This window comes from Bacillus sp. AY18-3 (genome assembly GCF_008042305.1).
Lineage (GTDB): Bacteria > Bacillota > Bacilli > Bacillales > Bacillaceae_G > Bacillus_A > Bacillus_A wiedmannii.
Map to the genome: position 1 here is coordinate 115,343 of NZ_QKQR01000038.1, position 46,503 is coordinate 161,845.

Sequence of the window (46,503 nt, forward strand, 5' to 3'; positions counted from 1 at the left end):
TTTATAACGTTAAGGAAGGGTTTGCTGCCAGTCCGATGACACCTAGTTTTGAAGTGAAATTATTATTAAAACCAGAACAAGTATTAGGTTATAACAAAGAGATAAATCAAGAGGTACTAGAATATTTCAAGGCTGGTACAAATTATGAAAGAATACAAGTGCAATTTTTAGATACGGCAAATAAAAATTTAAGTAATGAAGGTTGGTTTGCGAGAATTCGAAAGAAAGAATTTAGTAAAGATTTTGAGCTAACATATAAAAAAAGATATCCCATTCAAAATGGTGTAATTCAAGATGCACTAGAAGTGGCTAAAAAGGATGGATTTGATAGTAAAACTGATAACTATGAGGCAGAAATAGATTGGGGATTTGAGAAGAAAACGTTAAGTATTTCAAATAAGAAAAGCTACAGTGCTAAAGGGTATGGAGTACTTGATTTACCAAACGAACGAGATGCTCAAAACATGTTAATAGAAAAGTTGCCAGGGAAAATGAACAAATGGTTGTATACGAATTGGGGAGAAGAAATGCTCAACAATTCTCGTATTTACGGTCCTGTATTAATGAAACGGTATACAGCTGAATTTGAAAATATTAAAACGAATATTGAAGTTTGGCCACTAAGTAATACAGGGAAAATAGAAGATGATTTCGTAATAGAAGTATCGTTTAAAACAAAAGAGGAAAGTATTGCAAAAGAACAAAGAGAATTATTAATACAGAGCTTAGATCAAAAAGGATGGCTGTTACCGAAAGATAGTTTGAAGACAGAACTTATTTTTCAGTGAATAGTAAAAAGGAATCCATATGTCATGGATTCCTTTTATATATGGGTATTAAGCTAAATCAGCTGACACGAACATATCATTATTTTGAAGGTTTTTAGAGCGTAAACTATAAGCAACGACCTTCTTTTTATGTTGCTTTACAACATCAACATGCTCTTCATGACTATAAATATAAAATGTAAAATCTTTTTTGCCACGTTTTGCATTGATAATTAAAGGCGTACCCTCATTGTGTGGCGGTGCATAATAGCGATCTAAAAATAAGCCTTCGTTAAAATCATGAATAATTTTGGATTTTTGTTCGCCTTCTAAGTTATTTCCATTGATTGTAACAGTCGCATTCTCTTCTTCAAGTTGCGGATGTGTTTCGTACTTGCTAATAATGGATTCAATAACAGTGTTAGGAAGGCTCGAAACGATAATTTTAAATGCCCCAAATACAACTAACATAACAATAAACCAAGTCGTCATAGTATATCATCCCCTTTTTCCTATTAAATAATATAACTCATATGGTAATAGTACATATGGTGAAGTTTTGTATAATTTGTGAAAAATATGCCATTTTTACGAATGAAATATTAGAAAAATCAATTTTGTTACAAAAAGTTGAAATCGAAGTATTATAAGAGAAAAAGGTTTATAATAAAAATATAACTAATAACCACATTACTAATTATAAGGAAGTGTAACTATGAGTACTGTAACAATCGTGTATGGTATTATTCTTTCCACAATTATCATTTTATTTATCGTTGGGGTTTCACGTTATATTCATAAATGGAAAGAAGGCGTTGCGAAATTAAATCACATTGAAGAAGAACTTAGTGATTTAATGTTACATCATGGTAAGTAAAAAATTTATTTTTTAACTAAATAATGTGAAGAATATCACAAAACATGCTCTCCTTATGAAGGCATGTTTTTTTGTTATGTGAATGATAGGCACATTCATACATTTTTTCCATACGATACAGTGTGAAACTAGAAATGTTCGGAGTGGAAAAGAGGGATAAAATGAGTAGTTCAGGTTATGTTCCAGATAATAAAAATTTAAAGAAAAGTTCAGGAACTCCAAACCTTTTCTTTGATTCGAGAAAAAACATCTTTTTTAAAAGAGATGAGAAAAACGTTGCCTATGAAGTTACGTCAACGCAGTTACCAGCAATGATCGGTGGAGCGTTTGTCGATTTATTTATGACAAAAGGGCACATGCGGGAACCACATTGGCATCCGAATGCGTGGGAATTAGATGTTGTAGTATCAGGAGAAGCAGTTACATCCATTTTAAATCCGGAAACGAATCAATTGCAAAATTATCATGTAAAAGCGGGGCAAACTGTCTTTATTCCAATGGGATGGTGGCATTGGATTACAGCGGTAACAGAAGAAGTACAATTACATTTGTTCTTCAATAACGATCAGTTTGAAACAGCAGAAGGATCAGACATACTTAGATTAACTCCGCCAGAAGTATTTCAAGCTGCATACGGTGTAAGTGCAGAAAAATTAGGAAAGGACCTTTCGCCAATTAAGGAGTCGGTTGTCATTGGTCCTCCTAACTCAAATCGACTAAATAGCGTTAAAGAAAGTCACGACTCAAATATAATTGTTACGTTAAATGGACACATAACATCATGTGAAATAGAGTAACTCTTTCTATTTTAGGAAGAGTTACTCTGTTTTGTTTAATTTTGTAATTCAATTCGTTATAATTATTATATAGAAGGGAATTTCTAGAGGGGGCATATTGTGAACATATTGAAGATTATAGGAATTATTGCAGGAGTCATTATAGTAGCCGTTATAGCTTTCTTTTTTATTATGAAGTACTATTTGTCAAAAGAAGATCCTAATTACGTATTACAGTACATAAAAGAGCATAAAGGTGATAAAACATGTTCATTACTAATTAGGAAAAATGGGGAAGTATTAACATCTATAAATGAAGATGTAAAATTGCCATTAGCGAGTATGGCAAAAATCGTTATAGCCGTTGAATTTGCTAAGCAAGTGTCAGAAGGAAAAATAAGTCGGGATGAACAAATTTCATTGCAGGAGTTAGAAAAATATTACGTTAAAAACACTGATGGTGGAGCGCATCCTGACTGGTTAGAAGATGCCAAAGCGAGAGAGTTAGTGAAAAATGGACAGATTGCTTTAGAAGAAGTAGCTAAAGGGATGATTCATTATAGTTCTAATGCAAATACAACATATTTGTTAGATAAGCTTGGAATAGAAAGGGTAAATGAAAGTATAAAAGAATTAGAGCTTACTAGTCATGACAAATTCTCTTCGTATACTGCTTCACTATATATGAGAGGGTATGTAGAAAAAGAGCTTCATGAGCCAGAAAATCAATCATTAGAAATGATACGTAACATGTCAAAGGATGAGTATAATAAACATGTGTTACAAATTCATGAATGGATGAAAGATGAAGAAGAATGGAAAAAACGGGATATTCCATTAAAGGTAGATATGGAATTTCAGCGAATTTGGTCAGATCGATTAGTGAGTGCAAACGCTAAAGATTATATGAGTATAATGGAAAAAATAAATAGTAGAAATTATTTTCCAAAATCAATGCAAGAAGAAATCGAGAACATTTTTAAAGGAACAGTTAAAAATAGTAAGTTCGAATATGCTGGTCAAAAAGGTGGTTCTACCGCATTCGTATTGACAAAAAGCTTGTATACTACAGATAAGAAAGGGAATAAAGTAGAAGTTGTCATTATGTTTAACGATATAGAAGATCAAGTTGCATATCAAAAGCTGAGAAATAATGTAGATTATTTTATTCGAGACATTATAACAAGTGAGGAATTCAAAAATAAATTATAATAGAATAATTTTATTATGTAAACAAGGTGCTATTAAAGGTAGGGGTTGAGATGAGGTTGAATGAGTATATGCTTGAAATGTTTCCAAATTTAGAACTTAGACCACCTCTATTTTATAATGGGGATATTGGTATTCGCTTTAGATTAGGTGCGAACTATGATTGCAATAACATTTATGAAAACTGCCCATATTTAGAAGGCGTTTATAATAGAGCGATTACTTTATTTCAGTCTTTACATGCAACAGAAGATGATATTTATATCGTAGTGGATGTAAATGACTATGCAGACGGTGAAATTTTCAAACACAAATTGAATATCTTTTCTAAGTATGTAAAAGAGAAGTCCGATTTGTTTAAGTTACAGAAAAATACAATCCCTTATATTTTTCCAGAAGACGATGAAGACGGGGTATATAAAACCCATAGATATACTTTGAAATGTAAAGTTTCAGACTTGAAATACATTCCTATGCTAAAAGCAATTTGTAATCAAGATATGGGAATAAAACCGCGTATTTTTCATAGGGTGTATTTCATAAATATTAACAAGAATACTATATTTCACGTTTATGATGATAGGGGTTGTGATGTATTAGCTACCTCTCCTAATACAATTAGAGATATTTATCATACATATAATGATTGGATATTAGAATACGACAGAAATAAAATTGATAAAGTATTTAATTGAATGTAGTCTATTTTAAATGAGGGAAATACCATAGAGGTGTTTCCCTTTTATTAATATGAAAATCAACATTCAAATTTGACAGCACTTATTATAAAGGTAAAGGGATTTGATGGTAATGTATTGAATTTGGATAGAAACAGAAAAGGGGGATGAATGAATGACGACAATATATTTCGTTCGCCATGCCCACTCTACATATACAAAAGAAGAACGGGAACGGCCTTTATCTGAAAAAGGTTTGTTAGATACGCAGCATGTAACACGCTTATTAAAAGATAAACATATTGATGTTGTGATTTCTAGTCCGTACAAAAGGGCAATGCAAACTGTGCAAGGAATTGCGAATACATATAATTTATCAATACAACTGGAAGAAGATTTACGGGAAAGGCTATTAAGTAAAGAACCAGTACAGGATTTTCATGATGCTCTTCAGAAGGTATGGGAAGACTGGACTTTTGCATACGAAGGCGGAGAATCAAATGATGTAGCGCAAAGACGTGCTGTAATATGTATGCAAAGTATATTAAAAAAATATAAAGGTAAGAATATTGTAATAGGTACTCATGGGAATATTATGGTATTACTAATGAATTATTTTGATTCGAAATATGATTTTCAGTTTTGGAAAACCCTTCATATGCCTGACGTGTATAAATTAACTTTTGATAATAATTGTTTCAGTTCTGCTGAAAGAATACAGTCTACAGATTATCAGATAAATAATTTGTAAAAGTTTATCAAAAAAAGAGGAAAGGGAGAAGTTATTGTAGAAGTATGACTTTGTAACATAAAAAATATGTGTTAAAGGAGGCTGTTTACATGTTTGAGAAAGAGAAAGAAGGGCTTATTGAAGTTCAGAACGTATTTGAAATTGTACCAGCAGATGGAGCAATTATTGGTATGGCAACGGAAGAAGAAATGGAAATTGCTGCTGAACTAGAGCTGCAGTACTATGCCCATTCTCGTTTGTTAGAAGCAAATATTCAGTTAGACGGTTCCTCCTACAAAGAGTTACTTCAGGAGTTCCAGGAGTACGAAAGAAAATCAATGAGCTTTTGGCGAGCAATACATAAGCGTTTAGCTGTGCCATGGGCATGGGTATTACGTATTGACGTTGCGAATGGCCCTATATATGTAAGTAATGGGAATTCGTATTATGAAGAAATCGATGATGAAGAAGATTATGAATAGATAAGTAAGGAAGCAGCGTTAGTTGCTTCCTTTTTTTATTTGCAAGGAGTGAATTGCTTCAATAATAATATCTGGTCGAGTATTTTCAATTCCGTGACCAGCATGTTCGGCAAGTATATATTGGCTATTTATTGAGAGTTGTAATTGTTCATGAATCAGTTCTTGTCACATTGTTTCTAGTTGTGTTGCTTCCTCTTTTGGCATGCCATCCTCAGTCAACTGAGTAATAGAATATTGAGGGTCCCTACCAATAACGATTAAAGGTGTTTCTAATGTTTTATATAACTCTTTTATTAAGCGAGCACAATTTTTCCACGCACATAGTTCAGAAGCTGTCGCTTTATATAATAGAGGGGAGGTAGAAAATTCAATGTACTGTCTTGATTGATCAACGAGTATAGGTTTTAGTTCATTATTAAGCATGTCTATATCCATTTTGGAGTATGTATTATATTTTTGAAGCCACATATCATCCGAATCCGTTTGATCAGAAATTGGTAAATGCAGTTCATCTAATCGGTGTAAGTTCATAGAAGTAGAATCAACTAAAATAAGTGCTTGCAGCTTATCTTCATGTAACATCGCAAAATGTTGTGCACATAAGCCTCCATAGGAATGACCGATTAAAATGATAGGCTCGTGAATAGCAAGTTCATGTAGTAACATATGAAGTTCGTTTGTCGCTTGTCTTGTAGTACGCGAATAATTTCCTAGTTCACTTTTTCCGTAACCTGGGCGATGGTATGAAATGACTGTAAAATGTTGTGAAAGTTTTTCTATAATAGGGAGCCAATCATAAAATGAGCAACCCATTCCGGTCTGAATAACTACCGTTTGTTTACTACTTCCTTTTGTATATACTTCTATAGTTTGCTCCAATACCTCTACAAATTTATAAATAATAAACCCTCCTAACTAAGCTTGAAATAATTTTTGACAAGCAAAAACGATACACCAAACACCTATACCAAACAGGACAGATGTACTAAGTGAAAATGAGTTTTTTAGACCAATATAGACGATAAATAGTAGTAGTGCGGATGCAGGAAATCCATATAATACGCCTATAGCAAATTGACTTAATTCTTGTTTGTTCCCGCCTTCTAAAGAAATCCAAAATAGGCTTAGTAAACTTACAAGAGGAAGGGCAGCAATAAAGCCGCCTATCGTACTATAATGTTTAGCGACTTCAGTAATAACGCCAATAATAAGTGCAGAAACGATTACTTTAACGAGGAAATGCATATTTTGCCTCCTTCGCTAATAAAGAAAAGGCTTTTTCAATTAATTGTTGTTCTTCTTTTGATAACTGTGATTCTAATATTTTTATCTTTTCTTTATCTAGTAAAGTATGCTTTTCTAATATTTCAATGCCTTCTTTCGTTAAAGTAAGGTTTACGACCCTTTCATCTTGTTTGTTTCTTTCTTTTATAATAAATCCTTTTTGAATGAGGCGCTTTACATGTTCTGATGCTGTGTTATGAGAGAGACTAAGCTCAGTAGCGACTTTTCCAATTGTTATATCTTTCTCACGAGAAATGAGTTGTAAAATACGAATGGCTTGGTGAGAAAGGTTGTCCTCATACTCATATCGTAAGTGATAATAAATGCTCTCCCAATGTTGATTGATGTCTTTCATAATGATAAATCCCCCTGTTTTTATATCGTATAGTAAGATATATTCGTGAATGTAGAAATAAAATCCTTTTATTTGGATAAAAAATGTTGAAAAAGTTTATTTTTATTGAAATATAAGGTAATCTATGTGTAAAGGTATACATTTAGCAAGAGAGAGGATGATAGCTGTGAATACATTCAAATGGATGAGTCATGAACAGATGTATGTAGATGAAATACATGTTGAAAAATGTGGTCCTCTTTCAGTCGGCGTATATGGGGGAAATCAAGAGAGTGATGCATATGAACGAGGAGATGCGGTACTTGCTTGGTGGGATCCTGAATTACAATTTGAATTTGTTATGATTTTTGATACACACCACAAAACAAAAAATATTGATTATATAATAGAAGCAATTTCAGCAAGAAAAGAGAAACTAAAAGAGTTATTTTCTTACCCGATACATTTAGCTTTTCATCATACGCATATGTACTTATTAGCTTTATTTACAGATGAATTGTTTATTGAAAAATGTGATCAAGATGATGAGGAACTTGCATGCTTAATTTGTTTGCGAAAAGGCGAATTTTTATATTGGCTATCAGTTGGTGATTGCTTCGCATATTTATTCCATTCTGAAAAAACGAAGAATGGTAAAGGGCGGTTAAATAAACGGAAGAATTACGAATATATTGGTAGGAAAAATATTTTTGCTGCAAATACACCTTGCTTTACATCAGGTGTCAGAGGATTAGAAAAAGGAATGAATCACATTGTAATGGCAACGGACGGTATTTTAGAGTGTGATAAACGAAAATTTGATGATGATCAATCTTTAGTAGAAATATTGCACGACGGAAGTTGCTTACAGATTGAGCCAGTATTAACAAATGTACTGCAGTGGAAAGGTAGAGATTGTGCCACAATTATTGGATGGTCCATTGATACTGAAAATAAAAAATGCGCTAATTAATATAAAAGGAGTTCAAGGTTTTTATCCTTGAACTCCTTTTTGTTAAGCAATATGAATATGATACGTTTTCAACCATTCATTTACTTGTAGCATATATTCCATAGCACTTCTTGCTTCAAAATTGTTAATTTCTTTATTGCTTTCATCGGCAATGGCAAGTAATGTGGAATGATTAATAAGTGAGAAAATAGGATTGTTTTTATTACTGCACAAGTCGAGTGATAAATGACGGATTGTTTGTAAATAATGTGGATCTTGTGAAGTTGGATAAGCACTTTTTCTTCTATTGCGTACATCGTCAGGTAAAGCAGGTTGCAGTGCTCTACGTAAAATGCCTTTTTCAATATTATCAATGCTTTTTATATTGAAAGGAACGTTCCATAAATATTCAACTAATCTATAATCGCAAAACGGTACACGTACTTCAAAGCCTACAGCCATACTCATACGATCTTTACGATCAAGTAAGAACGGGAGAAATCTCGTTAAAAATAAATAAAACATTTGGCGTTGTTTCGCGGATTTTTTACTTTCCCCTTCAAGAGTAGGTACTTCAAGAATCGCTTCTTGGAAGCGTGTATCAATATAGTTTTCTAAGTTGCATTGGTTATTTACTTCATTTAGTAGAAGAGGGGAAGTGTTTTTCCAATTTGTTAGCCAAGGAAATTTATCGACAAATAGTAAATCCTCTTGATGAAACCAAGGGTACCCGCCGAATACTTCATCAGCAGATTCGCCGGATAAAGCTACAGTTGCATCTTTTTTCATTTCGCAAAATAGTAAATATAGTGAAGTTTCCATTTCGCCAGCACTCGGTAAATCTTTTGCACGGAGAGGGACGAATAAGTGATTTGCTAATTCTTCAGCATTCACAATAATGTCATGATGAGATGTCCCTACATGTTCGGAAACACGTTTTACCCAAGGAGCGTCTAAACCAGTGCGAGCAAATGTTAGCTCGAAATCTTTTGCACTATTTACAAAGTCAACGGAATACGTATGAAGTGTTTTATTTTCCGCTGCAAACTCTTTACCCGCTAGTGCAGTAATACCACTAGAATCTAATCCGCCTGATAACATACAAACGAGAGGAACATCGGCAATTAATTGTCTTTTTACTGTATCTTGTAAAATAGATAAAATATGTGATGATGTATCTGCAGTAGAGTCTGTATGAACTTTACTTTCTAAATTCCAATATTTCTTAACTACTTTTTTATCACGTGTAAACGTTATAGAATGTCCAGCACGTACTTCTTGAATATGTTTAAAGACGCCACATCCTGGAGTTCGAAATAATCCTAATCCAAATATTTCGTTTATGCCATCTGCATCAATTTCAGCAGGGACAGATGGATGGGCTAATAGCGCTTTTATTTCGGATCCGAAAATAATACTGTCATTTCTTTCTGTATAAAAGAGTGGCTTTACGCCTAAATGATCACGTGCTAAAAATAATTGTTGCTTTTGATCATCCCATATTGCAAAGGCAAAAATACCATTTAAATGTTGTACGCAATCTTCTTTCCATTCTAAATAAGCATGTAGTAATACTTCTGTATCTGAATGCGTTTCAAATGCATGACCACATTGTTGAAGTTGCTCTCTCAGTTCACGGAAATTATAAATTTCTCCATTATAAGTAAGAGCATACGTATAATCACCAGCACGAAATGTTTTTGGTTGTGTCCCGCCTTCTGGATCAATTACGATTAACCGACGGTGTGCAAAGGCCGCACGAGGTGAAAACCAAAATCCTTCAGCATCCGGACCGCGATGCTGGATACTATTTGCCATCTTTTCTAAAATAACATGTTCATTGGAAAGATCCTTATTCCAATTTACCCAGCCTGTAATTCCACACATACACATCTCATCTCCTAGTTTAAAATGTTGAAAAGTAGATTAATGAAATAAAGTGAAACTTTAATCAGTGGGGGTTTTTTCCATCCCCCACTGATTATTAGTTGAACCAATCGGGCTTTTACGGACAGTTATCTCCCACCTAACTTCCTCGCATTCGCCCAATTTTGAGGTGGGATTTATTGCCCGTTAATGCGGAGTAAAATGTACACCAAGTTAAAGAATGACTATATAAATAGTGTACTACATGAATTAAATTGCAGACTTGAGAAAATTTTCTTGTAATACATAGTTATGTGAGACAATGGCGTAGGGAAAGTATTCCATAACATACAAAAAATAAAAAAGATGAGAGAAAATATTTTGTAAGACGTTATATAGGGTGTAAAAGCTTTTACAAAAAAATAAGGGGAATCGCTACATGAAATCAAATCAGAAAAATTTTATAAAAAGATTACAACGGCAAAAAGAAGATGCGCTAGAATTCGTTGTCGATACATATTTACCACTTATAAAAGGAATAACGCATAAAATCCTTCTTCCGGTTCAAAATGATGGATTAATAGAGGAATGTGTAAACGATATATTTCTTTCCATTTGGAATAACGCAAATAAATTTCATGGAGAGCCGAGTGACTTTAAAAAATGGATAGCGGCGATTGCGAAATTTAAAGCGATTGATTATTACCGGAAGGCGACTAGAAAAGTAGAAATTATTTCAGATGAGTTTCATATTAGTACGGAAAAGTCAGCGGAAGATGAATTAATCGTTATGGAAGATAGGGAAGAGTTATTGAAGCTTATTAATCAATTAGAACCGTTAGATCAAAAGGTGTTCATTATGAAATATCTTCTCGGTATGAAGACAGAAGAAATAGGAGATAAGTTAGGGTTAACTCGGGCAGCGATCGATAATCGTGTGTACCGTGGAAAAAAGAAACTACAACAAAATGCTACGAAAATTAGTTTTGGAGGTAGTGCAATATGAAAGACATTTATGAACTATTAAATGATATTGATATAGATGAAAAAGAAATTGAGGAAATTGAGGCTTCTGAAATTGAAAAAGAAAAAGTGAAACGTAATGTAAAACAATCGATACGTACGAAGAAAAAGATGAAAAGTTGGAAAAAAGGTGTTGCTGCTGCATCTATTTTAGTAGGGTTATCAGTTGCAACGCTTGGTATCGGGTTTCCTACATATGCCGGGGGATTGCCAATTGTAGGTGACATATTCCGATTTTTAGATAATGGTAGAACAGGGTTATATGAAAATTATAAAGCGGACGCAGAGAAGAAAACGGGGCTTCATAATAATTATCAACAATACGCCACAGTACTAAATATGACAAAAGAAAGCAATGGAATTAAGATAACGATTAATAATGCGATTTTCGATGGTAAGACAGTATCAATAAACTATTCTATAGAAAGTAACAGAGATTTAGGTAAAAATCCAAGTACGTTGGATTTTTTAACTATTAAAGGAGCAGGTGCCCAATCAGGAAGCAATGAAATTATTAAGGTCGCTGATAGGAAATATGAAGGTTTAATAAAAACAAGTAGTGATCTAGTTAGTAATAAAGGAACTACAGTGAATGTTGAATGGAGTATACAAAGTATAAACATTTTAGAAACAGAAGAAGAGATAAAAGGAGATTGGAATTTTAATATTAATCTAAAAGGAATAGAAAATAAAGAGAAATTGATTAGAGGTAGTGCAGAAAAAGACGGTGTAAAAGTTAATATGGAGAGAATGGAAATAACACCCATGTCGTTTATTCTATATTACAACCAAGAAGTAGCTCAAGAAATAAGAGATGTATGGGATGGAGTGGATGTTGATTTAAAAGTGAGAGATGATATAGGTAATCAGTATTATGGAGAAGGAAATGGAGGCTCAGGTGAAGATCCTTATAATTTTAATTGGAGTGAAACATTCCAACAACTTAATGAGAATGCGACTAAGTTAATAATAACGCCTTACATTAATTTAAGAATTCACACTCCTGAAAATTATGGCTCGGTAACAATAGTTGGAGGAGAAGTAAAGGAGCGTTTTGTGCCTCGAAGATTGGGAGGCAATAAGGGTATTGCGTTAGATGATATTGTAATTGACTTAAAGAAATAAAAAAGAGACTGCCTAAAACCATTAGGCAGTCTTTTTTCGTTAAGAATTAGTTACGAGCAATGCATGCGGATGCTGCGTTTTATACTCATCTTTCCACGGAATGTTTAGTTGTTCCCACGATTCGCCGCTATCATTGGATTGAAACACGCCGTTGTTATTTAAAGTGTAAAATGTATGTGGTTCTGCTGGATTTGTCGCAAACATCGAAATGACTGTACCGATTGCAGATGGTAGACCTTGTTGTACTTGCTCGAAAGGAGTATCTTTCGTTTTACGATAAATATAAGATTCATAAGGAATATGGTGATGAGCGAGGTCAGCACTCGGTGCGGCAGAAACGAGAATTGTATCACAATCAGCCGGATCGATAGCCATGCTGTATAAATAATGGTGTTCAAGTCCTTCACTGCATGAGATCCAGCTGTTTCCACTGTTATAACTTTCAAGGTATGCGCGATCAGGTCCGCCCATAAAACCATCACCACATGATGCATAAAGGCGATTTGGAGCTTCAGGGTGCATAAGCAATTGATGCGCATCGATAGGAGCACCGAATTTTTTATCAATCCAAGTATGCCCTCTATCATTACTTTGAATAACAGCACCAGCTTCAATTGAAACATGGATTGTATTTGGATTGTTTGGATCAACTGTAATCCAGCGTACATGATGGGTAAAAGGTCTAGGCGGAAAAGCCCACGTATAAGAAGATAATAATGATTTCATATTTTTAAGTTCAGTCCACGTTTCACCACCATTTTCAGAACGGAATAAAGCGCTCGGTTCTGAGCCGACATAAACGACGCCATAGCCGTTAACTTGTTCATTAGGACTTATCGTAATGGAAGTTATCGAAGAGTGTAAAATACCATCTTCTTTAGGGAAATCAAAGTAACGATATGAATCTCCAATCGGTTTCCACGAATCCCCGCCATCGTCACTTAGCCATAAACCTCGTCCAAATGTGCCGCAATATACACGATTCTTTTGGAATGGATCAACTGCGATACAGGTAGGTTGCATATTTTGTAAGTGATACGTTGTTTCATAGTTACCATATTGTTCTTTCACTACAACTAGTTCACGTTCCATACAGAGAAATAAACGTTTCATTTTAGTAACCTCCTTAAAAATTCTTTCATTAGTAAACAATATGAAGCTGAAAAAGAAGTAGTCTTATTTTTTGTTGAGAAAAAGGACTTATTTAAAAAGAAGCGAAGTGTGTATACAGAGGAAGCGGGCGTTTACGGGCAGTTAATACGGGATAAAGACGGGGAGTTTGTTTCATACTAATGTACAGATATTGCACTTAAAGGAGTATTGGTATGGGGCATTCACATGATCACGGTCATTCTAACAATAAAAAGGCGTTACTAATTGCTTTCGTATTAACGACAAGTTTTATGATTGCTGAGGTGATTGGGGGATTTGTAACAAATAGTTTAGCACTACTATCTGATGCGGGGCATATGTTAAGTGATGCAGTATCCTTAGCATTAAGTTTACTTGCGTTTAAGCTTGGAGAAAAAACAGCAACAACTGCGAAAACATACGGGTATAAGCGAGTCGAAATGTTAGCGGCATTATGTAACGGTGTCGTTCTTATTGTCATTTCAGTATACATTTTTATTGAAGCAATTCGCCGTTTTAAAGAACCAGTTGAGATTGCTAGTAATGGGATGCTCATTATTGCTGTACTTGGTCTGCTTATTAATATTTTATCAGCTTGGATATTAATGAGAGGCGGAGATGTGAAGGGTAACTTGAATTTAAGAAGTGCTTTCCTACACGTATTAGGCGATCTATTAGGATCAGTCGGAGCGATTATTGCAGCGCTATGTATTAAATTTTTCGGATGGACTGTTGCTGATGCGATTGCTAGTATTCTTGTGTCTATTTTAGTCATTATTAGTGGATGGCGTGTAACACGTGATACCGTCCATATATTAATGGAAGGTGCACCCCAGCACATAAATGTTGAAGAGGTAAAAAGTACATTATTAAATATTACGGTTGTAAAAGAAGTTCATGATTTGCACATATGGTCTGTCACATCTGATTTTCAAGTATTAACTTGCCATTTGATTATTAAAGGTGATGAAACGCAAAATGTATTAAAAGAGGCTACGGATGTATTAAAGGAGAAGTTTCATGTAGAACATGTCACTATTCAAGTAGAAATAGATGGTGAATTTAATCATATTGAGACAACTTGCAAAGTATGAAAGAAAAAGGATAAGAAAATGTGTCATAACATTTTTCGCACGGCATACATATATATAATGTGGCCACAAATACTTTGTAAGGTAAATATTTCATGAAATTACTTTACTTATAAAGAGTCATCTTTTATAATCAAAAATGGTAATTGATAAAGATTATCATTTTCAATGATTGTAGGAAGGAGTTTTTTAAAAGATGAGTAGTCAACTCCGTTTTGCTGTTGAAAATCGTAAGAGGCATTTAATTGATGAGTTAATTGGAGCAGGTGTGTTTAAAATTCGCGACCGACAATTATACGAGCTGTCTTTAGAGGAATTGGAAAAAGAGTACGAAGATATGGAAGAATATGCAGATATTCAGGCATAACTATATAGATTAGTAAAAGGTGAGCTGGTTACGATTTTGTGTAACCAGCTCTATTATTATTTCGTAGAAATTATTTTTGATATTTCTTTCATTGGACGGAGCCAGTTTTGAGACATCATTTGTTCCATTTGTTTTTCGTCCTGCTTTTGCAATGCTTGAATGATAGAGTGATGTTCTTCAATAGATTGACTTGCTGGAACAAAGTTTTGGAAAAACAAATATTCAAGGCGTAAAACGTGAAGTTGCATATTTTCTAGAAAGGGTTCAATATATTGGTTTTTAGCAATAGAAGAAATTGTATTGTGAAATTGTATATCTAGTTTTAAAGCTTGTTTTGCGTTTTTCTTCTCTATAGAGCGCTGAAAATCAGCGTTTATTTCAGAAAGTAGTTTCAGATCAGCGTCTGTAATGTTTTGAAGTGCTTGCTTTCCTATAATAGAGTGAAGACCAGCCATCGTTTCATAAATGATAGGAATGTCGTCTAACTTAATAGGAGCAATTTTTGTTTTTTGCCCAGGTACCATTTCCACTAATCCAGAAAGCTCTAATATTTGAAGTGCTTCTCTTACAGGTGTTCTGCTTACTCCTAGTGCTTCAGCCAATTCCCCATCATTAATTTTTTCATCAGGCTGCAGTACACCTTCAATAATCCAATCTTGTAGTTGATTTAAAACGAGTGATTTTGCCGAAACTCTTCCTTGTTTTTTATAATTTTGAGGGATAGGCATAGTGAATTCAATCCTTTCATTGTATATTTTCTTTTTTCTCATGAACAAACTTTAATTCCTGTTTCCCTTCATCCGGTTTTTGGCTTAAGATGAGCACCATTACAATGACACAAAAAGCCCCTAATAACTGAAAAGATTGAAAGGGTACGTGTAATATAAGTACAGAAGAAATAATAGCTGCGAGTGGTTCAGTACAACCGAATAATGTCGTTTCTTTCGGAGTCAGGTATCGTATGCTGTCTAAGTATAAATAAAATGCAATCAGTGTTCCGAAAATGACGACAAATGTGATGAGCGGTAGGGTACTTAGTTTTACATATTTCATAGTCGATAATAAAATGAATTCGTTTGTAGAAATAAAGTGTAGAATCGTAACGCCAATACCCCCAATAATCATGCCCCATCCAACGATGACAGAGGAAGACCATCTTTCTAGTAATCCCTTTGAATATAAACTATAAAAAGCAAGAGATAATCCAGATAAAATACCCCAAATAATAGCCGGTGTAGAAACAGCCAAGTTATGAACAGACCCATTTGTTAGTAAGAGAAAAGTGCCTACTAATGAAAGGGTAATGGAAATGAAATCAATTTTTGATGGCCGAACGTTCCACTTGAAAAGTAAGTATACAGTAATAAATATAGGAGCTAAATATTGTAATAATGTTGCGACGGCAGCATTCCCTTCTTTAATAGAAGCGAAGTACGTGTACTGTACAGCAAGCATACCGAATAGGCCAAACAATATCATTTTAGTAGCATCAGATCTTTGTTTCCATATGCCGAATATTTCTTTTTTTCTCTTTCCGAATGATGAAATAAGGAGCAAGATAACGCCAGATATAAGCAATCGAATTGTAACTAACCATTCAGTAGAAACATTTTCATATTGAAAAAGTTGTTGTGCAGCTGTTCCGGACAATCCCCATAAACAAGCACCAATTACAACCATTATGATTCCTTTTAAACGATTTGGATCCATATAGTTTTCATTCTCCTTTTCTACAAATTCGTTTCGGATACAATATGCAATATATCACGAAATGAATAAAAAATAAACTGAAATTTCTGTGTTAGAAGGTAGGAATTTTAGTAGTTCCAGTTATGTTTACGATACAAGTGAGGAGGTGAAATAAAGCGAGATAAAATTATAAAAATAAATCATAATCAAGAGGATAAAAAAATAAAGATAAGAGTAATTTGGTTTGTTAAAAATATGTGTAGAAGGAGAAATGTGATGAGCTGGGTTACTCATAAACCAACATTTGAATTTGATCAATACAATCCATATATTCGTATGAATTCTGCTTGGGTGGGACATTTAAACTTCGCTTATGATTTAGTAAGATTTGAAAAGCCAGAAATATTAGTTGAGTTAGGTACACATTTAGGAGCTTCTTTTTTCAGTTTTTGCCAAGGGGTAAAAGATGAAGGATTATCTACAAAATGCTTTGCTGTAGATACTTGGGCAGGAGATGAGCACACAGGTCCATATGGAGAAGGTGTTTTTCAAATAGTGAGTAAATTCGTGAGCACGAGTTATCCTCAAATAGGGAATTTAATTCGGTCTACTTTTGATGAGGCCGTGGATCAGTTTCAAGATGGAACGATAAATTTGTTGCATATTGATGGCTATCATACGTATGAAGCAGTTTCTCATGACTATAAAACATGGCTACCGAAACTTGCGAATAACGGTATTGTGTTATTTCATGATATTGAGGTGAAAGATCGAAACTTCGGTGTGTATAAATTTTGGGATGAGGTCAAGGCGAAGTACCCTCATTTTCAGTTTGAGCATTCCTATGGGCTCGGAGTGTTATTTCCGAAAGGCTGTAGCAATCAGTTTGTGGAAATACTTAAAAATAAAGAAGAAATACAAAATATGTATAAATAAAAGTAGAGCATGCATCATTTTAATGATGTGTGCTTTTTTGTGGAGAAAAATGGTATTCCTTAAAAGGGGAGGATAATAGTAAAAAGTTTTGTTGTGGCAAATATTAAAAAAGTTATTTTTGGATTGTTCTATATAAAAATGTAACATTTTTTATATTTTCCATTGCGAAAAGTAACATCTACTTTTACAATAGAAAAGGTGTTATATTATACTGGAAAAATAAATCGAAATAATATGAAAATTTTGTTTTGTCTTCGCTAATTGTATATTACATACATGTAAGACGACATACGTCATGTTATCGACTTGTAAGGAGAGAAAAAAATGAAAAGTGTAAGATTACCATCGATGCTAGAAATCATAGTTCTTTTATTACTATTTCTTGCTGTTGTCTTTTCCTTCCAAACGATTTTTGATCTCCCAATTCAATTAGCGCTATTTATTTCATGGTTTTTAGTAATTGCGCTTGGATTAAGATTAGGATTTCGTTATCAAGAATTGCAAGATGCAATTACGAAAGGGATTTCTAACGGATTAGAAGCAATACTGATTTTAGTTGCGGTAGGTGCTTTAATTGGAACTTGGATTGCTGGTGGCGTAGTACCAACATTAATCTATTATGGATTAGAGTTTATTCACCCTAGCATATTCCTATTAGCAACATTAATTATTTGTTCAATTACTTCTATCGCAACAGGAACATCATGGGGAACAGTAGGAACAGCAGGTATTGCTATGATGGCGATTGGTGAAGGGCTTGGATTACCACTTCCACTTGTTGCTGGTGCAGTTCTTTCAGGAGCTTATTTCGGCGACAAATTATCACCACTTTCTGATAGTACAGTTCTTGCAGCTTCTATGGCGAAAGTAGACGTTATTGCTCACGTTCGAGCTATGCTCGTATTAGATGTTCCGGCTTACATTATTACTAGCATTATGTTTACTGTAGCTGGTTGGATGTATGGCGGCGATAATGTAGATTTAAATCGAGTAGAGTTTTTAAAAGAAGCTTTATTAAAGCAATTTGATATTAAAATATGGATGCTTGTTCCGGCGGTCATTGTTATTGTTCTATTAGCGATGAAGAAACCGTCTATGCCGACAATTGCAATGGGAGCTTTAATTGGTGCAATTTGGGCAACTCTTTTCCAAGGAATGAACTTTGGAGAGGCGATTGGAACAGCGTATAACGGATTTTCAATTCAATCTGGTGTTGAGTTTGTCGACAAGTTATTAAACCGTGGTGGAATTAACGGTATGCTTGGATCAGTGGCCGTTATTATTTTCGGTTTAGGATTTGGTGGATTACTTGAAAAACTAGGTGTTTTAAAAGTAATCGTATCAAAATTTGAGAAGAAATTAAATTCTGCAGGTAATGTAACATTGTCTACATTAATCGTGGCATTCTTAGCGAATATATTTGGTTGTGCGATGTACGTATCACTAATTTTAACACCGAAAATTATGGAAGAGAGCTATGATAAATTAAAAATAGACCGCCGTGTTTTAGCACGTAACTCAGAAGTAGGTGGAACGTTAACTTCAGGTATGGTTCCATGGTCTGATAATGGGATTTTTATGGCCGGTATTTTAGGTGTAGCAACGTTCTCATACGTTCCGTTTATGTGGTTAAGCTTTGTTTCATTAATTTTAGCAGTTATTTACGGATATACAGGCAAATTCATTTGGTATGTAGATGACGTTGAAAAAGGAAAGCAAGCATCATAAAAAAATACCTTCTGCGATGGCAGAAGGTATTTTTTTTATATATAAGAGTGAGAATTCTTATCATTTGGGTGAAAGTCTGTTAAAATGAGAAATGTAGGTATTTTATTTTCAAGGGGATGAAAAAATGGAGTACAGAATTGAAAGAGATACAATAGGAGAAATAAAAGTTCCAGCTGATAAATTATGGGCAGCACAAACACAACGTAGTAAAGAAAACTTCCCGATTGGAACAGAGCAAATGCCGCTTGAAATTGTAAAAGCATTTGCCATTTTAAAGAAAAGTGCAGCACTTAGTAATCAAAAATTAGGAAAGCTATCAGAAGAAAAAGCAGAAGCAATTGTGGCAGCAGCTGACGAAGTGATTGCAGGGAAATGGAATGAACATTTTCCACTTGTCGTATGGCAAACTGGTAGTGGTACTCAGTCAAATATGAATGTGAATGAAGTAATTGCAAATCGTGGGAATCAAATTTTGAAAGAGAAGGGATCTGACGTGCATATTCATCCGAATGATGATGTGAACATGTCTCAAAGTTCAAATGATACATTCCCAACGGCGCTTCATGTAGCATGTGTAATTGCAGTGGAAAATCACGTATTACCAGCAATTACGAAATTAAAAGAAACGCTAGCAGAAAAAGTAACTGCATTTGAACATATTATAAAAATTGGTCGTACACACTTACAAGATGCAACACCGTTAACATTAGGGCAAGAAATTAGCGGATGGCACCGTATGCTTGAAAAAACAGAGCGTATGATTGCAGAGAGCAATACATATATGAAAGAGCTTGCAATTGGTGGTACTGCAGTTGGAACAGGTATTAATGCTCATCCTAAGTTTGGGGAGATGGTGTCAGAGGAAATTAGCCAATTTACAGGTAAGCAATTTATTACTGCACCAAATAAGTTCCACGCATTAACAAGTCATGATGAAGTTGTATATACGCATGGTGCATTAAAAGCATTAGCAGCTGATTTAATGAAAATAGCTAACGATGTGCGCTGGCTGGCAAGTGGTCCGCGTAGTGGTCTAGGAGAAATTATTATTCCGGCAAATGAGCCAGGAAGTTCTATTATGCCAGGTAAAGTAAATCCAACGCAAAGTGAAGCGTTAACGATGGTTGTAGCGCAAGTAATGGGAAATGACGCAACAATCGGATTTGCAGCGAGCCAAGGTAATTTTGAATTAAATGTATTTAAACCTGTTATTGCATATAACTTCTTACAATCTGCTCATCTATTAGCGGATGCAATTGTTTCATTTAATGATAATTGTGCAGTTGGTATTGAAGCAGATGAAGAAGTAATTAAAGAGAATGTGAATCGTTCATTAATGCTTGTTACAGCATTAAACCCGCATATCGGATATGAAAATGCAGCGAAAATTGCGAAGCATGCTCATAAAGAAGGGTTAACGTTAAAAGAAGCAGCACTGCAATCTGGACTACTAACAGAAGAACAATTTAATGAAATTGTCGATCCGAAAAAAATGATTGCTCCGAAAGAGTAATAAAAAAGCCAAGATTCTTTAGAATCTTGGCTTTTTTGATATTTATTTTTATGACTTCCATTTGTATTACTACAAGTGCCAAAATATATTATTTGTTAGCAGGCATGTTCAATACTTTCATTTGTGAACAGTTTTCTTTTAAGAGTGAAATGAACTTTTCTTCTTCTTGTGGTACGAAAGTTGTCACAGAATCAAATAAATTGTAATGGATTTCTAATTGCTGCCTAGTCCACTTTTCTGAGCGAAGTGTTTTGCCAGAGTATGTAATATGGCGAATATCTTCAAATGGAATTTCAGTACGCAGTATGAAACCATGTTTTACGACAAGAGATGATTTTGTTACGTCGTAGTGAGAGAAATAGAATGAAGAAAGATTCACGATATTTAACAGCATCATGAGAGTGAAAAAAATAGAATTTTCATTTTGGAAGAATAGCGAAACGAGAAAAATAGTGATAAATAATGTAATAAAAATGACGTGAAATGGATTCTTTTTCGCTTTGAATTTCAAGTTAGTCACCTCGGTTTACGTGTACTCTAACTAAATTAAATCACAACATCGTAATAAAACGTATATATATGCATAATTGCATATTCACACGTTTTATTATTCATGTAAAATTTCCTGATGGGATAAAGTGAAACTTTAATCAGTGGGGGTTTTCTTCATCCCCCACTGATTATTAGTTAAACCAATCGGACTTTTATGGGCAGTTGATCCCCCACCTAACTTCTTTGCTTTCGCTGAATTTTGAGGTGGGGATCTTACTGCCCATTAAAGTGGGATAAATTTAAATGGAATTTTGTAATAGTGGAGAGGTATGAATTGACTTACAAGAATAGAAAGTTAGCGCTAGTCATAATTAGTTGTATAACGGTCATGGGTAGTTGTGCAAATAAATTTGTTGAGGATGGAAATCGAAAGCATATATTTGTACAGGTAAGTAAGGCTTTAGTCGAGGTTATAAATAGAATATATAATGGATAAAAGGTGTTTCCATATACGGAAATACCTTTTTTGTAGTTAAAATTGAATGCTGAAGTTTTGGAATGAGTGAATACCGGTTCCGTGTTGAACGAGGTTGTTATTATTTAAATATTGAATAGCATATTTTACTTCTTTCAAAATAGTAGGCGGAAGACCAAGAGTATGATGTGAGCCGTAAATTTGTTGAATAGGAGAGAGGTTTGTAATTTTGTTTAGAGACTGAACTAAGTCTACAGGATTTGTCGATGGATAAAACGCAAAAATCGTGCCTTCATAAAGTAAATCTCCTGTGAATAAAAACGCAGTTTCATAATCGTATAGGCAAATATGTCCTGGTGAGTGACCTGGGGTATGTATAATTTGAATTTTCCTATTTCCGATATCAATCATATCTCCATCTTGTAGTAATTTTGTTGGTGTCCCTTGGAATGGCTCGAATGTTTCAGGTTGAAATGTTTTAGGTGTAGGTAAAGTAATATCACGAGCGATGTCGTGCCTAATTTGAGTAATAGGAAGTCCTTTTATGCCGTTAATGAGCCAATCTTCTTCTAAAGCATGTACATAGATTTCTTCATATTGTGCGTGGCTACCGATATGATCCCAATGGACGTGTGTTGTGACAACTGTAATGGGTAAGTTTGTTAGTTGGTCCGTTATACGTTTCATATTATCGATACCAAGTCCTGTATCGATAAGAATTGCAGCAGTATCGCCTATAAGTAAGAAGGAATGTACTTTCTCCCAATGTCCATATTCACTAATTGCATATGTATTTTGTGCAATCTGCATTACAGTAAACCAAGGGTCTTGAGGGATAGTCATGTTCTATTCCACATCCTATTGAATGAATTTATATAAGTACATTCGCTTTTCGTTGTATCAAACCCTTTTAATAGATGTTTTTATAAAAGTTTATAAAATTGGTAAACGAAACGTTGAAGTGTTTGTTTGTTTTATGTTAAGATGATGAAGAAATAGCAAACGTTATTGGAGAATGTCTGTTTTTAGATAAACATTTTAAAGGAGTGTTTAGTGTGAGTGATATTTCAGAGAAGTTTTGGGATGCTTCGGTAGAAGAATTGAAGAAAGGGTATGTATTTGAAGCGGAAGCAGAGGAGTATATTTGTTTAGCTTGTGGAGAAGCGTTTATTAAGGGGGTTATTTATCAAGATAATCAGGTTTTGTATGAAGCAGAGAAGTTTGTACAACTGCATGTGCAAAATGAACATACGTCTATGTTTGATTATTTATTAAACCTTGATAAAAAGTATACGGGTTTAACGGATTTGCAAAAGAAAATGGTTCAGTTTTTCCATATGGGGCTGAATGATAAAGAGATTGTAAAAGAGATGGATGGCGGAAGTACATCAACCATTCGTAATCATCGATTTACACTTCGAGAGAAAATGAAGCAAGCGAAAGTGTTTTTAGCATTAATGGAACTGTCAGAAGAAAAATCAAAAGTACAAACGAAATTTGTACCAATTCATAGAACCGCAACGATGGTAGATGATCGCTACAATATTACGGAAGAAGAAAATGATGAAGTATTAAAAGCGCATTTTACAGAAGGATTAGATGGACCACTTTCTACATTTCCGAAAAAGCAAAAGCGCAAATTAATTATATTACGCCATTTAGTGACGAAGTTTGATAGTAATAAAAAGTACACTGAAAAAGAAGTAAATACTATCATAGAAAGAGTATACCCGGATTTTGTAACTTTAAGAAGGTATTTAATCGAATATGGGTTTTTAGATAGAACAGCAGATGGAAGCCAATATTGGGTAAAGTTATGATAATATGGAAAAGAAAATAAATAGAGGCACATTATTATAACAACTATACAAAGAAATAGAAGTTGAAAAACAGATTTTTAATAAAAGGAGAAATGAAATTTGAAACCACCTACAGATAATAATAAAGAAGGTGCGGAGTCACAAAAGTTAGAAAGTGAGAGTAAACCGATTTGGAAATCGATGTCCATGTTTTTAGTACCGTTACTATTAAGTAATGTATTACAATCGATTGGACAATTATTCGGTATGGTAGTAGTAGGAAGATGGCTTGGCGTTAATGATTTAGCGGCTATATCAGCATTCTTTCCACTATTTTTTTTACTCGTTTCATTTGTAATTGGTATTGGTTCAGGGAGTTCTATTTTAATTGGTCAGGCGTTTGGTGCTAAAAACGAAGATCGTTTAAAAGCTATCGTTGGTACGACACTGACATTTACATTTATTATTGGAGTTGTGTTGGCGATTATAGGTAGTATTTTTGCGATGGATATTATGCGCCTAATGGGAACGCCAGAAAATATTATTGATATAAGTGTTCATTATGCACGTATTTTATTTATATCGATGCCAGTATTATTTTTATATTTTGCATACACAACATTTATGAGAGGTACAGGAGATTCTAAAACGCCATTTTACTTTTTAATTGTAAGTACAGCGCTAAATATGATCTTATTACCAATTCTTATTTTTGGATGGTTAGGAGCTCCGAAATTAGATGTGTATGGAGCAGCCTATGCTTCTGTTATATCTACAGTTATTACGTTTATTGTCATGTTGGTGTATTTAAAGAAGAAAAATCACCCACTACAATTAGATAGTACGGTAAGGAAATATCTTCGCATGGATGGGGAGTTATTGAAGCTATTGTTACGACTCGGTATTCCAGCGAGTATTAATATGATATTAGTTTCATTATCTGAAATTGCGGTCATCGCGTTTGTAAATCGTTACGGTTCAGATGCAACAGCAGCTTATGGCGTTGTAAACCAAGTTGCAAGTTATGTACAAATGCCAGCAGTTAGCCTTGGTATTACAGTTTCCATTTTTGCAGCACAATCAATTGGTGCGAATCAATTTGATCGATTGCAAAAAGTTGTGAAGGCCGGAATTATTATGAACTACGTCATAGGTGGTGTGCTAATATCCCTTATTTACTTGTTCTCAAGAGATATTCTATCGCTATTTTTAACGAGTCAAACTACAATTGAAATTGCTCATAGCCTAGTTATGATTACGTTATGGAGTTATTTAATTTTCGGGCATGCGCAAATTATTAGTGCGACAATGCGAGCGAGTGGTACAGTATTATGGCCAACTGTTATCGGAGTTGTATCAATTTGGCTTGTTGAAGTACCTGTAGCGTATTACCTTTCTTACCATACAAGTCTTGGCATAGAAGGGATATGGATTGGGTACCCAGCAGCATTTATTGTCAGCTTAATATTACAGTATGCATATTATAAGCTTTCATGGCAGAAGAAACGAATTACACGACTAGTGAGTTAAATCATGCAAATGTCCCTAAGTTATTATACTTAGGGACATTTTTTGTAAGTGTATGTTTACAAATAGCTTTTTAAAGTGATATCAAAATGTTGTCTAATGAGCTTGTTATCACTCATATAAAACTCCCACGCTTTTTCAGGTTCACCGATAATTTCAAAAGATTCTTCTGTAATATATAAAGCGCAATTATCCTCTAGTGCAATTCCTTCTATATTACCTTGATGATTTTGTAAAAAGGAATGGAAGGCGTTCATTCTATTTAATTGATTATAATGCGGACAAAACCTTTTGTTAACAATTCCCCAACCGTTACACTCTATATAACCAGAACCTTCATAATCTGATCGGATACTAGATGTGAACCAACACATAGCACCGGCGCTATACCCCGCAATGAGCGTTCCTTGTTGCAAAGCAAATAATAATTTTTCATCGAGTTTAAGTTCTTTCCATTCTGTAACCATTTGAATATAGTTCCCGCCACCGAGATAAATTAAATCAGCAGACTGAATCATTTCGTCTATTTCATATTTAGAAGGTGTATCAGCTATAGTACGTAAAATTTGTACTTCACAGTGTAATTGTTTTTCGAACGTCTCTAAAAATAGCTTTATATAGCTTTCATCATCATGACTAGCTGTAGGAATGAATAATACTTTTGGATACTGTTTATTTGTTAATTCTATAAGTCGCTCATTAATAGGCGAGTGATTTGAATCTTGTAAATCACCGCCACCAATGACAGCTAATTTCATAGTAAAGCACCACCTAATCATTTTTGTTATATAAAAATTCGATAGAAGAGAGTAACATTCCTTCTCTCAAGTAATGAATAAGTAGAAAATATAGTTTAAGTATATCGGAATAGTAAAGGTAGTGATAACTATATAGAAAAATGAATTTGAAACAAACTACCCGGCTATTTGCGGGCTGCCCGTAAAATCTTGATTGGTGAGGGCTGATAATCAGTGGGGGATGAACGAAACTCCCATTGATTAAAGTTTCACTTTATCGATATATAATATTTCATACTATTGTTTCAAAATATGGAAACAATATGTTTAAATGGATATAACAAAGCATTAATTCAAATTGAATTAGTGTTTACATTTTAAAAAGGAATCGGAAATAATAGGGATTTTACAAATCGTTTTTTACTTTTAATAGGAACTTGTATTACAATATGGTAAAATTATTTCAATATATTTATTTAATATAAAAATACAAAGAGGGAGCGTGAAAAAGGTGGATTTTCGATTTGAGTTTGCAGCGAAGGTGAAAGAATACTTAGATGATGAGAAGGATGAAAAAATAATAAAAGATGGACATAGAGATATAATTTTTCACTATTTATATGCGTTAGAGGCTGAAATTGGCGTTGTGAAAAATCCTAATTTTACTTTTTTTACATCAGGAAGACGTTCACATATCGTATTAGAAAATGTTGAATTTAAAACAGAGGTAAATGTAAAAAGTAACATCATTGAAATTACAAAAATAGTGGATAATGTCGTTATTCCTTTAGATACTATCGTAGCAAAGGATCGGGAATTATTTGCACTTGGGCGCAATGAGAAGTTTAATGTACAAATTTTAGAGCAGTATCTCTTTGAGACATTTGGAGAGAAATTAGGTTTAAAATGAATGGAATGGCCTGCGTATTTATAGGTAGTGAATTTTAGTGTATATCATTCTTGTTTGACCTTTCATTTAATTTGTACTACAATTTGTAGTGTGAAAGGAGCCATACTATGTTTACTCAAAACTATAAATTAAATGAGCAAGGATTAAATCATTTCTTTGGACCTCTTGAAGCAAAAATTATGGAGATTGTTTGGTCTACCGAGGGTATTACGATTAAAGAAGTGCAGCAGAAATTAAGTGAAGAATCACCTGTGAATTTTAACACTGTTATGACAGTTATGAACAGGTTAGTAGAGAAATTACACTTAGAAAAACAGACGGTGAAAAGAAGTGGCATATATCGTACTGTACAAACAAAAGAAGAATTCTTATCCAATCAAACGAAGAAAATGACACAGGAATTGATGGGGGAATTTGGAGATTTAGTTGTAAATCATATGCTAGATGAGTTAGAGCAGGCTGATCCGACTTTAATAAAAAAATTAGAAGACAAATTGAGTCAGTTAAAAAAAGAGGATCAATGAAATGAAATGGCAAATGCGTAAAATCGTATTGTTAGCAGTAATTGTTAGTACCCTCTTTTTCAGTATGTTAGTGTATTACGTTACATATCCATTTCTGTTTCAAAATAAGGCGTTCTTTCTTTCAAATTTTTGCTTGTTTCAATTAGAACAACATATGAAGGAATTATCGCTCATTCGTATTATAATTGCTGGATTACTATTACTTACAGTACTCATAGTGTGCAAAAGAATGTGGCGACAATTTTTCTATAGTAAAAAATTACAAAAAGTACTTATCCCTTTCATTCGAAAAGGAAAACAAATATATATATTGCCGAACGCGGAAGTTGCGGCATTTACAATTGGGTTATTTCGTCCGAAAGTTGTCATGTCAGAAGGCATGCTTCAAACATTTTCAGATGAAGAAATGGATGCGATTATTTTCCATGAAGAATATCATCAAACTAATCGAGATCCATTAAAATTATTTTGTTTTACGTTATTAGCAGAAGGAATGGTGTACATCCCGATATTAAAAGGGTTATTGCAGCGCTATCATGTGTATCAGGAGCTAGCAGCAGATAAATATGCAATGCAAAAGATGAAATCTTCATTCGAATTAGGTAGTGCGTTATTAAAATTAATTAAAATAAAGACAATGGAAAATCGATGTGTGACAGCTTCATTTGCAAAAACAGCAATAAATTTACGAATCGAGCAAGTGTTAAATGAAAAAGTTGTTAAGCTCAATATTCCATTACATACGAATTCGTTATATGTAACATTAGGTTTATTCTGTATGTCGATTGTACTTATTGTCGGAGAGTGCATATAGCCTCTTTTTTTAAGAATTAACACTACTTATTGTAGTGCTTTAGGGGGAGCAAAATGAATGCAGCAGATTTAACAATTTGGCTTGTAGCTGGGGCAGGGGTATTGTCATTTATATCACCATGTTCTTTACCGCTATATCCATCTTATTTATCATATATTACAGGTGTGTCTATTCAAGATTTAAAAGAGAATCGTGGAATTATGCAAAAATCAGCGATTATACATACCGTATTTTTTATGATCGGATTTTCGGTTATATTTTATGCGTTAGGTTTATCGGTAAGTTGGATTGGAATAACATTTTCATCTAACCAAAAATTGATTCAACAAATTGGTGGGGTTTTTATTGTTTTGATGGGACTGTTTATGACAGGTTTGTTTCAACCTAAGTGGCTTATGGCAGAGAAAAAAGTACAATACAGAAGTAAATCGACTGGATATATTCGCTCGATTTTAGTCGGTATGACATATGCAGCGGGTTGGACGCCATGTGTTGGACCGATATTTTCAGCTGTACTCATGCTTGGTGCGACAAATCCTGAAGGGGCACTTCTTTATATTACCGCGTATACTCTTGGGTTTGCGGTTCCGTTTTTCGTGATGGCATTCTTTATTGGGAAAGTAAAATGGATTGTTACATATGCCAATGTCATGATGAAAATTGGCGGTGGAATGATGATTGTAACAGGGGTTTTATTGTATACAAATCAAATGACGAAAATTACCGCATTCTTTATTCGTCTATTCGGTGGATTTACAGGCTTTTAAAAATGAGGAGGAAGAAAAGTGAAGAAACTAATTGCGATTATACTGGCCGGGGCATTAATTTGGGCCGGAGTTAATTTTTATAATACAAAGAAAGAAGAAAAAGAAAGAAAAGCAAAACAAGCGGAGTTACAAGAAACAGAAGTATTACCACAAGTAGGATTTAAAGCGCCAAACATAACATTAAAAGGGTTAGACGGGAAGCTGTATTCGTTAAATGATGCAAAAGGCAAGCCATACCTTATTAATTTTTGGGCATCATGGTGTGGCCCATGTGAAATGGAGGCACCTGACTTAGTTCGTATGTATGATAAATATAAAAAGGATGTTGAAATTTTTGCGGTAAATGCGACAATTGGAGATCCAGTACAAGAAGCGAGTGCATTTGCAGATCGTCACGGATTTAAGTTTCCTGTTTTACTAGATATGGACGGAGTAGCTGGATTAGATTATAAAGTATTTTCGTTACCAACGACATTTTTTGTTAATAAAGATGGAATTATCGTAGAGCAAGTACGAGGCGTATTACCTCCAGATCAATTAGAAGAGAAATTTAAGAAATTAATTGAGAGTTAAAGAGGGGATTTTGTATTGATGGAGTGGATCGTGAGGTTACAACCCGTATCTCTTATAATTGGAAGTTTATTTGGATTTATGTTGATGAAACGAAAGATGAAGAACGAAAGTGTACCATATGAAAAAATGATGGATGCAGTAACAAATGCCTTTCTTATCATCGTATTTGTATGGAAATTTGCACCGGCAATTTTAAATCCAGTATGGGCCTTTAGGTCGCCATTGCAGGCACTATTAGCTGTAGGAAGTATGCAGCATATTATAGCAGGATGTGTAATTGCGAGTATATACATTGTTTGGAAAAGTAAAAAGGGACAATTTTCGCTTCGTATTTTACTTGATGCATTACCTATTGGACTATGTATGAGCATTATTTTTTATTTTCTATTCAACCACAAAATAGGTGTACAAACGACATTGCCTTGGGGTGTGAAAATATATGAATCAAAATTTTTATATCACCCTATTTTCGTATACGAGATCATCCTCGCCCTTTGTATAATCGGCTTGTTATGGATGAAAAATGAAAGGCTCGGAAATGGAAAGAATATAAGTGTTTTTCTAATAGTTGAGGGAGTTGCTCATATTATTATTTCGTTTATTAGTGAACAACACTCGGTTTTATTCGGTTTATCAATACAGCAAATAATGAGCTTCTTTATTATTAGTTTAGGGATTTTGTTGGTGCCGAAAAAATAAAAAGATAGCCACATATGGAGTGTGTCCGTACGTGGCTATCTTTTTATTATATATTAAAAAATCGGCGGAGTAACAGAAAATAAAACAATGGCATTTTTCTCGAATTGATTTACCCATTTATGTTTTAAATAAGCAGGTATTTTTACGCTATCACCCGTTTCTAATATGTATTCTTCTTCATTTAAATGTAATGTAATTTTCCCGTCTAATACGTATGCTAACTCTTCACCTTTATGTTCTAGTACATTTTCTGATGAAGCTGTATTCGGTGGAACAGTCATAATTGCTGTTGCTAAATTTCCTGTAAAATCAGGTGATAGCAATTCATATGATAAATTATCGATAATCATTTTTTTTCGTTTATGAGAACGTACAATTAAATCGTCTGTATTTGTATCTTCCAATAAAAAGCTAAATGTTGGAACATCAAGAGCTTTAGCGAGTACTTTTAATGTTTGAATAGAAGGGTTAGCAGACCCACGCTCAATTTGACTTAACATAGATGGTGTAATACCTGCCATCGTTGCTAGTTCTTTACTAGTTAAACCTTTTTCTTTTCTTTGCTTTTCAATCTTTTTACCAATATCTATATTTTCCATAATGAAAGGCTCCTTACTAATTATTAAATTATATTTAAATAAATTAAATTAAAATTAACTAAAGTGAATAATTTATGTTAAACTAAATTAAAATTAATTTAATTATAATTTATTGAATCGTAAGCTACAAGGTTATGAGGAGGAAGAGAAATGAAGGGAATAGAGAAATTAAAAGAGGAATATCCACTATTAAATAAATTAATCTCAACAGAAGAAGTGTTTTGGGTGAATCCGAACATGGAAAAGTATGAAACGGCAATAAAAGATTCCCCGTTGAATGAAGGTGATGTAAAAGATGCGGAAGAGAGGTTAAAGCGTTTTGCACCGTACATTGCGAAAGTTTTTCCAGAAACGAAAGAAACGGGCGGCATTATAGAATCACCTTTAGTGAAGATACCTACTATGAAACAGTCTTTAGAGAAAAATTACGGGAAACCTATATTAGGTGAATTACTATTAAAATGTGATAGCGGGCTTCCGATATCAGGGTCAATTAAAGCTAGAGGCGGCATTTATGAAGTGCTGAAGCATGCGGAGAAATTAGCTTTGCAGTATGGAATGTTAACAGAAGAAGATGATTATTCCATTTTAGACAGTGATACATGTAGAGAGTTTTTTGCAAAATACTCAATTGCGGTAGGTTCTACAGGTAATTTAGGACTAAGCATTGGGATTATGAGTGCAAAACTAGGTTTTAACGTAACTGTTCATATGTCAGCAGACGCAAAAGAATGGAAAAAAGATTTATTAAGAAGTAAAGGTGTAAACGTTATTGAATATGAAGCTGATTATAGTAAAGCAGTAGAAGAGGGGCGTCAGCAAGCAGATGCAGATCCTAGCTGTTATTTTGTAGATGATGAAAACTCACATGATTTATTTTTAGGATACGCAGTAGCAGCATCGCGTTTACAAAAGCAATTAAAAGAGTTAGAGATTGTAGTAGATGAAGAGCACCCTTTATTCGTTTACCTTCCTTGCGGAGTAGGGGGCGGACCTGGCGGAGTCGCATTTGGTTTAAAGTTATTGTATAAAGATAACGTGCACTGTTTCTTTGCGGAGCCAACGCACTCTCCATGTATGTTACTCGGTTTAATGACAGGACTTCATGATAAAATTGCGGTTCAAGATATCGGGATTGATAATGTAACAGACGCGGACGGACTAGCGGTAGGAAGACCATCTGGATTTGTTGGTAAAACGATGGAACCATTTTTGAGTGGAAATTACACAGTAAGTGATGAAGAGTTATATAGATTGTTAAAAGAACTAGCTGATACGGAAAATATTTATTTAGAGCCTTCTGCGCTAGCGGGAATGATAGGGCCAGTGAAAGTATGCAAAGAAGATGAGTATTTACAAAAACAACAGTTAACAGAGAAGATGAAGAAAGGTACTCATATTGTGTGGGGAACTGGCGGTAGTATGGTTCCAGGAGATGTGATGAGTGGATATTATAAAACAGGTGAGGAATTAACAATAGTAGAAAAATGAGGCTAGTAGTATAGCCTCATTTTTTATTTATCTCGCATTAACGGGCAATAAGCCCCACTGATTAAAGTTTCACTTTATATGACAAATGTATTATTATAAATTCTTTGTTATTTTCGCATTAGTTCATTATAGTATAGATATAAAGAATTAATATCAAATAAACATAACAAAAAAGCTTTATTTTACATAATAAGAGGATGTGTATACGATGTCATTACAGACTAAATATATAGCGGGTATTTCGCTTGGGGTTATGGGAGTAGGTTTTGCGGCTTCTATCCCTTTTCAAGGAACGGTAGCTGGAGAGATTATACAAGGGGGATTTGAAGCTGGATTAGTTGGTGGACTTGCGGATTGGTTCGCAGTTACAGCATTATTCCGTCATCCGATGGGAATTCCAATTCCTCATACAGCGTTATTACCTAAAAATCGTAAACGAGTAACGAAAGGGCTCATTCATACGTTAGAAAATGAGTGGCTGACGAAAGAAAGTATTACGAATAAAGTAAAAGAAATGCAGCTAGCGCAAATGGTACTGCAAATCGCTGAGAGAGAAATGCAGTCTGACGCTGTGAAAAAGGGAATTGTAAAAATTGCTGAGAAGGCGATTGTTACAATAGATACGGAAAAGTTAGCGGTTATTATTGAAAAAGAATTAAAAACGTATTTGCATACAATTAATACAAGTAACATATTACAAGTGCTTGTTGATCAATTGGTAGTGCAAGAGTACGATGAAAAGACACTGGATTACATATTAGTAAAAGTGAAAGATTGGACAGCGCAAGATGAAGCACGTTACCAGCTCGGAAGCTTAGGTATGAAGGCGATGGAAAACATAAAAGTAGATGGATTTTTACAGTTTACTTTGAAATCGTTTATGAATATTGTAGATGAAGATAAAATTGGCGGCATTTTGCAGAAATTTATTATTAGCAATATTAACAGCTTACAAGATGCAGATAATAGTACGAGACAACTTATATTATCGAAAATTCGTCAAGAAATTATAAATGTAAAAGAAAATGAAGCTTTACTACAAGAATTAGAAAATTGGAAAGAAAAATGGATTGCCAATTGGAATGCTACTGACAAAATTAAAGAGATGCTGGAGCAAGTGCAACAAAGGGCAATTACTTTTGTGAAAAACGAAGAGTTTACGGATAAATATGTTATTCCATTTTTACAAACACAAATGAATAAAATAAAAGAAGATGAACAGACTGTTCAAAAAATAGAAGATTGGTTACAAAAACAAGTTGTCACACTTGTGGAAAAGAATCATTCGAAAATCGGAAAACTTGTACAAGAAAACCTTGATAAGTTAGATGATAAAACGTTAATTGAAATGATTGAAAATAACGTCGGTAAAGATTTACAGTGGATCCGAGTAAACGGGGCTGTTTGCGGATTTATGATTGGATTAGTGTTAGAAGGAATTAAAGCGATTATATGAGAAAAACCTTCCACAATTGTGGAAGGTTTTTATTTTTCAATAATACTCATATTGATATTATAAGCTTTTTCAATATTTAACTTGTACGTCCCATTGCCTGTTTTAATTGAATTTTTATACCAATGTTCTTGTTCGTTGAATTCTTTATTTTCTTCTGAAGTATTCTCTTCTTTTTTCGTTAAATCTTCAACTTGTTCCCAAGGTGTGTTTCCGTGGGATTCTTTTTTGTTTGTTATGGCGATTAAAGATACATCGCTTTCTTTTGCTAAATGAACAGATACATGTGAACTTTCTTGTACAAACCAATTATTTTGTAATTGACCAGGATAAAGGGATAGTTCGTTATTTGAAGCACGAACTTCTACATTTTTATTTTGCGGAAGAACGAGTGTCGGTTTGACTTGTGGTGCTGAATTCCATAACGTATGTTGAACGGGTAATGATTTTAAAGTAATATACATCGTTTCCCCAGCTGTTTGAACCGAAAGGAAATCTTCTTGTTTTAAATTAAGTTTTTCATTAGTTTTCGTCGTCATTTCATATGTTCCAAGAAGGTGAATTTGATTTGTATCATTTCCCTCTATTGTTAGAGGGTGCTGTCCTGCATCCACTACAATTTTTTTGATAGATTCAGGTATATCAATTTGTCCACTTGGAATATTGCTCGTTTGGCGAGTGGTATGAATAGAATGACGAACTTCATCTAGTAATCCAGTTGATAATAAACAGTAAAAAGCAATTCCAACGCTTCCTAAAATGCCGATAAAGAAAATACTAAAAATATCATATTTAATAAAGGATTGTTCCTTTTTAGAAAATAGAAGGTATAGTAAAATTTCCACGCCAAGAATAATAAGTAAAACAGGCCACCATGCTGTTAAGGAATCTAATACCTCAGTACCTTTTACAACTGAAAATAGTAAGAAGCAACCTAATGAAATAATAGAAAGCCCCATTGAAAATGTTCCAACGCGCCATGTTCTCATTCTTTTGTACCACCTTTGTTTTCTTTATTTCCAAGTAACAATTTAAAGCCGCCACCAATTAAGAGGAGTGCAACGATAGATGTTTGGAAATAGCGATAATATAGCTCGCTAAGATGAATGTTAAATATAGTTGCAAAGTAATCATTCAAAATAGGAAGGAGTGTTTGATCTAATAAATAATAACCACCGAGTGTAATTAACCCAATACCGATCCATCTTTGATGATTGATAAAATAATCAATGATAGGTTCGTCATGTACACGTTCTTTTCCATACTTTGCAGTTTGCTGTAAAGCGTCAAAGAAGCTATAGAACCAAATGATTGGTACTAAAAATAAAAACGCTGAAAGTCTTAATAAGTCGAGTAAATAGATGGAAAGTAAAAAGGCTGCCATAAGCTGAAGACCGCGGCGTTGTAAGCCTAAATACATATGTCCCGCTCCAGGGAACATCGCTAAAATAGAAGCGAATGTTTTATTCTTCTTTCCTTGTTCACGATGCTCTTCAAACTCTTCGAAAATAGTACGGTCATCTAGTTGCTCGCCACGTTCTTTTTTCTGGAGTTGCTGAACAACATCGAAGAAATTGTAAATCCATAAAACAGGTAATGTTATAAGGAAGATAAGGAAACTTTCTTGTGATGTTAAAAGTGCAACGAAAATAATCATACTTCCGATCCCTGTGCAAGCTACTAAAAATGTAAGTCCACGTTGCATAAGCCCTAATTGGAAATGACCAAGTCCAGGTATGATGGATAGGAGAATGATATAAAATCGTTCGCTTTCTTTAGAGGAATCTGTTAATTCTCCGGCTGCTTGTTTTTTTGATTGGTTAATAATAGTGATAACTAAATCTAGTAAATTGACCACCCATAACACGACTAGTAAAAATAGAGAGATAAAAGCCAACTCACGCGCTATTAATTCTACTACGCAAAAAACTGCAAAAGAAAATAGTAATAAAGCCCCTCCGCTATATAAAATAAACCGTCCAAACTTCTTTAAATATAAATGTCCAAGCCCAGGAATTAGCCCTAATACAAGTGCTAAAAAGGGATTTTTATTCATGCTTTGAACCTCCGTCCTTTTTTGATGTATCTACCGATTTGTTTACAATTTGTTGTGAAATAGAAGACTCGTTATGTTTTGAAGATTTCTCGAAATTTGATGTCGCTGTGAAAATATACTGGAATAAACCACTTACCATAAAAATAATTGTAGCTGCGGTCGCAATTATGTAGTGAATAATCGTTCGCTTTAATGAGTTTGTTTTTATATTTTCATTAGGTTGTAGCGTTTCAAAATCAATTTGCGTCATAACTTCATTCGTAAATGAATCATCATTTATCATTGGAAGGTTTTCATGTTGTTCATCGATACTTTCCATATAAAGTGCTAAACAATGATCACATTCATAAAGGTGTTCTTCCATAGATTCACGTTCATTGCTTTCTATAAAATCTAAAGTATAATTGCGCCAATCTTCTTTTGAATAATGCGTCATAGAAACTCTTCCTCCTTCCAATGTTTTTTAATCCACTTTCTTGCCCGATACAGTTTCATTTCGACTGTTTTCACTTCGATGTTTTCCTGCAAAGCAATTTCTTGATAGCTTTTTTCTTCTAAGTAATGTGAGAGAACGATGTCACGGTAATTCTCGGGAAGTTCTCTCAGTTTTTGAGCAATGAGTAATTTTTGCTCTTTCGTCAATAATAAATCCTCAACGTTATGAGAGGATTTTATATTTTCCTCAGTTTCTTTACATAAGGAGAGTTCTTCATTTTCTCTAGCTTTTTTCCTCTTATAATCAATAGCGTGATTGGTGGCAATACGCGCCATCCAAGTTTTTAATCCGCGAAATTGATAATTAGGGAGAGAGGCGTGAATTTTTACGAATACTTCTTGTGTAACATCTTTCGTATCTTCTTCATGTCTTAAAATAGAAAAGATAACTTGAAAAATATAATGACGATATGTTTGCACAAGGATACGAAAAGCGTGTTCGCTTCCTTGCTGTGCTTTTTCAATTAATTGTTTTTCCTCAATGGGTCTCTCCCTCCTTTTTGACGCATTCTATTATATAGACGTAAGAAATGATCGGTCACCCTACACATGTTGTAAAAAAAGAATAATATATTTTTAGGAAGGAAGCTATATGAAAAAAGGTGTGAAAAAATGGTAAAGAGAAGTATATAATGAGCAAGTAGGAAATGTTACGTGAAGAAAGGATGTGAATGTTAGTAGGGGAAGGTCCACACTAACAAACATGAAAATTAAAATATTAATAGCAGATGATAATTCTTTTATTAGAGAAGGCATGAAAATTATTTTAAATACATATGAAGAGTTCGAAGTTGTAGATACAGTAAATGATGGGAAAGAAGCAGTGGACTATTGCAAAAAGAACGACGTTGATATCGCTCTTTTAGATGTCCGCATGCCAAATATGAACGGGGTAGAGGCAACGAAATTCATTTGTGAAGGGACGAAAACGAAACCGCTAATTTTAACGACGTTCGATGATGATGAATATATTTTGGACGCAGTAAAAAACGGGGCGAAAGGTTATTTATTAAAAAATAATGATCCAGAGCGTATTCGTGATGCAATAAAAGGAGTATATAACGGTCAAACTGTTATGCAAGATGTAGTGCTTGATAAAATTAAGTGCAATTTAATGGAAAGCAAAGAGGACGAATGTAAAATAGATACAAGTCTTTTTACAGAAAGAGAACTTAGTATTATCGCATTAATTGCGAAAGGTTTCTCGAATAAAGAAATTTCAAAGCAACTTTTCATATCAGAAGGAACGATTGCAAATTATATTACATCAGTTTTAGGGAAAACTGGACTTGAACATCGCACACAAATTGCGATTTATTATTTAACAGGGAAAGTAGATTAAAGATATGGAATTTTGGTTAATTGTAAGTAAATTAATTGTCTTTATATATATTGTGTTTAGTTACATTTATTTAAATGTTGTGAACTTACCATGGATTATACTTACTTTGCTTTTATATCTTTCTGTAAATGTGCTGATCTCTATATTTAAACAAGATACGTACAAAAATATATTATCTAGTCTGTCAATTGGCATAGTTATGTTATTTACATGGAAGGTTCATCCGTTTTTTATTTTATTTTTACCATTGAACTTATATGAAGTTATATTTCGTTATATAGAGAAGAAATGGCAGCTCTTTATCATTATGATGATTCCTATTATCTTTACAGAAGAAAGTATTCGAATGACATATGGATTAATTGTTACATTTTCTTTCATCGTATTAGCTATGGCAGAACGGTATATATCGCGTGTATTAAAGCTTGAATCACAAAATGATAAGATGCGAAAAGATATGCAGCGGCTGACGAAAAGCTTAAATGAAAATAAAGAGTACATAAAGCAATCAGAGTACACATTTAAGTTAGAAGAGAGAAATCGGTTGTCACAAGAAATTCATGATAAAATTGGCCACTCGATGACAGGGGCGCTAATTCAAATGGAAGCAGCAAAGAGATTAATGGGGATAGATAAAGAAAAATCTGCCGAGTTATTACAAAATGCAATTCATATATCGAAAGATGGAATTGAAAGTATTCGAGTTACATTAAAAAATATGAAGCCACCAACGGAGCAAATTGGCATTCATCGTATGAAATTATTCATAGAGGAATTTGCCGGTAAGCATGATATAAATATCCCTTTCGTATATAAAGGGAATTTAGATATGATCTCACCGATTCAGTGGAAGATTATCGGTGAAAATGTTACGGAGGCACTAACGAACGCGATGAAATATGCTGATGCGACAGTCATTTCAATCGATATTCATGTACTTAACAAGATGGTGAAAGTACAAGTGAAGGATAACGGAAAAGGTGCAGCTCTCGTTAAGAAAGGTCTCGGGATTATGGGGATGGAGGAGCGAACAGCATCAGTAAACGGAAAAATTATTGTAGATGGAACAAGTGGCTTTTCAGTAACGATGCTGTTGCCGATATAAGAAAATGGGACGAAGATGAATCATCTCATATGAAAAAAGTGAATAATCTCATGTGAAAAGAATGAACTTCTGCACTGAGCAGGTTCATTTTTTTTGTTTATAATGAATAGCAGAGAAACCGAAATAGGGGTGAAATGATGAATACATTAGAAATTAAAAATTTAACGAAAAAATTTGGTGATTTCATCGCGGTAGATAATATGTCTTTATCTATTAAAGAAGGAGAGATATTTGGCTTTTTAGGATCAAATGGTGCTGGTAAGAGTACAACGATAAATATGATTGCTGGGTTGTTAAGAAGTAATGAAGGTGAAATTAGCATATTAGGAAAAAATATAAAGAAACATAATCGATTTGCGAAGATGAATATCGGTATCGTTCCGCAAGATATTGCGATTTATGAAGAGTTAACTGCCTATGAAAATGTGAAATTCTTTGCTGGACTGTACGGGTTAAGAGGAGCTGAACTAAAAGCGAGAGTAGAGGAAGCACTTCAATTTGTGGGACTTAGTGATAAACATAAAAGTTACCCGAAAAACTTTTCAGGCGGGATGAAACGAAGACTGAATATTGCTTGTGCGATTGCTCATAGACCGAAGTTAATTATTATGGATGAGCCGACAGTTGGAATTGATCCACAGTCAAGAAACTATATTCTCCAGTCGGTTCGAAAATTAAATGAAATGGGCAGCACTATTATTTACACGAGCCACTATATGGAAGAAGTAGAAGAGATTTGTACGAAAATAGCAATTGTAGATCACGGTAAAGTGATTGCAGAAGGAACGAAAGAGCAGTTAAAAGCGATTATTACTGATACGAAAGACATTTGGGTTGAAGTGAAGTCAGTAGAAAATTTAGATGTAGAAAAGTTAAAAGAGATAAACGGTGTGAAAGCTGTTCAAGTTGAAGAGAACGTAATCAAGGTAAACTCGGATGCAGGAGTAAATAATTTAAATAAAATTATTCAGCATTTCATTAATCATGACATTGAAATTCGTTCATTAGAGGAGCAGGCCCCGAACTTAGAAACAGTATTCCTTACGTTGACTGGAAGAAACTTACGAGATAAATAAAAGGTAAATGAAGAAAAGGTAAAGGGAGGTTCATCAATTGAACATCTTCAATATTGCAGTTATGCATATTAAAAGAGATTTCAGAGACGTAAGAACTTTAGTTTTTATGTTAGCATTTCCGATTGTACTAATGCTTGTGTTAGGAACAGCGTTAACGAATGCATTTGATAGCGATAGTCAAGCGATTAAAGATATACAAGTGCTCTACAAAGATGAAGCGAGTAGCACATTTTCTCAAACGTTCGAAGCATTTACGAAAGAAGTCGATAAATCGGGTATTCATTTTAAAAAAGCTTCAGGCAGTATAGATGGGAAAGAAGAAGTGAAGCAAAATAAATATGCTGCTTATGTAGAATTAAATAAAGATGGTGCGAAATTTTACGGAAGTGACAAAAGTAGTATTGAGGGAAGTATTGTGGAAGGCATGCTTACAACATTTATTGATAAGTACAATGTAGCGGCCGAAGTTGCAAAAGTTGATCCTAGTAAGGTGAGCGCGGGTATTTCAAGCGGAAATCATAATGATTATATAAAAGAAACATCTTTACAAGCTGCGAAAAAGCCAGGTTCTATGGATTACTATGCGGTTGTAATGACGACGATGATTGCACTATATGCTGCGATGGGAGCGAGTTCTTTAATTCGTGGAGAACGAATACGTAAAACAGGAGATCGCCTCATTGCTGCGCCTATAAGTAAGGCTGAAATATTCATTGGAAAAGTACTTGGTAGCCTAGTAGCAAATGCTCTTTGCGTATTACTTGTCATGTTATTTAGTAAATTTGTCTTTCAAGCGAATTGGGGCGAACATCTTGGAATCATATTTATTATTTTATTAACACAAATCTTTCTAGCAATTAGCTTCGGTTTAGGGATTGGATATATTACAAAAACAGCTGAATCATCGAGAGCGATTATTCTTGTAGTTGTGCAATTAGCCTCTATTTTTGGTGGTGCATATTTCGTAATAGAAGAAAATTTCGTTACGAATTTATCACCATTAACGTGGGCAAACACAGCTGTTATGAAAATTATTTATGCAAATGATGTAGGAGCAGCGCTGCCAGTAATATGTTTAAATCTTGGCATTTCGGCACTCTTTTTATTAATTGCAATTATTGCATTACGTAGACGGGAGGGGCTATAGTATGAAAGATATTTTATGGCTCATACAAAAAACGTTATCTGTACTTTTGAAAAATAAAAAAGGGTTATTCATTATTATTAGTTTGCCGATAATTGGAACATTAATCTCCTTCTCAATGTATGGGAATGTCGGGCAAGGGACGTTAAATATCGGGGTTATAAATAAAGAAAATCAATCTATAGCAAATGATACGGTGAAATTTTTAGAAGGATTAAATCATGTAAAGGTAAGTAAAATTAAAGAATCTGAAGTAGAAGATAAACTCACTTCCAAAAAACTTGATGGAGTTATTACATTAGATTCTGGTTTTTCAAAAAGTGTTCGAGAAGGGAAACCAAATCATATTGAAATTTCATCGATTAAAGGTGATCAAGTAACAGGATTTATAAAATCATATTTATACAATTATATTGATAATGTAGCAGCTATTAGTAAAGTAGCAGGAACAGATCAAAGTGCATTTGATAGTATGTACGCAGGATATCAAAAAGGTTCATTTAAAATGAAAACTGAGACGCTAGAAGATACTTCGAAAAATAAAGATATGACAAACCAAACGATGGGTTATCTTATTATGTTTATGCTATTTTCAGCAGCGAACTTATCAGGTTATATTTTAAAAGAAAAAGAAAATAGAACGTATTTTAGACTCTTATCAACACCAATAGATGGGAAGAAATTCATATTATCTAATGTCGGGGTAAATATGATGATATTAACAGTACAAATTCTGATTACAATCCTATTCCTAACGAATGTTTTTCATACGAATATCAATATGCCTTTCATAGTGATGCTTGGCGTACTCATGCTATTTGCTTTAATAGCGATTGGAATATCGTTAGTGCTTGTCGCTTTTTCGAAAAACTCAGCATCGGCAAATGCACTGCAAAATATGATCATTGTACCGACATGTTTACTCGCTGGATGCTATTTTCCGTATGACATTATGCCGAAAGCAGTGCAAAAAGTAGCTGATTTTCTTCCGCAAAGATGGCTATTAGATACGGTATCAAAACTACAACAAGGAATTCCGATTTCAGATTTGTATTTAAATATATTAATCTTAATTGCCTTTGCGGTAGCATTCTTCTTAATTGCTATTTATAAGTTTGGAAGAAATAATGATACGAGAAACTTTGTTTAATATGAAAAGGGTGTGACGTTAAGTCACATCCTTTTTTGTATGAAGCATGAAATCTAAATTGGAATGACAAAATAGAAGGGTAGAAAGAAAATGAGCGGAAGGAAATCAAAATGATTAAAAAAATATTGCGAGTTACTTCTATTATTATTGCTATTGTTGTTTTTATTTTAATTTGGATGCATATCGATGTTACTTTAGGTAGGAAAATGGAAGCTGGGAAAAACATGCCGACAGAGTATGCACCTCATTATAGTGATTTTCAATTATTTGTAGAAGGAAAGTCATTTTATAAACAGTTATTTACTGATATAAGGGAAGCGAAGCAATCTATTTACACGTACTTTTTTATTTTGTCGGATGATAAAAGTAGCCATACTTTTTTAAACTTATTAAAAGAGAAGGCAAAAGAAGGAGTAAACGTCTATTTATCCGTTGATCGCATTAATGATTTATCATTTGAAAGCAAGATGATAAGTGAATTGCGGGAAAGTGGTGTACATTTTACATATAGTAGAAAACCTGAATTGCCATTCGGATTTTATTCACTTCACCATCGTAATCATCGCCGTATTACGACGATTGATGGGGAGATTGGCTATACAGGTGGTTTTAATATAGGAGATGAGTATTTAGGGAAAGATAAGCATTTTGGATATTGGCGTGACTATCATGTGCGGATAAGAGGAGAAGGAGCGAAAGATTTAGAAGAGCAATTCGCTTTAGATTGGAAACGAGATACGAAAGAAAATATAAAAAGAAGTACGAATAAAGCGAGTAAAGGGAATACATTACATACGATGACTAGCTACAATGGACATTACGTGGCTGAAAAGTATATCGAATTAATAAAACAAGCGAAGCATTCAATCGTAATTACAACACCTTATTTTATAGCGAAAAATAAAGAATTTATGAATGCTTTAATTGAAGCGCAAAAACGTGGTGTTACAGTGAAAATACTTTGGTCATATAAACCAGATATTCCTCTCATTAAAGAGGCAGCGTATCCTTATATTCGTCAAGCTGTTAATAATGGAATTAAAGTATATGGTTATAAAAAAGGAATGTTTCATGGGAAGTTAATGATAATTGATAATGAACTAACTGTTATCGGTACAACGAACATGACTGCACGTAGCTTTTATATGAATGATGAGATGAATTTGTATATTCACGGTGGGACTATCGTATCAGAAGTGAATGAGGCATTAACAAAAGATTTTCGTGATTCGAAAGAGATGACGAAACAATTTTTTGAGAAGTTATCGTTTTGGGAGCGTTGTAAGGAGAAAGTGGCAGGATTAGTGGATTTTTATTTATAAAGGTTAATGAAAAAGGATGTCTTTTATAGACACCCTTTTTTAATGAGAGATAATTAGTTTTCATGCACAAGCAATGAAGCATCATCATTAATCAATGTCCCCACATGCTCCCCTAAGCAAATTCTTTTCATTACACCAGGCTCATCAAAGTTAAAGACGTGTGCTGGTAAATTGTAATCACGAGCAAGTAATAAAGCGGCTTGATCCATGACTTGAATGTTTTGCCTAACAACATCGTTATAGTTTAGTTTTCTGTACATTTTTGCTGATTTATTATGTTTTGGATCACTAGTAAAGACGCCATCTACTCCTTGTTTTGCGACTAATATTGCGTCACTATTCATTTCAATGGCTCTTTGAACACTTGGATAATCTGTCGTAACGAACGGCTGCCCGTTACCGCCGCCAAAAATGACAACATAACCGTTATCTAAATGATGTACTGCTCTGAGGCGAATATAAGGCTCTGCTACTGCATTAAACGGGATGGAAGTCATAACGCGTACTTCTTTATTTGTTTTACTTGTTAAGACGCCGCGAAGCATTAAGCTGTTAATGATTGTACCTAACGTACCGATATTATCAGCTTCTACTCGATCAATGCCCCATTCTTCAGCTAGATGACCTCTGAAAATGTTACCGCCGCCGATGACAATGGATACTTCGATACCTAAGTCAATAATGGATATAATTTCGTTTGCGATATGTTCTAATCTTTTGGAGTTAAAGCTATTTCCGGATTGATCAGCAAGTGCGCCGCCGCTTAATTTAATTAAGACTCTTTTATATGGCTTCATAACAATTCCCCCTATATAGATCGCAATAAAAAAGGAACAAAGGCAAATGCCTTTGTTCCTTTTTAAGAAAATGAAGAAGAAAAGAAGAAGATAGGACGAATTTTTGTACATAATTTTTCATACCATCCACTCCTTTTCATTTCGATTTATTGTAAGTGTATATCTTTTTGATTATACGAAACAATCTGATTACTTATCAAGTATATTGTATCTCTTTTTAATAAAAAGGTGTCAATGAAAAAGAAAAGAAAAATTTTCGAATTTTTTGTGACGAACTTGTAGGTTTTTGTATGATTTTGTAGGTTCGCTTATAAGATGTGTGAGTAGCTTTTATAAATTCAAATTGAAAGCGTTCGCATGAAGGGGATGAACATAAATGAAAAAATTCGGATTGGCAACACAAATTTTTGTCGCGCTTGTTTTAGGGATTGTAGTAGGGGCAGTCTTTTATGGCAATAAAACGGCGATTTCTTATATCACACCAATTGGGGATATATTTATTCACTTAATTAAAATGATTGTAGTACCGATTGTTATTTCAGCATTAATTGTTGCAGTAGCTGGTGTAGGAGATATGAAGAAGCTTGGGAAACTAGGTGGTAAGACAATTCTTTATTTCGAAATTATTACGACGATTGCTATTTTAATGGGATTACTTGCGGCGAATATATTCCAACCAGGTACTGGCGTTGATATGAGTAATTTACAGCAAAGTGATATTTCTTCTTATAAACAAACGGCAGATGCTACAGAGAAGAAAGGATTCGCTGAGACGATTGTTCATATTGTACCGAAAAACGTATTTGAATCGATTTCACAAGGTGACTTATTACCGATTATTTTCTTCTCCGTATTATTCGGTTTAGGAGTTGCGGCAATTGGGGAAAAAGGGAAGCCTGTCTTTAACTTCTTTGAAGGTGTACTCGAAGCGATGTTTTGGGTTACAAATCAAGTTATGAAATTTGCACCATTTGGTGTATTCGCATTAATTGCGGTTACGGTTGCAAAATTTGGTGTAGCAACACTACTTCCTTTAGGAAAACTAGTGCTAGCTGTATACGTAACTGTTATACTATTCGTTGTGATTGTATTAGGTATTAATGCACGAATGGTTGGCGTAAACATTTTTACATTAATGAAAATTTTAAAAGAAGAACTCATTCTTTCATTTACGACAGCAAGTTCAGAAGCTGTTTTACCTAATATAATGAGAAAAATGGAAGAATTCGGTTGTCCAAAGGCAGTTGCCTCTTTCGTAATTCCGACAGGTTATACATTTAACTTGACTGGATCGGCTATTTATCAAGCGTTAGCAGCATTGTTTGTTGCACAAATGTACGGTGTGCACATGTCACTGACAGAGCAAATAACGTTATTATTCGTTCTCATGTTAACATCCAAGGGTATGGCGGGAGTTCCAGGTGCATCGTTCGTTGTTGTATTAGCAACGTTAGGTTCAATGGGGTTACCACTAGAAGGTATCGCGTTAATTGCGGGAATTGACCGCATTTTAGATATGATTCGCTCATCTGTCAATGTATTAGGAAATGCATTAGCGGCCATTGTTATGTCGAAGTGGGAAGGCGAATTCGATGATGAGAAAGCAAAACAATATGTAGAAACAGTCAAAGAAACAAAAGCAGCATAAGAAATCGTTAAGGAGTGAATAATCATGGCAACATTAACTGAAGTTAAAAATGGTGTTCGAATTGAAAAAGATTTTTTAGGTGAAAAAGAAGTACCGAATTATGCATACTACGGCGTACAAACAATGCGTGCAGTTGAAAACTTCCCAATTACAGGATATAAAATCCATGAAGGTTTAATTAGAGCGTTCGCAATTGTAAAAAAAGCTGCAGCGCTTGCTAATACAGATGTAGGAAGATTGGAATTGAGCAAGGGCGGCGCGATCGCAGAAGCTGCTCAAGAAATTCTTGATGGAAAATGGCATGATCATTTCATCGTAGATCCAATTCAAGGCGGAGCAGGTACTTCAATGAATATGAACGCAAATGAAGTCATGGCCAATCGTGCTCTTGAATTATTAGGAATGGAAAAGGGAGACTATCATTATATTAGTCCAAATAGTCATGTAAACATGGCGCAATCAACAAACGATGCATTCCCAACGGCGATTCATATCGCAACATTAAACGCATTAGAAGGTTTATTACAAACGATGGGGTATATGCATGATGTATTTGAATTAAAAGCAGAGCAGTTCGATCATGTTATTAAAATGGGTCGTACACATTTACAAGACGCTGTGCCAATTCGTCTTGGACAAGAATTTAAAGCGTATTCCCGCGTACTTGAACGTGATATGAAACGTATCAAGCAATCACGTCAACATCTATATGAAGTAAATATGGGAGCAACTGCAGTTGGTACAGGCTTAAATGCAGATCCAGAATATATTGAAGCAGTTGTAAAACATTTAGCTGCAATCAGTGAATTACCACTTGTTGGTGCAGAAGACTTAGTAGATGCAACGCAAAATACGGATGCATACACAGAAGTATCAGCAGCACTTAAAGTATGTATGATGAATATGTCTAAAATTGCGAATGACCTTCGTCTAATGGCATCAGGTCCACGC

The 46,503-nt window shown here is 34.1% G+C and carries 50 protein-coding genes and 1 pseudogene (1 of these 51 running past the window's edge); 34 read left to right on the forward strand and 17 right to left on the reverse strand.

Going from position 1 to position 46,503, the window contains the following annotated elements; translation table 11 throughout:
* On the forward strand, nucleotides 1–788 hold the 3' portion of the coding sequence (locus tag DM800_RS26665) for a hypothetical protein (protein ID WP_147787983.1). Its footprint begins 46 nt before the window's first position; 788 of the gene's 834 nt are visible here — the last part of the coding sequence; its start codon lies beyond the left edge, outside the window; the stop codon is at nucleotides 786–788.
* Between the two features lie 48 nt (nucleotides 789–836).
* Here the strand turns inward: DM800_RS26665 and DM800_RS26670 are convergent, their stop codons facing one another.
* Entirely contained in the window at nucleotides 837–1,259 is a 423-nt protein-coding gene (locus tag DM800_RS26670; protein WP_073529983.1) for a YfmQ family protein, read from the reverse strand.
* 41 nt (nucleotides 1,260–1,300) lie between these two features.
* Here DM800_RS26670 and DM800_RS26675 point away from each other — a divergent pair, with 41 nt between their 5' ends.
* The 7 genes from DM800_RS26675 to DM800_RS26705 all read left to right on the forward strand — a co-directional run bounded on the left by DM800_RS26675 (nucleotide 1,301) and on the right by DM800_RS26705 (nucleotide 5,518).
* Entirely contained in the window at nucleotides 1,301–1,417 is a 117-nt protein-coding gene (locus tag DM800_RS26675; RefSeq protein WP_147787984.1) for a multidrug transporter MatE, read from the forward strand.
* Between the two features lie 65 nt (nucleotides 1,418–1,482).
* A complete protein-coding gene (locus tag DM800_RS26680; RefSeq protein ID WP_087983163.1) occupies nucleotides 1,483–1,644 on the forward strand; it encodes a peptidase in 162 nt (53 codons plus the stop codon).
* Nucleotides 1,645–1,805: 161 nt separating this feature from the next.
* Nucleotides 1,806–2,441, forward strand: a complete 636-nt coding sequence (locus DM800_RS26685; protein WP_147787985.1) for a cupin domain-containing protein — start codon at nucleotides 1,806–1,808, stop codon at nucleotides 2,439–2,441.
* Between the two features lie 99 nt (nucleotides 2,442–2,540).
* Nucleotides 2,541–3,632 carry a serine hydrolase gene (locus tag DM800_RS26690; RefSeq protein WP_147787986.1) on the forward strand — a complete coding sequence of 364 codons (1,092 nt, stop codon included), beginning with the start codon at nucleotides 2,541–2,543 and terminating at the stop codon, nucleotides 3,630–3,632.
* A 50-nt stretch (nucleotides 3,633–3,682) separates the two neighbouring features.
* Nucleotides 3,683–4,324: a DUF3885 domain-containing protein gene (locus DM800_RS26695; RefSeq protein ID WP_147787987.1), complete on the forward strand. Its 642-nt coding sequence runs from the start codon at nucleotides 3,683–3,685 to the stop codon at nucleotides 4,322–4,324.
* Nucleotides 4,325–4,481: 157 nt separating this feature from the next.
* On the forward strand, nucleotides 4,482–5,057 hold the full coding sequence (locus DM800_RS26700; RefSeq protein ID WP_147787988.1) for a histidine phosphatase family protein: 576 nt from the start codon (nucleotides 4,482–4,484) through the stop codon (nucleotides 5,055–5,057).
* 89 nt (nucleotides 5,058–5,146) lie between these two features.
* On the forward strand, nucleotides 5,147–5,518 hold the full coding sequence (locus DM800_RS26705) for a hypothetical protein (protein ID WP_046959012.1): 372 nt from the start codon (nucleotides 5,147–5,149) through the stop codon (nucleotides 5,516–5,518).
* A gap of 18 nt (nucleotides 5,519–5,536) precedes the next feature.
* Here DM800_RS26705 and DM800_RS26710 read toward each other — a convergent pair.
* The 3 genes and pseudogenes from DM800_RS26710 to DM800_RS26720 all read right to left on the reverse strand — a co-directional run bounded on the left by DM800_RS26710 (nucleotide 5,537) and on the right by DM800_RS26720 (nucleotide 7,157).
* Nucleotides 5,537–6,397, reverse strand: a pseudogene (locus tag DM800_RS26710) (alpha/beta hydrolase).
* 36 nt (nucleotides 6,398–6,433) lie between these two features.
* Entirely contained in the window at nucleotides 6,434–6,763 is a 330-nt protein-coding gene (locus tag DM800_RS26715; protein WP_000545644.1) for a DUF3147 family protein, read from the reverse strand.
* Nucleotides 6,747–7,157, reverse strand: coding sequence for a MarR family winged helix-turn-helix transcriptional regulator (locus tag DM800_RS26720; RefSeq protein ID WP_000651933.1), 411 nt, complete (start codon nucleotides 7,155–7,157; stop codon nucleotides 6,747–6,749). The genes DM800_RS26715 and DM800_RS26720 overlap by 17 nt, the downstream gene beginning before the upstream one ends.
* 124 nt (nucleotides 7,158–7,281) lie before the next feature.
* Here DM800_RS26720 and DM800_RS26725 point away from each other — a divergent pair, with 124 nt between their 5' ends.
* Entirely contained in the window at nucleotides 7,282–8,109 is an 828-nt protein-coding gene (locus tag DM800_RS26725) for a PP2C family serine/threonine-protein phosphatase (RefSeq protein ID WP_088062938.1), read from the forward strand.
* Between the two features lie 42 nt (nucleotides 8,110–8,151).
* Here DM800_RS26725 and asnB read toward each other — a convergent pair whose 3' ends face one another.
* A complete protein-coding gene (gene asnB / locus DM800_RS26730; protein WP_147787989.1) occupies nucleotides 8,152–9,975 on the reverse strand; it encodes an asparagine synthase (glutamine-hydrolyzing) in 1,824 nt (607 codons plus the stop codon).
* 418 nt (nucleotides 9,976–10,393) lie between these two features.
* Here asnB and DM800_RS26735 point away from each other — a divergent pair, with 418 nt between their 5' ends.
* Together DM800_RS26735 and DM800_RS26740 are read left to right on the forward strand one after the other, a co-directional pair.
* A complete protein-coding gene (locus DM800_RS26735; RefSeq protein WP_147787990.1) occupies nucleotides 10,394–10,960 on the forward strand; it encodes a sigma-70 family RNA polymerase sigma factor in 567 nt (188 codons plus the stop codon).
* Nucleotides 10,957–12,102 (forward strand): DUF4179 domain-containing protein, encoded by a 1,146-nt coding sequence (locus DM800_RS26740; RefSeq protein ID WP_147787991.1) that lies wholly within the window; start codon nucleotides 10,957–10,959, stop codon nucleotides 12,100–12,102. Before DM800_RS26735 ends, DM800_RS26740 begins: the two co-directional genes overlap by 4 nt.
* A 39-nt stretch (nucleotides 12,103–12,141) precedes the next feature.
* On the opposite strand, the gene DM800_RS26745 is transcribed toward DM800_RS26740, so the two are convergent.
* The gene (locus DM800_RS26745; protein ID WP_098133610.1) at nucleotides 12,142–13,215 is read right to left on the reverse strand and encodes a WD40/YVTN/BNR-like repeat-containing protein; all 1,074 of its coding nucleotides are present in this window, start codon (nucleotides 13,213–13,215) and stop codon (nucleotides 12,142–12,144) included.
* A 212-nt stretch (nucleotides 13,216–13,427) separates the two neighbouring features.
* Here DM800_RS26745 and DM800_RS26750 point away from each other — a divergent pair, with 212 nt between their 5' ends.
* Together DM800_RS26750 and fbpA are read left to right on the forward strand one after the other, a co-directional pair.
* On the forward strand, nucleotides 13,428–14,327 hold the full coding sequence (locus DM800_RS26750) for a cation diffusion facilitator family transporter (RefSeq protein WP_147787992.1): 900 nt from the start codon (nucleotides 13,428–13,430) through the stop codon (nucleotides 14,325–14,327).
* A 193-nt stretch (nucleotides 14,328–14,520) separates the two neighbouring features.
* The gene (fbpA, locus tag DM800_RS26755; protein ID WP_000098304.1) at nucleotides 14,521–14,691 is read left to right on the forward strand and encodes a Fur-regulated basic protein FbpA; all 171 of its coding nucleotides are present in this window, start codon (nucleotides 14,521–14,523) and stop codon (nucleotides 14,689–14,691) included.
* Nucleotides 14,692–14,747: 56 nt separating this feature from the next.
* Here fbpA and DM800_RS26760 read toward each other — a convergent pair whose 3' ends face one another.
* Together DM800_RS26760 and DM800_RS26765 are read right to left on the reverse strand one after the other, a co-directional pair.
* The gene (locus tag DM800_RS26760) at nucleotides 14,748–15,419 is read right to left on the reverse strand and encodes a GntR family transcriptional regulator (RefSeq protein ID WP_046959020.1); all 672 of its coding nucleotides are present in this window, start codon (nucleotides 15,417–15,419) and stop codon (nucleotides 14,748–14,750) included.
* A gap of 16 nt (nucleotides 15,420–15,435) precedes the next feature.
* On the reverse strand, nucleotides 15,436–16,401 hold the full coding sequence (locus DM800_RS26765) for a DMT family transporter (RefSeq protein WP_088062944.1): 966 nt from the start codon (nucleotides 16,399–16,401) through the stop codon (nucleotides 15,436–15,438).
* Nucleotides 16,402–16,656: 255 nt separating this feature from the next.
* On the opposite strand from DM800_RS26765, the gene DM800_RS26770 reads away from it, so the two are divergent.
* From DM800_RS26770 to fumC, 3 genes are all read left to right on the forward strand, one after another.
* Nucleotides 16,657–17,316 carry a class I SAM-dependent methyltransferase gene (locus tag DM800_RS26770; protein ID WP_088062945.1) on the forward strand — a complete coding sequence of 220 codons (660 nt, stop codon included), beginning with the start codon at nucleotides 16,657–16,659 and terminating at the stop codon, nucleotides 17,314–17,316.
* Between the two features lie 324 nt (nucleotides 17,317–17,640).
* The gene (gene nhaC / locus DM800_RS26775) at nucleotides 17,641–19,044 is read left to right on the forward strand and encodes a Na+/H+ antiporter NhaC (protein WP_147787993.1); all 1,404 of its coding nucleotides are present in this window, start codon (nucleotides 17,641–17,643) and stop codon (nucleotides 19,042–19,044) included.
* A gap of 124 nt (nucleotides 19,045–19,168) precedes the next feature.
* Nucleotides 19,169–20,557: a class II fumarate hydratase gene (fumC, locus tag DM800_RS26780; protein ID WP_098091058.1), complete on the forward strand. Its 1,389-nt coding sequence runs from the start codon at nucleotides 19,169–19,171 to the stop codon at nucleotides 20,555–20,557.
* Between the two features lie 88 nt (nucleotides 20,558–20,645).
* On the opposite strand, the gene DM800_RS26785 is transcribed toward fumC, so the two are convergent.
* The gene (locus DM800_RS26785) at nucleotides 20,646–21,068 is read right to left on the reverse strand and encodes a PH domain-containing protein (protein WP_147787994.1); all 423 of its coding nucleotides are present in this window, start codon (nucleotides 21,066–21,068) and stop codon (nucleotides 20,646–20,648) included.
* A 513-nt stretch (nucleotides 21,069–21,581) separates the two neighbouring features.
* Nucleotides 21,582–22,367, reverse strand: coding sequence for an MBL fold metallo-hydrolase (locus tag DM800_RS26790; protein ID WP_147787995.1), 786 nt, complete (start codon nucleotides 22,365–22,367; stop codon nucleotides 21,582–21,584).
* Nucleotides 22,368–22,579: 212 nt separating this feature from the next.
* Between DM800_RS26790 and DM800_RS26795 the strand changes: the two genes are divergently transcribed.
* Entirely contained in the window at nucleotides 22,580–23,344 is a 765-nt protein-coding gene (locus tag DM800_RS26795; RefSeq protein WP_064470811.1) for a DUF2087 domain-containing protein, read from the forward strand.
* A gap of 99 nt (nucleotides 23,345–23,443) precedes the next feature.
* Nucleotides 23,444–24,853, forward strand: a complete 1,410-nt coding sequence (locus tag DM800_RS26800) for an MATE family efflux transporter (RefSeq protein ID WP_147787996.1) — start codon at nucleotides 23,444–23,446, stop codon at nucleotides 24,851–24,853.
* A gap of 56 nt (nucleotides 24,854–24,909) precedes the next feature.
* Here DM800_RS26800 and DM800_RS26805 read toward each other — a convergent pair whose 3' ends face one another.
* Nucleotides 24,910–25,608, reverse strand: coding sequence for a peptidase E (locus tag DM800_RS26805; RefSeq protein ID WP_088062949.1), 699 nt, complete (start codon nucleotides 25,606–25,608; stop codon nucleotides 24,910–24,912).
* 490 nt (nucleotides 25,609–26,098) lie between these two features.
* Between DM800_RS26805 and DM800_RS26810 the strand changes: the two genes are divergently transcribed.
* The 6 genes from DM800_RS26810 (at nucleotide 26,099) to DM800_RS26835 (ending at nucleotide 29,874) form a co-directional block, all read left to right on the forward strand.
* Nucleotides 26,099–26,497: a DUF3942 family protein gene (locus DM800_RS26810; protein ID WP_002108594.1), complete on the forward strand. Its 399-nt coding sequence runs from the start codon at nucleotides 26,099–26,101 to the stop codon at nucleotides 26,495–26,497.
* 107 nt (nucleotides 26,498–26,604) lie between these two features.
* Entirely contained in the window at nucleotides 26,605–27,021 is a 417-nt protein-coding gene (locus DM800_RS26815; protein WP_000495070.1) for a BlaI/MecI/CopY family transcriptional regulator, read from the forward strand.
* A 1-nt stretch (nucleotide 27,022) separates the two neighbouring features.
* Nucleotides 27,023–27,835, forward strand: a complete 813-nt coding sequence (locus DM800_RS26820; RefSeq protein WP_147787997.1) for a M56 family metallopeptidase — start codon at nucleotides 27,023–27,025, stop codon at nucleotides 27,833–27,835.
* A gap of 53 nt (nucleotides 27,836–27,888) precedes the next feature.
* A complete protein-coding gene (gene ccdA, locus DM800_RS26825; protein WP_000990445.1) occupies nucleotides 27,889–28,602 on the forward strand; it encodes a cytochrome c-type biogenesis protein CcdA in 714 nt (237 codons plus the stop codon).
* 18 nt (nucleotides 28,603–28,620) lie between these two features.
* Nucleotides 28,621–29,175, forward strand: a complete 555-nt coding sequence (locus DM800_RS26830) for a TlpA family protein disulfide reductase (RefSeq protein ID WP_000733169.1) — start codon at nucleotides 28,621–28,623, stop codon at nucleotides 29,173–29,175.
* A gap of 18 nt (nucleotides 29,176–29,193) precedes the next feature.
* The gene (locus tag DM800_RS26835) at nucleotides 29,194–29,874 is read left to right on the forward strand and encodes a prolipoprotein diacylglyceryl transferase family protein (RefSeq protein ID WP_147787998.1); all 681 of its coding nucleotides are present in this window, start codon (nucleotides 29,194–29,196) and stop codon (nucleotides 29,872–29,874) included.
* 53 nt (nucleotides 29,875–29,927) lie between these two features.
* On the opposite strand, the gene DM800_RS26840 is transcribed toward DM800_RS26835, so the two are convergent.
* Nucleotides 29,928–30,473: a helix-turn-helix domain-containing protein gene (locus DM800_RS26840; RefSeq protein ID WP_000427657.1), complete on the reverse strand. Its 546-nt coding sequence runs from the start codon at nucleotides 30,471–30,473 to the stop codon at nucleotides 29,928–29,930.
* Nucleotides 30,474–30,623: 150 nt separating this feature from the next.
* On the opposite strand from DM800_RS26840, the gene DM800_RS26845 reads away from it, so the two are divergent.
* Together DM800_RS26845 and DM800_RS26850 are read left to right on the forward strand one after the other, a co-directional pair.
* A complete protein-coding gene (locus DM800_RS26845) occupies nucleotides 30,624–31,964 on the forward strand; it encodes a D-serine ammonia-lyase (protein ID WP_147787999.1) in 1,341 nt (446 codons plus the stop codon).
* A gap of 208 nt (nucleotides 31,965–32,172) precedes the next feature.
* The gene (locus tag DM800_RS26850) at nucleotides 32,173–33,420 is read left to right on the forward strand and encodes a DUF445 domain-containing protein (RefSeq protein WP_087983120.1); all 1,248 of its coding nucleotides are present in this window, start codon (nucleotides 32,173–32,175) and stop codon (nucleotides 33,418–33,420) included.
* 29 nt (nucleotides 33,421–33,449) lie between these two features.
* On the opposite strand, the gene exsE is transcribed toward DM800_RS26850, so the two are convergent.
* Genes exsE through DM800_RS26870 form a run of 4 tightly spaced genes read right to left on the reverse strand, consistent with a single transcriptional unit; the run spans nucleotide 33,450 to nucleotide 36,388 of the window.
* A complete protein-coding gene (gene exsE / locus DM800_RS26855) occupies nucleotides 33,450–34,406 on the reverse strand; it encodes an exosporium protein ExsE (RefSeq protein ID WP_087983118.1) in 957 nt (318 codons plus the stop codon).
* Nucleotides 34,403–35,473, reverse strand: a complete 1,071-nt coding sequence (locus DM800_RS26860) for a hypothetical protein (RefSeq protein WP_087983115.1) — start codon at nucleotides 35,471–35,473, stop codon at nucleotides 34,403–34,405. The genes exsE and DM800_RS26860 overlap by 4 nt, the downstream gene beginning before the upstream one ends.
* On the reverse strand, nucleotides 35,466–35,909 hold the full coding sequence (locus DM800_RS26865; protein WP_088082902.1) for a hypothetical protein: 444 nt from the start codon (nucleotides 35,907–35,909) through the stop codon (nucleotides 35,466–35,468). The genes DM800_RS26860 and DM800_RS26865 overlap by 8 nt, the downstream gene beginning before the upstream one ends.
* Nucleotides 35,906–36,388, reverse strand: coding sequence for an RNA polymerase sigma factor (locus DM800_RS26870; RefSeq protein ID WP_242015944.1), 483 nt, complete (start codon nucleotides 36,386–36,388; stop codon nucleotides 35,906–35,908). The genes DM800_RS26865 and DM800_RS26870 overlap by 4 nt, the downstream gene beginning before the upstream one ends.
* 283 nt (nucleotides 36,389–36,671) lie before the next feature.
* On the opposite strand from DM800_RS26870, the gene DM800_RS26880 reads away from it, so the two are divergent.
* The 6 genes from DM800_RS26880 (at nucleotide 36,672) to cls (ending at nucleotide 43,107) form a co-directional block, all read left to right on the forward strand.
* Nucleotides 36,672–37,310: a response regulator transcription factor gene (locus DM800_RS26880; protein WP_088082901.1), complete on the forward strand. Its 639-nt coding sequence runs from the start codon at nucleotides 36,672–36,674 to the stop codon at nucleotides 37,308–37,310.
* A 4-nt stretch (nucleotides 37,311–37,314) separates the two neighbouring features.
* Entirely contained in the window at nucleotides 37,315–38,415 is a 1,101-nt protein-coding gene (locus DM800_RS26885) for a sensor histidine kinase (protein ID WP_060489834.1), read from the forward strand.
* A 137-nt stretch (nucleotides 38,416–38,552) separates the two neighbouring features.
* Nucleotides 38,553–39,491 carry an ABC transporter ATP-binding protein gene (locus tag DM800_RS26890; RefSeq protein ID WP_001093813.1) on the forward strand — a complete coding sequence of 313 codons (939 nt, stop codon included), beginning with the start codon at nucleotides 38,553–38,555 and terminating at the stop codon, nucleotides 39,489–39,491.
* A 37-nt stretch (nucleotides 39,492–39,528) separates the two neighbouring features.
* Nucleotides 39,529–40,638 carry an ABC transporter permease gene (locus DM800_RS26895; RefSeq protein WP_147788000.1) on the forward strand — a complete coding sequence of 370 codons (1,110 nt, stop codon included), beginning with the start codon at nucleotides 39,529–39,531 and terminating at the stop codon, nucleotides 40,636–40,638.
* A gap of 1 nt (nucleotide 40,639) precedes the next feature.
* Nucleotides 40,640–41,785: an ABC transporter permease gene (locus tag DM800_RS26900; protein WP_098133618.1), complete on the forward strand. Its 1,146-nt coding sequence runs from the start codon at nucleotides 40,640–40,642 to the stop codon at nucleotides 41,783–41,785.
* Between the two features lie 110 nt (nucleotides 41,786–41,895).
* A complete protein-coding gene (gene cls / locus DM800_RS26905; RefSeq protein WP_147788001.1) occupies nucleotides 41,896–43,107 on the forward strand; it encodes a cardiolipin synthase in 1,212 nt (403 codons plus the stop codon).
* Between the two features lie 53 nt (nucleotides 43,108–43,160).
* Here the strand turns inward: cls and pyrH are convergent, their stop codons facing one another.
* Nucleotides 43,161–43,904 (reverse strand): UMP kinase, encoded by a 744-nt coding sequence (gene pyrH, locus DM800_RS26910; RefSeq protein ID WP_048543321.1) that lies wholly within the window; start codon nucleotides 43,902–43,904, stop codon nucleotides 43,161–43,163.
* A gap of 376 nt (nucleotides 43,905–44,280) precedes the next feature.
* On the opposite strand from pyrH, the gene DM800_RS26915 reads away from it, so the two are divergent.
* Together DM800_RS26915 and DM800_RS26920 are read left to right on the forward strand one after the other, a co-directional pair.
* Entirely contained in the window at nucleotides 44,281–45,552 is a 1,272-nt protein-coding gene (locus DM800_RS26915) for a cation:dicarboxylate symporter family transporter (RefSeq protein WP_048543320.1), read from the forward strand.
* A gap of 24 nt (nucleotides 45,553–45,576) precedes the next feature.
* Nucleotides 45,577–46,503 (forward strand): lyase family protein (locus tag DM800_RS26920; RefSeq protein WP_255447075.1); only part of this gene is annotated, 927 nt, incomplete at its 3' end.

Bases quoted from the DNA above. Each gene is read 5' to 3' on its own strand.
- DM800_RS26865 (WP_088082902.1), bottom strand. From the start codon at position 35,909: ATGACGCATTATTCAAAAGAAGATTGGCGCAATTATACTTTAGATTTT.
- DM800_RS26760 (WP_046959020.1), bottom strand. From the start codon at position 15,419: ATGCCTATCCCTCAAAATTATAAAAAACAAGGAAGAGTTTCGGCAAAA.
- DM800_RS26820 (WP_147787997.1), top strand. From the start codon at position 27,023: ATGAAATGGCAAATGCGTAAAATCGTATTGTTAGCAGTAATTGTTAGT.
- DM800_RS26725 (WP_088062938.1), top strand. From the start codon at position 7,282: ATGTGTAAAGGTATACATTTAGCAAGAGAGAGGATGATAGCTGTGAAT.
- DM800_RS26670 (WP_073529983.1), bottom strand. From the start codon at position 1,259: ATGACGACTTGGTTTATTGTTATGTTAGTTGTATTTGGGGCATTTAAA.
- DM800_RS26765 (WP_088062944.1), bottom strand. From the start codon at position 16,401: ATGGATCCAAATCGTTTAAAAGGAATCATAATGGTTGTAATTGGTGCT.
- DM800_RS26890 (WP_001093813.1), top strand. From the start codon at position 38,553: ATGAATACATTAGAAATTAAAAATTTAACGAAAAAATTTGGTGATTTC.
- DM800_RS26915 (WP_048543320.1), top strand. From the start codon at position 44,281: ATGAAAAAATTCGGATTGGCAACACAAATTTTTGTCGCGCTTGTTTTA.
- DM800_RS26695 (WP_147787987.1), top strand. From the start codon at position 3,683: ATGAGGTTGAATGAGTATATGCTTGAAATGTTTCCAAATTTAGAACTT.
- pyrH (WP_048543321.1), bottom strand. From the start codon at position 43,904: ATGAAGCCATATAAAAGAGTCTTAATTAAATTAAGCGGCGGCGCACTT.
- DM800_RS26680 (WP_087983163.1), top strand. From the start codon at position 1,483: ATGAGTACTGTAACAATCGTGTATGGTATTATTCTTTCCACAATTATC.
- DM800_RS26745 (WP_098133610.1), bottom strand. From the start codon at position 13,215: ATGAAACGTTTATTTCTCTGTATGGAACGTGAACTAGTTGTAGTGAAA.
- DM800_RS26790 (WP_147787995.1), bottom strand. From the start codon at position 22,367: ATGACTATCCCTCAAGACCCTTGGTTTACTGTAATGCAGATTGCACAA.
- DM800_RS26770 (WP_088062945.1), top strand. From the start codon at position 16,657: ATGAGCTGGGTTACTCATAAACCAACATTTGAATTTGATCAATACAAT.
- DM800_RS26705 (WP_046959012.1), top strand. From the start codon at position 5,147: ATGTTTGAGAAAGAGAAAGAAGGGCTTATTGAAGTTCAGAACGTATTT.
- DM800_RS26740 (WP_147787991.1), top strand. From the start codon at position 10,957: ATGAAAGACATTTATGAACTATTAAATGATATTGATATAGATGAAAAA.
- DM800_RS26845 (WP_147787999.1), top strand. From the start codon at position 30,624: ATGAAGGGAATAGAGAAATTAAAAGAGGAATATCCACTATTAAATAAA.
- DM800_RS26880 (WP_088082901.1), top strand. From the start codon at position 36,672: ATGAAAATTAAAATATTAATAGCAGATGATAATTCTTTTATTAGAGAA.
- DM800_RS26835 (WP_147787998.1), top strand. From the start codon at position 29,194: ATGGAGTGGATCGTGAGGTTACAACCCGTATCTCTTATAATTGGAAGT.
- DM800_RS26675 (WP_147787984.1), top strand. From the start codon at position 1,301: ATGGTAATAGTACATATGGTGAAGTTTTGTATAATTTGTGAAAAATAT.
- exsE (WP_087983118.1), bottom strand. From the start codon at position 34,406: ATGAGAACATGGCGCGTTGGAACATTTTCAATGGGGCTTTCTATTATT.
- DM800_RS26750 (WP_147787992.1), top strand. From the start codon at position 13,428: ATGGGGCATTCACATGATCACGGTCATTCTAACAATAAAAAGGCGTTA.
- DM800_RS26700 (WP_147787988.1), top strand. From the start codon at position 4,482: ATGACGACAATATATTTCGTTCGCCATGCCCACTCTACATATACAAAA.
- DM800_RS26715 (WP_000545644.1), bottom strand. From the start codon at position 6,763: ATGCATTTCCTCGTTAAAGTAATCGTTTCTGCACTTATTATTGGCGTT.
- DM800_RS26900 (WP_098133618.1), top strand. From the start codon at position 40,640: ATGAAAGATATTTTATGGCTCATACAAAAAACGTTATCTGTACTTTTG.
- DM800_RS26685 (WP_147787985.1), top strand. From the start codon at position 1,806: ATGAGTAGTTCAGGTTATGTTCCAGATAATAAAAATTTAAAGAAAAGT.
- DM800_RS26815 (WP_000495070.1), top strand. From the start codon at position 26,605: ATGTTTACTCAAAACTATAAATTAAATGAGCAAGGATTAAATCATTTC.
- DM800_RS26805 (WP_088062949.1), bottom strand. From the start codon at position 25,608: ATGAAATTAGCTGTCATTGGTGGCGGTGATTTACAAGATTCAAATCAC.
- fbpA (WP_000098304.1), top strand. From the start codon at position 14,521: ATGAGTAGTCAACTCCGTTTTGCTGTTGAAAATCGTAAGAGGCATTTA.
- asnB (WP_147787989.1), bottom strand. From the start codon at position 9,975: ATGTGTGGAATTACAGGCTGGGTAAATTGGAATAAGGATCTTTCCAAT.
- DM800_RS26885 (WP_060489834.1), top strand. From the start codon at position 37,315: ATGGAATTTTGGTTAATTGTAAGTAAATTAATTGTCTTTATATATATT.
- DM800_RS26850 (WP_087983120.1), top strand. From the start codon at position 32,173: ATGTCATTACAGACTAAATATATAGCGGGTATTTCGCTTGGGGTTATG.
- DM800_RS26840 (WP_000427657.1), bottom strand. From the start codon at position 30,473: ATGGAAAATATAGATATTGGTAAAAAGATTGAAAAGCAAAGAAAAGAA.
- ccdA (WP_000990445.1), top strand. From the start codon at position 27,889: ATGAATGCAGCAGATTTAACAATTTGGCTTGTAGCTGGGGCAGGGGTA.
- DM800_RS26860 (WP_087983115.1), bottom strand. From the start codon at position 35,473: ATGAATAAAAATCCCTTTTTAGCACTTGTATTAGGGCTAATTCCTGGG.
- DM800_RS26735 (WP_147787990.1), top strand. From the start codon at position 10,394: ATGAAATCAAATCAGAAAAATTTTATAAAAAGATTACAACGGCAAAAA.
- nhaC (WP_147787993.1), top strand. From the start codon at position 17,641: ATGAAAAGTGTAAGATTACCATCGATGCTAGAAATCATAGTTCTTTTA.
- fumC (WP_098091058.1), top strand. From the start codon at position 19,169: ATGGAGTACAGAATTGAAAGAGATACAATAGGAGAAATAAAAGTTCCA.
- DM800_RS26720 (WP_000651933.1), bottom strand. From the start codon at position 7,157: ATGAAAGACATCAATCAACATTGGGAGAGCATTTATTATCACTTACGA.
- cls (WP_147788001.1), top strand. From the start codon at position 41,896: ATGATTAAAAAAATATTGCGAGTTACTTCTATTATTATTGCTATTGTT.